At 38.7% G+C, this 57,383-nt stretch carries 53 protein-coding genes, 1 pseudogene and 1 riboswitch; of the genes and pseudogenes, 24 read left to right on the plus strand and 30 right to left on the minus strand.

Annotated features, from left to right (window positions below):
- Window positions 1–22: 22 nt before the first annotated feature.
- The 9 genes from accD to IQ226_RS11410 all read right to left on the minus strand — a co-directional run bounded on the left by accD (window position 23) and on the right by IQ226_RS11410 (window position 7,359).
- Window positions 23–976 carry an acetyl-CoA carboxylase, carboxyltransferase subunit beta gene (gene accD / locus IQ226_RS11370; protein WP_193895432.1) on the minus strand — a complete coding sequence of 318 codons (954 nt, stop codon included), beginning with the start codon at window positions 974–976 and terminating at the stop codon, window positions 23–25.
- 250 nt (window positions 977–1,226) lie between these two features.
- Entirely contained in the window at window positions 1,227–2,048 is an 822-nt protein-coding gene (locus IQ226_RS11375) for an A24 family peptidase (protein WP_193895433.1), read from the minus strand.
- A 26-nt stretch (window positions 2,049–2,074) separates the two neighbouring features.
- On the minus strand, window positions 2,075–2,335 hold the full coding sequence (locus IQ226_RS11380) for a hypothetical protein (protein WP_193895434.1): 261 nt from the start codon (window positions 2,333–2,335) through the stop codon (window positions 2,075–2,077).
- Between the two features lie 85 nt (window positions 2,336–2,420).
- Window positions 2,421–3,515 carry a 3-isopropylmalate dehydrogenase gene (gene leuB, locus IQ226_RS11385; RefSeq protein ID WP_193895436.1) on the minus strand — a complete coding sequence of 365 codons (1,095 nt, stop codon included), beginning with the start codon at window positions 3,513–3,515 and terminating at the stop codon, window positions 2,421–2,423.
- A 129-nt stretch (window positions 3,516–3,644) separates the two neighbouring features.
- A complete protein-coding gene (locus tag IQ226_RS11390; RefSeq protein ID WP_193895438.1) occupies window positions 3,645–3,869 on the minus strand; it encodes a DUF167 domain-containing protein in 225 nt (74 codons plus the stop codon).
- Window positions 3,847–4,233, minus strand: a complete 387-nt coding sequence (locus IQ226_RS11395) for a DUF2809 domain-containing protein (protein WP_193895441.1) — start codon at window positions 4,231–4,233, stop codon at window positions 3,847–3,849. Before IQ226_RS11395 ends, IQ226_RS11390 begins: the two co-directional genes overlap by 23 nt.
- A gap of 37 nt (window positions 4,234–4,270) precedes the next feature.
- Complete coding sequence (locus tag IQ226_RS11400) at window positions 4,271–4,585, minus strand: chromosome segregation ATPase (protein ID WP_193895443.1); 315 nt, start codon at window positions 4,583–4,585, stop codon at window positions 4,271–4,273.
- Between the two features lie 117 nt (window positions 4,586–4,702).
- Window positions 4,703–5,890 carry a M20 family metallopeptidase gene (locus IQ226_RS11405; RefSeq protein WP_193895445.1) on the minus strand — a complete coding sequence of 396 codons (1,188 nt, stop codon included), beginning with the start codon at window positions 5,888–5,890 and terminating at the stop codon, window positions 4,703–4,705.
- 491 nt (window positions 5,891–6,381) lie between these two features.
- Window positions 6,382–7,359, minus strand: a complete 978-nt coding sequence (locus IQ226_RS11410) for a putative 2-dehydropantoate 2-reductase (RefSeq protein ID WP_193895447.1) — start codon at window positions 7,357–7,359, stop codon at window positions 6,382–6,384.
- Window positions 7,360–7,478: 119 nt separating this feature from the next.
- On the opposite strand from IQ226_RS11410, the gene IQ226_RS11415 reads away from it, so the two are divergent.
- Complete coding sequence (locus IQ226_RS11415; protein ID WP_193895449.1) at window positions 7,479–7,880, plus strand: fasciclin domain-containing protein; 402 nt, start codon at window positions 7,479–7,481, stop codon at window positions 7,878–7,880.
- A 237-nt stretch (window positions 7,881–8,117) separates the two neighbouring features.
- On the plus strand, window positions 8,118–8,447 hold the full coding sequence (locus IQ226_RS11420; protein ID WP_193895450.1) for a hypothetical protein: 330 nt from the start codon (window positions 8,118–8,120) through the stop codon (window positions 8,445–8,447).
- Window positions 8,448–8,561: 114 nt separating this feature from the next.
- Here IQ226_RS11420 and IQ226_RS11425 read toward each other — a convergent pair whose 3' ends face one another.
- The 7 genes and pseudogenes from IQ226_RS11425 to IQ226_RS11455 all read right to left on the minus strand — a co-directional run bounded on the left by IQ226_RS11425 (window position 8,562) and on the right by IQ226_RS11455 (window position 15,017).
- The gene (locus IQ226_RS11425) at window positions 8,562–8,744 is read right to left on the minus strand and encodes a hypothetical protein (RefSeq protein ID WP_228039378.1); all 183 of its coding nucleotides are present in this window, start codon (window positions 8,742–8,744) and stop codon (window positions 8,562–8,564) included.
- Between the two features lie 396 nt (window positions 8,745–9,140).
- The gene (gene murF, locus IQ226_RS11430; protein ID WP_193895452.1) at window positions 9,141–10,496 is read right to left on the minus strand and encodes a UDP-N-acetylmuramoyl-tripeptide--D-alanyl-D-alanine ligase; all 1,356 of its coding nucleotides are present in this window, start codon (window positions 10,494–10,496) and stop codon (window positions 9,141–9,143) included.
- A gap of 108 nt (window positions 10,497–10,604) precedes the next feature.
- A pseudogene (locus IQ226_RS11435) lies at window positions 10,605–10,757 on the minus strand (Uma2 family endonuclease); the annotation flags it as partial.
- Window positions 10,758–10,874: 117 nt separating this feature from the next.
- On the minus strand, window positions 10,875–11,387 hold the full coding sequence (locus IQ226_RS11440; protein WP_193895454.1) for a hypothetical protein: 513 nt from the start codon (window positions 11,385–11,387) through the stop codon (window positions 10,875–10,877).
- Window positions 11,388–11,507: 120 nt separating this feature from the next.
- Entirely contained in the window at window positions 11,508–13,046 is a 1,539-nt protein-coding gene (locus tag IQ226_RS11445; RefSeq protein WP_193895456.1) for an AAA family ATPase, read from the minus strand.
- A gap of 237 nt (window positions 13,047–13,283) precedes the next feature.
- Complete coding sequence (gene rplY / locus IQ226_RS11450) at window positions 13,284–13,583, minus strand: 50S ribosomal protein L25 (RefSeq protein WP_039204609.1); 300 nt, start codon at window positions 13,581–13,583, stop codon at window positions 13,284–13,286.
- 105 nt (window positions 13,584–13,688) lie between these two features.
- On the minus strand, window positions 13,689–15,017 hold the full coding sequence (locus IQ226_RS11455) for an adenylosuccinate synthase (RefSeq protein WP_193895458.1): 1,329 nt from the start codon (window positions 15,015–15,017) through the stop codon (window positions 13,689–13,691).
- 575 nt (window positions 15,018–15,592) lie between these two features.
- Here IQ226_RS11455 and dnaJ point away from each other — a divergent pair.
- The 4 genes from dnaJ (at window position 15,593) to IQ226_RS11475 (ending at window position 20,016) form a co-directional block, all read left to right on the plus strand.
- A complete protein-coding gene (gene dnaJ, locus IQ226_RS11460; protein WP_193895460.1) occupies window positions 15,593–16,732 on the plus strand; it encodes a molecular chaperone DnaJ in 1,140 nt (379 codons plus the stop codon).
- The gene (locus IQ226_RS11465; protein ID WP_193895462.1) at window positions 16,729–16,986 is read left to right on the plus strand and encodes a sulfurtransferase TusA family protein; all 258 of its coding nucleotides are present in this window, start codon (window positions 16,729–16,731) and stop codon (window positions 16,984–16,986) included. The genes dnaJ and IQ226_RS11465 overlap by 4 nt, the downstream gene beginning before the upstream one ends.
- Window positions 16,983–18,134: a small ribosomal subunit biogenesis GTPase RsgA gene (gene rsgA / locus IQ226_RS11470; RefSeq protein WP_193895464.1), complete on the plus strand. Its 1,152-nt coding sequence runs from the start codon at window positions 16,983–16,985 to the stop codon at window positions 18,132–18,134. Before IQ226_RS11465 ends, rsgA begins: the two co-directional genes overlap by 4 nt.
- A 289-nt stretch (window positions 18,135–18,423) precedes the next feature.
- Window positions 18,424–20,016 carry a glycoside hydrolase family 57 protein gene (locus tag IQ226_RS11475; protein WP_193895466.1) on the plus strand — a complete coding sequence of 531 codons (1,593 nt, stop codon included), beginning with the start codon at window positions 18,424–18,426 and terminating at the stop codon, window positions 20,014–20,016.
- Between the two features lie 209 nt (window positions 20,017–20,225).
- Here IQ226_RS11475 and IQ226_RS11480 read toward each other — a convergent pair whose 3' ends face one another.
- The gene (locus tag IQ226_RS11480; RefSeq protein ID WP_193895468.1) at window positions 20,226–20,453 is read right to left on the minus strand and encodes a photosystem II protein, Psb35-related; all 228 of its coding nucleotides are present in this window, start codon (window positions 20,451–20,453) and stop codon (window positions 20,226–20,228) included.
- Between the two features lie 622 nt (window positions 20,454–21,075).
- Window positions 21,076–22,497, minus strand: coding sequence for an NADP-dependent isocitrate dehydrogenase (locus IQ226_RS11485; protein ID WP_193895470.1), 1,422 nt, complete (start codon window positions 22,495–22,497; stop codon window positions 21,076–21,078).
- 317 nt (window positions 22,498–22,814) lie between these two features.
- Here IQ226_RS11485 and IQ226_RS11490 point away from each other — a divergent pair, with 317 nt between their 5' ends.
- Window positions 22,815–23,531, plus strand: a complete 717-nt coding sequence (locus tag IQ226_RS11490; protein WP_193895472.1) for a GUN4 domain-containing protein — start codon at window positions 22,815–22,817, stop codon at window positions 23,529–23,531.
- A 39-nt stretch (window positions 23,532–23,570) separates the two neighbouring features.
- On the opposite strand, the gene IQ226_RS11495 is transcribed toward IQ226_RS11490, so the two are convergent.
- Entirely contained in the window at window positions 23,571–23,906 is a 336-nt protein-coding gene (locus tag IQ226_RS11495; RefSeq protein WP_193895474.1) for a XisI protein, read from the minus strand.
- The gene (locus IQ226_RS11500; RefSeq protein ID WP_193895476.1) at window positions 23,894–24,310 is read right to left on the minus strand and encodes a XisH family protein; all 417 of its coding nucleotides are present in this window, start codon (window positions 24,308–24,310) and stop codon (window positions 23,894–23,896) included. The genes IQ226_RS11495 and IQ226_RS11500 overlap by 13 nt, the downstream gene beginning before the upstream one ends.
- 546 nt (window positions 24,311–24,856) lie before the next feature.
- Between IQ226_RS11500 and IQ226_RS11505 the strand changes: the two genes are divergently transcribed.
- The 5 genes from IQ226_RS11505 to IQ226_RS11525 all read left to right on the plus strand — a co-directional run bounded on the left by IQ226_RS11505 (window position 24,857) and on the right by IQ226_RS11525 (window position 30,198).
- On the plus strand, window positions 24,857–25,645 hold the full coding sequence (locus IQ226_RS11505) for an NYN domain-containing protein (protein WP_193895478.1): 789 nt from the start codon (window positions 24,857–24,859) through the stop codon (window positions 25,643–25,645).
- A 126-nt stretch (window positions 25,646–25,771) separates the two neighbouring features.
- Window positions 25,772–26,458 (plus strand): ribonuclease III, encoded by a 687-nt coding sequence (gene rnc / locus IQ226_RS11510; RefSeq protein ID WP_193895481.1) that lies wholly within the window; start codon window positions 25,772–25,774, stop codon window positions 26,456–26,458.
- Between the two features lie 216 nt (window positions 26,459–26,674).
- A riboswitch (cyclic di-AMP (ydaO/yuaA leader) is annotated at window positions 26,675–26,871 on the plus strand.
- A 99-nt stretch (window positions 26,872–26,970) separates the two neighbouring features.
- Window positions 26,971–27,816, plus strand: coding sequence for a nitrate ABC transporter permease (gene ntrB, locus IQ226_RS11515; RefSeq protein ID WP_193895483.1), 846 nt, complete (start codon window positions 26,971–26,973; stop codon window positions 27,814–27,816).
- Between the two features lie 85 nt (window positions 27,817–27,901).
- The gene (locus tag IQ226_RS11520; protein ID WP_193895485.1) at window positions 27,902–29,344 is read left to right on the plus strand and encodes an ABC transporter substrate-binding protein; all 1,443 of its coding nucleotides are present in this window, start codon (window positions 27,902–27,904) and stop codon (window positions 29,342–29,344) included.
- 17 nt (window positions 29,345–29,361) lie between these two features.
- A complete protein-coding gene (locus IQ226_RS11525) occupies window positions 29,362–30,198 on the plus strand; it encodes an ABC transporter ATP-binding protein (RefSeq protein WP_193895487.1) in 837 nt (278 codons plus the stop codon).
- Between the two features lie 118 nt (window positions 30,199–30,316).
- Here IQ226_RS11525 and IQ226_RS11530 read toward each other — a convergent pair whose 3' ends face one another.
- The 3 genes from IQ226_RS11530 to IQ226_RS11540 all read right to left on the minus strand — a co-directional run bounded on the left by IQ226_RS11530 (window position 30,317) and on the right by IQ226_RS11540 (window position 33,205).
- Entirely contained in the window at window positions 30,317–30,601 is a 285-nt protein-coding gene (locus tag IQ226_RS11530) for a hypothetical protein (protein ID WP_193895489.1), read from the minus strand.
- A complete protein-coding gene (locus IQ226_RS11535) occupies window positions 30,598–31,407 on the minus strand; it encodes a hypothetical protein (RefSeq protein ID WP_193895491.1) in 810 nt (269 codons plus the stop codon). Before IQ226_RS11535 ends, IQ226_RS11530 begins: the two co-directional genes overlap by 4 nt.
- Window positions 31,408–31,558: 151 nt before the next feature.
- Window positions 31,559–33,205 (minus strand): glycosyltransferase family 39 protein, encoded by a 1,647-nt coding sequence (locus tag IQ226_RS11540; protein ID WP_193895492.1) that lies wholly within the window; start codon window positions 33,203–33,205, stop codon window positions 31,559–31,561.
- Between the two features lie 111 nt (window positions 33,206–33,316).
- Between IQ226_RS11540 and IQ226_RS11545 the strand changes: the two genes are divergently transcribed.
- From IQ226_RS11545 to IQ226_RS11580, 8 genes are all read left to right on the plus strand, one after another.
- On the plus strand, window positions 33,317–33,964 hold the full coding sequence (locus IQ226_RS11545; protein ID WP_193895494.1) for a class I SAM-dependent methyltransferase: 648 nt from the start codon (window positions 33,317–33,319) through the stop codon (window positions 33,962–33,964).
- Between the two features lie 139 nt (window positions 33,965–34,103).
- Window positions 34,104–34,613, plus strand: coding sequence for a hypothetical protein (locus IQ226_RS11550; RefSeq protein ID WP_193895496.1), 510 nt, complete (start codon window positions 34,104–34,106; stop codon window positions 34,611–34,613).
- Between the two features lie 60 nt (window positions 34,614–34,673).
- Window positions 34,674–35,561, plus strand: coding sequence for a hypothetical protein (locus IQ226_RS11555; protein ID WP_193895498.1), 888 nt, complete (start codon window positions 34,674–34,676; stop codon window positions 35,559–35,561).
- A 223-nt stretch (window positions 35,562–35,784) separates the two neighbouring features.
- Entirely contained in the window at window positions 35,785–37,866 is a 2,082-nt protein-coding gene (locus IQ226_RS11560; RefSeq protein WP_193895500.1) for a TonB-dependent siderophore receptor, read from the plus strand.
- 59 nt (window positions 37,867–37,925) lie between these two features.
- The gene (locus IQ226_RS11565; RefSeq protein WP_193895502.1) at window positions 37,926–40,448 is read left to right on the plus strand and encodes a U32 family peptidase; all 2,523 of its coding nucleotides are present in this window, start codon (window positions 37,926–37,928) and stop codon (window positions 40,446–40,448) included.
- A 54-nt stretch (window positions 40,449–40,502) separates the two neighbouring features.
- Window positions 40,503–42,887 (plus strand): dynamin-like GTPase family protein, encoded by a 2,385-nt coding sequence (locus IQ226_RS11570; protein WP_193895503.1) that lies wholly within the window; start codon window positions 40,503–40,505, stop codon window positions 42,885–42,887.
- 86 nt (window positions 42,888–42,973) lie between these two features.
- Window positions 42,974–43,303 carry a KGK domain-containing protein gene (locus IQ226_RS11575; protein WP_193895505.1) on the plus strand — a complete coding sequence of 110 codons (330 nt, stop codon included), beginning with the start codon at window positions 42,974–42,976 and terminating at the stop codon, window positions 43,301–43,303.
- A gap of 487 nt (window positions 43,304–43,790) precedes the next feature.
- The gene (locus IQ226_RS11580) at window positions 43,791–44,036 is read left to right on the plus strand and encodes an HNH endonuclease (protein ID WP_096671036.1); all 246 of its coding nucleotides are present in this window, start codon (window positions 43,791–43,793) and stop codon (window positions 44,034–44,036) included.
- A gap of 61 nt (window positions 44,037–44,097) precedes the next feature.
- Here IQ226_RS11580 and IQ226_RS11585 read toward each other — a convergent pair whose 3' ends face one another.
- Window positions 44,098–45,873 (minus strand): N-acetylmuramoyl-L-alanine amidase, encoded by a 1,776-nt coding sequence (locus IQ226_RS11585; RefSeq protein WP_193895507.1) that lies wholly within the window; start codon window positions 45,871–45,873, stop codon window positions 44,098–44,100.
- Window positions 45,874–45,911: 38 nt separating this feature from the next.
- The gene (locus tag IQ226_RS11590; protein ID WP_193895509.1) at window positions 45,912–47,684 is read right to left on the minus strand and encodes an N-acetylmuramoyl-L-alanine amidase; all 1,773 of its coding nucleotides are present in this window, start codon (window positions 47,682–47,684) and stop codon (window positions 45,912–45,914) included.
- Between the two features lie 208 nt (window positions 47,685–47,892).
- Between IQ226_RS11590 and IQ226_RS11595 the strand changes: the two genes are divergently transcribed.
- A complete protein-coding gene (locus IQ226_RS11595) occupies window positions 47,893–49,527 on the plus strand; it encodes a CTP synthase (RefSeq protein WP_193895511.1) in 1,635 nt (544 codons plus the stop codon).
- Window positions 49,528–49,931: 404 nt separating this feature from the next.
- On the opposite strand, the gene IQ226_RS11600 is transcribed toward IQ226_RS11595, so the two are convergent.
- From IQ226_RS11600 to IQ226_RS11615, 4 genes are all read right to left on the minus strand, one after another.
- A complete protein-coding gene (locus IQ226_RS11600) occupies window positions 49,932–50,831 on the minus strand; it encodes an ROK family protein (RefSeq protein WP_193895513.1) in 900 nt (299 codons plus the stop codon).
- 58 nt (window positions 50,832–50,889) lie between these two features.
- Window positions 50,890–51,054, minus strand: coding sequence for a hypothetical protein (locus IQ226_RS11605; protein WP_168465168.1), 165 nt, complete (start codon window positions 51,052–51,054; stop codon window positions 50,890–50,892).
- 193 nt (window positions 51,055–51,247) lie between these two features.
- Window positions 51,248–52,138, minus strand: coding sequence for an ABC transporter permease (locus tag IQ226_RS11610; protein WP_193895515.1), 891 nt, complete (start codon window positions 52,136–52,138; stop codon window positions 51,248–51,250).
- Window positions 52,139–52,759 (minus strand): Uma2 family endonuclease, encoded by a 621-nt coding sequence (locus IQ226_RS11615; RefSeq protein ID WP_193895517.1) that lies wholly within the window; start codon window positions 52,757–52,759, stop codon window positions 52,139–52,141.
- A gap of 275 nt (window positions 52,760–53,034) precedes the next feature.
- Between IQ226_RS11615 and rseP the strand changes: the two genes are divergently transcribed.
- Both rseP and nth read left to right on the plus strand, forming a co-directional pair.
- Complete coding sequence (rseP, locus tag IQ226_RS11620) at window positions 53,035–54,135, plus strand: RIP metalloprotease RseP (RefSeq protein ID WP_193895519.1); 1,101 nt, start codon at window positions 53,035–53,037, stop codon at window positions 54,133–54,135.
- A 207-nt stretch (window positions 54,136–54,342) separates the two neighbouring features.
- Window positions 54,343–55,014 carry an endonuclease III gene (gene nth / locus IQ226_RS11625; RefSeq protein ID WP_193895521.1) on the plus strand — a complete coding sequence of 224 codons (672 nt, stop codon included), beginning with the start codon at window positions 54,343–54,345 and terminating at the stop codon, window positions 55,012–55,014.
- A 321-nt stretch (window positions 55,015–55,335) separates the two neighbouring features.
- Here nth and IQ226_RS11630 read toward each other — a convergent pair whose 3' ends face one another.
- On the minus strand, window positions 55,336–55,830 hold the full coding sequence (locus IQ226_RS11630) for a TM2 domain-containing protein (protein ID WP_193895523.1): 495 nt from the start codon (window positions 55,828–55,830) through the stop codon (window positions 55,336–55,338).
- A gap of 106 nt (window positions 55,831–55,936) precedes the next feature.
- Between IQ226_RS11630 and dusB the strand changes: the two genes are divergently transcribed.
- Complete coding sequence (dusB, locus tag IQ226_RS11635; protein WP_193895525.1) at window positions 55,937–56,989, plus strand: tRNA dihydrouridine synthase DusB; 1,053 nt, start codon at window positions 55,937–55,939, stop codon at window positions 56,987–56,989.
- The last annotated feature ends 394 nt before the right edge of the window (window positions 56,990–57,383 follow it).

A 57,383-nucleotide genomic window follows, 5' to 3' on the forward strand; every position in this document is an offset into this window, starting at 1 on the left:
CTCCCCCACTCCCCCAACTCCCCTACTCAACAGTAGCGGAACTCAATTTCATTGTTTCCCACAAAACCATGTTTGGTGTTGTTGCGGGGATTGGTTGATGGAGGGCAATTAGTTGTGCCAAGGTATTTTTTAATTGTGTCCGGGGGACGATATCATCAACAAATCCGTGTTTAAGTAAGTCTTCGGCGGTTTGAAAATCTTCAGGGAGTTTTTCTCTGAGGGTTTGTTCAATTACCCGTCTACCCGCAAAACCAATTGTTGCTTTGGGTTCGGCGATGATGAGATCACCCAACATGGCGAAACTGGCGGTAACACCTCCGGTAGTGGGGTTGGTTAAAATGGGGATATATAATAGTTTGGAGTCTCGGTGACGTTGGAGGGCGGCGGATATTTTGGCCATTTGCATTAAAGACAACATTCCTTCCTGCATTCTCGCACCGCCGGATGTACAAATGATGACTACAGGATAACGGCGTTGGGTGGCTTGTTCAATCATGCGGGTGAGTTTTTCACCGACGACGGAACCCATGCTTCCACCCATGAAGCGGAAGTCCATGACTCCTAATGCTATGGGTAAGGTGTTAATTTGACCTAATCCGGTTTTGACAGCATCTACCAGTCCTAGTTTTTCTTGTGTTTCTCGTAAGCGATCGCTGTAGGGTTTGCGATCGCGGAATTGCAAGGGATCCGTAGGACGTAAATTTTCATCTAATGGTTTCCAGGTATTAGCATCAATTAATTGGCGAATCCGTTCATCACTATCAACTCGATTATGATGACCACAATCAACGCAAACCATTTGATTAGCTCTTAAATCTTTTGTATAGCTCAGAACACCACACTTAGGGCATTTATGCCATAAACCATCGGCAATTTCCCGTTCTTGGCGTTCTGAGTTGGTGCTGCCCGATTTACGCCGATTTGCGAACCAATCAAATAGAGACTTTAAACCGCGTGATTCTTCGTTGTTTGCCATTTTTATCTTATGTAATTAGGTATTAGGTCAAAATCAGAACTATGATGTGGGTAATTAATTAATGTCTAAACCATGATTTGTGTGATTGTGTTGATTAGTTAATCATAAGAATCATAAGAATCATAGTTAAGACTGCTTAGATATTACCAACATCTCAAATCTCAATGGGGTAATAGCAGCTACAGTCAGGGTGGATACAGGTTTGGGCTGATAAAACCATAAAGATGAAAAAAAGATTTAAAAAATGATGTTAATATCCAGGCAAAAATAATCTCATATAGTGGGACAAAATAGTTTCACCGCAAAAAACAGTGATTACCGCACCTAAAGCTAGGAATGGTCCAAAAGGCATTTTTTGTCCCATTTGGTGACGGGAGAGGATAATTGCGCTCCCACCGATGAATACTCCCAAAATGCAGGATATAAAACCCGCTAGGAGTAAATAACGCCATCCTAACCATGCTCCCATCATAGCAGCTAATTTAGCGTCACCTGCGCCCATGACCGTTTTGCCAAAAGCCATAGAACCTAAAAGGGCGATCGCATCAAACAACCATAAACCTAGAACAGTACCGGCTATTCCGGTCATTAAGCGTTTTGATAAGCCCACCGCAGTCGGTTCTGATAACCAACCAATAGCCATTTGAAAGACTATTCCTAAAATTAAACCCGATTTAGTCAACGGGTTGGGTAGGGTCATTGTATCTAAATCTATGAGAGATAGAGCCAATAACCAGCTACAAAAAGCCCAATAGCCGATGGTGAAAATTGAAAATTGAAAAACCCAAAATACTATTAAAAATATTATCCCTGTTAACGCCTCTATTAATGGATAACGGCGAGAAATCTGAGTCTGGCAATAACGACACCGCCCTTTTAACCACAACCAACCAAAAACTGGGATATTATCATAGGTTTTTAACCTATTTAAGCACTTGGGACAGCGAGAAGGGGGCCACAGCACTGATAACCCAGCCGGTAGCCGATAAACTACAACATTAATAAAACTACCGAGAGATGTCCCCAAGACAAAAACAATGATACTGGCTGGAAGATAAATCAAAATGTCCATATTGTTATTTGTCAGTTGTGAGTTGACTAATACATATAGGACTCAATTTGATTTAACGGGACAAAGCATTCCTGTGGTAACAGCACTGGGTAATGAGTAAAAATCACCTTACCCCGATGAGTTACCCGACTAATTGCTACCCCTGTAGCTTTTCCTACTATTTCTGGATGAACTTCACAGTAGGTGTAGTAAATATGACTAGCGGCTCTAATTACAGTAGGATCAATCAAAGACGGGTGCTTTTTTTGTGAGGTAAAGTTTGCTTGTTCTTGTTGTAAAGCGTACACTATTTGCTTTTATGTAAGTTATAGATTTGCTCTTAGTTTATCTGAAAATTTTCACAATAGATGCCAAAATTTTCAGATTTATCCTTTAACGTGATTTTAGTTGCAGAATTTCCATGAGTGCTGCGCCCATAGCTTGACAACCGACTAGTTTCATTCCTGGGGACATAATATCTCCTGTGCGATAACCTTGTTGTAAAACTTGTAACACACTGTTTTCAATTAAGTCTGCTGCTTCTGGTTGGTTGAAAGCATAACGCAACATCATGGCGGCACTTAAAACCTGTGCTAGAGGGTTGGCTTGATCAAGTCCGGCAATATCTGGGGCTGAACCGTGAACTGGTTCATAGACACCCGGACCATCAGCACCCAAACTGGCGGAAGGTAACATTCCTATACTACCAGTTAACATCGCTGCCGCATCGGAGAGAATATCACCAAAGAGGTTGCCTGTGACAATTGTATCAAATTGTTTGGGAGCGCGAACTAATTGCATGGCAGCGTTATCCACATATAAATGAGATAATTCCACATCAGTATACTCTAAGGAAAGTTGAGTAATTCGTTCTCGCCACAATTGAGATACTTCTAACACATTGGCTTTATCCACAGAACAGAGTTTACCACCCCGTTTTCGCGCTGTTTCAAAGGCTACGCGCCCAATTCGTTCAATTTCCGATTCTGTGTAAACCATCGTATTTACACCACGTTTTTCTCCAGTTTCAGTGGCAAAAATACCTTTGGGTTTACCAAAATAAATTCCACCAGTGAGTTCCCGCACCACCATAATATCTACACCTTCCACAACTTCCCGTTTCAAGGTAGAAGCGTCAATTAATTGGGGAAGAATTTTGGCAGGACGTAAATTAGCAAACAGTTCTAAACCCGCCCGCAGTCCTAATAAACCCGCTTCTGGGCGCAAATTTGAGGGCAGAGAATCCCATTTATAACCACCAATAGCAGCGAGTAAGACGGAATCGCTATGTCGACACATATCTAAGGTGACAGCGGGTAGAGGTTCGCCGGTTGCGTCAATAGCAGCGCCACCAATTAAGGCTGTAGAAAATTCAAAGCTAAGATCAAATCGTTTCCCTACGACTTTTAGCACGTCCACCGCTACGGACATAATTTCAGGACCAATGCCATCGCCAGGAAGTAAGGTAATGCGGTAGTTTTGAGTCATAGTCAAGTTTTGCTGGGTAAATGTTTGTAGATAAAATATCATACCTAGCAATTGTGCCAAATGGCGTGGTTAATTTTATTGGTAATTGGTAATTGGTAATTATAAAAACTATTCCCCAGTCCCTGGTCCCTAAATCCCATCAATTTCAATTAATTTTTGTCGAGATGTTGTCCCAGATTTAATTGAGATAGAGGATTGAGGAACATCAAACTTTTTAGCTAATAGTTTAATTAACTCTTGATTAGCTTTACCATCTACAGGTGGTGATTTGAGATGTACAGTTAAACTACCATCTGCTAATTCCTCAATCTTTTGTTGTTTGGAGTTTGGTTTAACTTTTACTCTTTTTTGCATGATCTATTTCTCGAAGTTTTTCTAAGCACAACCAACCCAAAATAGAACCTAACAGATAATGAGGAAAATCCCACCAAGCGAAAGTAGCACGAATGGCTTCTAATAATGGTGGATGCCAAAGTTGTAAAAATTCAACAATGCAGGTCAGAATAAACACCCAGATAGGAATTTGGATAACGGCTTTTTTACTTCTGAAAAACCCAAAAGCAAATAAACACCAAAATATTTCATAAAATATCGCTGCACCATAATTATTTAACCATTCATGTCCAATTCCTCGATAATATTTAAAGAAAAAACCCATCGCTATAACGATGAGTGTAGAAATGATAATTAACTTGCTTTGTTGACGGTTATGAAGCATTTTTTACAAGTAGGTGATCAGCTATTTGTAGCAAAGTTCACCCAATACCCAACATTCTATTTACCTGTGGTAATGCTAAAGGTTTGCGTTCAATATTTTGGAAACATTCGATTTTTTGAAGTTGTGTACAAGCAGTTTTAAAATTACTGATTTTTAATAAAACAATATCTTGATAAACTGCATCTTGGGGACTTTTTATCTCCATAATCAAATCTTGTAAGTGATTTTGTTCAATAGCTAAATTCAGATATTTTAAAAATACTTCTCTTTTTTTAGAACGGACACCGACTAAATACCAATTATTAGTCGTTTGTTCTGATGAATTTGAATCTTTAGTTTCGATTGGTGGCATGATTGGCAGTGTATTTTTCTTAAATTTATTTAAAGAGCGAATTCTCAACTGTGATGTTTATGATTTGTTTAATTTGTTCCGACTAATTAATCATCGAAATCAAATAAATCATGCAAATCATAGTTCTGAATTTAGCCAATATTTATAAGCTGCATAAGCTAATGTGACTACTCCAGTAATAATAGCAGATTCATCAACTTCAAATTGGGGATGATGCAAGGGATGATTAATTATTCTCCCTTCATAGCCTACACCTAAACGAAACATTGAACCAGGGGCGTGTTCTAAATAAACAGAAAAATCTTCTGCACCTAAAGATGGTTCTGGTAAAATTTGGACACAATTATTAGTCCAAGCTTCTTCTGCCGATGATTGTAATAATTGTGTTAATGCGTTATCATTTTGGACACTAGGTACACCTTGATGATAGTTAACTTGATATTTTGCATTGTAAGAATTACAAACATTAGCAACTATATTTTCAATCCACTGTGGTAGTTTGTCGCGGGTTTCTGGGTGAAGCGATCGCACTGTTCCTAATAATTGGACTTTATCAGCAATCACATTTGGCGCTCTTCCCCCATTAATTTGCCCAATACTCAACACTACGGGACGCAAAGGATTTTGAGTACGGCTAATAGCTTGTTGCAATGATGTAATCACTTGCGCTGCAATCCAAATTGCATCTATGGCTTCATGGGGACGCGCACCATGTCCAGATTCACCAATAATCATAATTTCTAAATTATCTGCTGCGGCTGTCAACGCACCGTAGCGAATACCCACTGAACCCGCAGGAATGGAGGGAAAAACGTGCAACCCTAAAATAGCCGCCACATTATTCATCACTCCATCTTTTACCATCCAATTTGCACCTTGGGCAATTTCTTCGGCAGGTTGAAATAAAAACCGCACCTTTCCACCCAATTCTGGGGCAATTTGGGAAAGTACCATCGCTGTCCCCAAACCTACCGTAGTATGAATATCATGTCCACAGGCGTGCATAACTCCTTCAATTCGAGAAGCATATTCTAAATTTGTGCGCTCTTGAATGGGCAAAGCATCCATATCAGTGCGAATTGCTAAGATCCTATCACTAGGTTGAGTTCCTTGTAATTCACCAATGACACCGGTTTTACCTATGCCTTCTTCTACGTGCAAGCCATTGGCAGACAACACACCTGCAATAAAAGCAGCGGTTTGATATTCTTCGCCACTAAGTTCTGGATGCGCGTGAATATGGCGACGGATTTCGACTAAGCGGGGTGATATGTTTGTTGTTAAGTCTTTGATTCGGTTTAGCATAGCAATAATTTTAATTCATTCACCTTATATTTCAATCTATAGCAATCCTAAATGAAATGTGTTCGCGAAGCGTGCCGTAGGTATCACATCTCTTATTTTCCTACCTCTGTGTCCTCTGTGTCTGGAGTGGTTCGTTAAAAAAACTAGTTCATAACTCAAATAGGAGTCCTATAGAATTTTGACAACTTGAACGGCTACAAGCATTATGACTAATTTTATCGGCTTATCTGCTAATTTTTCAGCATCAAAGAACACAGCCAAATTACTCTTCCTTAGAGGGTGTTTGAAAAGTCTAATTTATTACTGGCAAGGGCGACTAGAAGTCGCGGCTACACAGACAAAACCCACCTTCCTGGGTTCAGAACCCTTAATTTTTCGGCGTTGCTGATTAAGGGTATGAATTTTAGTCTCACGCAAAGGCGAGGCAGCGCGGTCTTGGGGGTTTCCCCCATGAGCGACTGCCGTAGCAAAGACGCACTGAGGTTTGAGCTTTAAAGGTTCAATTTGGGAATTTCATACCTCAATTCAGCAACGCCCTTATTTCTCATATCTAAAAACTTTAATTGTTGATATAAACAACGAATTTGCTGCAAATATACACCTGCTGATTCAGCTTTTCTTAATGGATTACCAAAAATTGCTTCTACTTCTAAAGGACGCTTTTCATCAAAATCAATTTTCATACTGGTGCGGTAGGGTTTCATTTTTGTGGTGTAATCTAACATGGTTTGAACAAAACTTTCAGGAATTATTCTTCCTGTACTTTTTGCCCCTGCGACTACTTCCCACATCAAAGTTTCCACTAACTGACGAGTGTGAATATCCGTCATCAATTCATCTGTTCTGCCATCAAGAATTACAGATAAACCATTATAGGGAATATTCCAGACTAACTTTTTCCAACGTCCTAATAGTAAATCTTCTAATAATTCTATAGATATACCAGCATTTTCAAAATCTGTGGTAACTTCTCGCATTTTTTGAGTAATGCCAGTTAATTGATAATTAGATTTATATTCACCTAAAGTAATTTGTCCATAATCTAAATGATGAATATGTCCTGGTGCAACTCTATTAGAACAGAGAAAACATAACCCCCCAATAATGCTGACATTATTGACAATTTCTGCAATTTCTGACTCTATATCCAATCCATTTTGTAATACCAATACTACTCCGTCATCTTTAACTATTGGTGGTAATAAATTGGGTAAAAGTTGATTTTGGGTAGTTTTTAGTGATATTATTACCACATCACACCGTGGCATCTTGTCTACATTATTATAAGCATTAACTTTGGGGAGGGTGAAGTCACCATTTTTAGACTCAATCATGAGACCGTTTTCCCTTACCTGTTGGTAATCGCTTTTGAGTAAATAGTGAACTTCTAAACCGGATTTTTGGAGTTTTGCGCCATAAAATCCACCTAATGCGCCAGTTCCCAATATGGCATAAGTGCGTTTACTCATTTTATGTATAGAAAAACATTAGTAAAATTATCCAATAATATTTTACCAGAATTTTTATAATAAAACTTAAACATGATTTACTATTTTTGAGAACCTTTGGTAGATATGAGGTAAAGTCAATGGCTGATATTGTTGATATTGCAGTTAGTAGTGATGGGTTTAAAACTTTAGTAGCGGCTGTACAAGCTGCTGGTTTAGTAGAAACATTGAAAAGTCCTGGTCCATTCACCGTGTTCGCACCAACTGATGATGCTTTTGCTAAATTACCCCCTGGCACAATTACAACTTTATTACAAAATCTTCCCCAATTAGCACGCATTCTCACCTATCATGTCGTGCCTGGCAAGTTAACGAAGGCTGATTTGGCAAAACTTGGTACAGTCACTTCTGTGGAAGGTTCTGCGATTAAAATTAATTGTGAAGATGGTTTTGAGGTGAAAAATGCCACAGTTTTAGCGGCAGATATTGATGCTGATAATGGCGTGATTCATGTCATTGATACTGTGATTTTGATGGGTTAATCCGAGAGAGTCTTTTAGCGTTATCGGGGAAACCTTATAGAGACGTTCCTTACAGCGTCTCTCTCATTCATAAATTTAGTTACCAAGGCTAATTCTTTAAAAATTGTTACATAAATGGTGTGATTACTCACTTTTAAGGTACTATGGTACTATGAGTTCAATCATCATATTATTTATAATTATTATTTATAATAAAACTTAATCATAAGAACCTACTACAATCATCCCCAAAAATTAATGTTAGATTTCAACGCCTTAATCGAATTTTCCCGCAATAACTGTATAGGCATTTGTGCCTTTCTTGTTCCAGCCAATATTCTGACAACCTTATTAACAATTGTCCTCACCGTTCTCAATCGTCCTATGGGTCAGGTGTTGATGTCTATAGGATTCGCGTGTACGTTTGCTAGTATTATGATGCTGCACGTTTATACTTGGTTTATGATTGGTGTGGTTATGCCGCCAACTTACATCCTGTTATCCTTAGCAATCACCTGTTTATTGACTAATCTTTTGGTAATTGTCTGGCGGAGAAATTCTCTACAATTGTTTTCTTTTGATAAATAATTACAACAAAAGTCAGCTTTGCATTGAATATTCAGAATAGTAGTAAAAAATAGAAATTACTATTCTGAATATTCAGAATAGCTGTTAATTAACTAACAGCTATTTTTGGTAATCTTAACGGCAGTAACCCCAGCAGCAAGAGTGCTTGTAACCACCATAACCTCTACCATAGCCACCATAACCACCACCAAAAACATCTTGTACTTCCTCGGTAGCTAATTCATTGAGGAAACTAGCAGCATCATTAAATAAATCATAACCGACAGGAAGTAGTGTGGATATTTTGATATTAGCCATGATAATTCCTCCTTTATATATGGTCTTGACATCAAAGGAATGAGATTAGACTTGATATTGACTAACCTTTGTTTTGATTCTTTCAAAGATAATTTATAAATGCAAGACTTTGATATTAATAGATAAGACTTTATTAAATTATTTTTGTCTAGCTGTTAATAGTACAATCGAGGGCGGGGAAACCCCACCCCTACAGGTTTTTCAATTTAATTCCTGTATCTCATTCAAGTGCATACCACTACAGTAAAGATGTTTCATGGAACATTTCTACAAAAGAGTGTGGTTTTTTTATGGATTATATTTCCGAGAAAATGCCGACTTAATTAAGTTTGTTTTGTCTAAACTATAGCAAATAGACAATAGACAACATATTGAAAATACAATTTTCAACTCTTTTTAATTGGTGATTTCTGCCCGTAATTGGTTAACAACTCGATCTAATCCCACCGAATGGGCGGCTTTGAATAATAGGCGATCGCCTGTTTGCATAAATGTTTTTAATCTTGTTACCAAATCAGCATGATTTGTGAAACATTCGCAAGATATATTATCAGCACTATTAGCAATAATTTCTGCATCTTGACCATCAACTAATACCAATAAACCATCTAGATGCAAATTTTTGACCATTTCTCCAACTTTCCGATGAAGTTCTGGGGATCTTTCTCCTAGTTCTTTCATTGCCCCTAAAACCGCAATTTTTCGCTTTCCGGGTGTGTCTGCTAACAACTGCAAAGCTGCTAACATGGCTTCTGGGGCGGCATTATAGGTTTCATCTAAAATCACCACATCATTAGCTAAAGTGAAGCGTTGACTTCTACCTGTGGGCATATTTACCTTAATACCAGATTGTAATAATTGCCAATCAATTTTTAATACCTTGGCTACTGCTAAAGCTGCTAAAAAATTAGTAGCATTATGACGACCGGGTAAAGGTAAAGGTAGATTCTTTCCGGCAACTTCTACAGTTTGATTATCAGTTAATATTCCTTGAATATCGCCACCGGAAAAACCATAACTGATAACTTTACCTTGCCAGAACTTCGCTGCCGTTTCCATTAATAATGGATTATCATAATTAAGAATAGCAATACTATCATTGGGCATGGTTGCTAATAATTCACATTTAGCTTCTGCAATGGCTTGTTCTGAACCAAGTAACTCAATATGTGCCGTGCCTACATTAGTAATTACCCCAATTGTCGGTTTAGCGATTTCTGTCAATTCGGCAATTTGTCCCCTGCCTCGCATCGCCATTTCGATCACAGCAAAGTCATTTTCTCTACCCATTTCTAACAGGGTTCTGGGAACACCTATTTCATTATTAAAATTCCCGTAGGTTTTATGAACTTTGCCTTTTGTGGCTAAAACTGCGGCAATTAATTCTTTAGTTGTGGTTTTCCCGACTGAACCTGTGATGCCAATGACAGGAATAGCAAAGCTTTCGCGCCACCATTTAGCAATTTGTTGATATGCCTTTAAAGTATCTTTAACCCGCAAAACCGGAAAACCGGCATTTTCGTAATGACGATCAACTATTGCAACTATAGCCCCTTGAGCGATCGCTGTGGGTACAAAATCATGTCCGTCAAACTTTTCTCCTCGCAAAGCCAAAAACACTTCCCCTGGTTGCAAAATGCGGGTATCTGTTTGTATCCCAATAGCCAACTGAGCTAAACTAGATACAGATACATTCACAGGTTCAGCTATAAGAACTTCAACTAGTTGAGAGATAGTGATAGAGACTGACATACTGATAAACGATAAGGTATTTTAAAGGTCTTAACCTTATCATTTTTTGTGTCGCGTTGTCATTGAAGATTTATTTTTGTCAATCTACACCACAGATTACTGGACAAATCGCAAGACGGTGAAATTAGCAACCATCCAGATTATTTTCCCCTCTAATAATTCTACCCGTTCACTTGGTTCAAATATTCCTGCTTCAGCCATTCTGTGGTATTCATCAACAGTCCACAGCCGCAATTGTAAGGGTGATTCTGTGGGTTGCATAGTTAATTAAGGTGAATATTTATTCACTATTGTATGATATTTTTTTGTCTGAAATGGCTAACGCCACGCTACTCTATCAGACAATTTAATTTTATAATCCTAATTATCAATTGTTAATTACTTTTCCCAAAAGCGAAAATTGAAAGTTGCAGAGTCCCGACGGAAGCGCCGAGTAGGTTTTCTTTTGCGTCTTTTTGCACTTCTTTCACTCGGCTGTTCTGGATTTATTTCTTCCACAATCTCCTCTGATAATTGTGTTTGTAAGGCCTCCTCACTTCTCCACCAACCAATAATCCAACCTCCACCAACTCCAGCGATCGCACCGAATATAATACTCATAGGGGCTGAATAACCGAGGAAAAGGCAGCCCATCATAAAAAACAACCAATATTTTAATCCAGCATCAATGCCATCATTAGAGGCGACAGTAGCAGGTTCAGAATTACTATCATTAACAGATGTGAACCACCCCAAGGTGACACCACCCATAATGGCTATGAATAGACTGAGAGGAACTGAAGCATTAGCAATTCTGGAGATAATAAATAAAAATAATCCAAATAACAGTTGAGAAAGAAAGTTAGGTGAGGAAGAGAAAATATCGCCTAGTAGATTATTTTTTGGTGCCATAATATTAGGAGTCAGGAGTAGGGGCGGGGTTTCCCCGCCCAGGAGTCAGGAGAAAACGAGAAAACTGTAATTTTGTTAGGGTAAAGCGCAATGCTAAACCCTAAGTTAACTAGACAAAAATTAAATCAGTTTTGATAATTGCGTGTCTAGCGGTTGAGTTGTATCCACAACTGTTATATAAGGTTGTTCGAGATTTGTAAATGGTTGAGATTGCTTGATTTGGGATGCTAATAAATCAGCAGTTGCATCAGCAATATCACCAGTGCGGTTCAGCAATCGTTCTGTGACAACTTCTAACGGTGCGGTACAGTTGATAATATGTACAGGTAATTGATGCTGTGTAGCTTGGGAAATAGCTGCTTCCCGTAAATCCTGGCGATCATATTTGGCATCTAAAATCACAGACCAACCTTGATTAGCCAGGATAATTCCTAATGCTAATAATCGGTTATAGGTTTTTTGGGTCATTTCTGGTGTGTAGATTTCATCCCCACCTTTTTCTAAGAGGGGAATTCTCGCTAAATGCTTACGCACAGCATCAGAACGGAGATGAACTGCGTTGAGTTTCCGCGCCAAATATTTAGCTGTGGTACTTTTACCAGCACCAGATAATCCTGACATTAAAATCAGTTTTCCCTGTTGGGGTTTAGTATATTCCCAGGCTTGACGATAATATGCAGATGCGGTTTTTGCAGATTCTTCTTTGACCGCAGCCGGGATGTTAGGATCATCTAATAAGAAAGAACTTACCTTAGCTCGCACATAGGCTTGACGGCTTAAGTATAAAGGTAATACCTGTAAACCTTCCCAGTCTCCAGTTTGCTCTACGTAGGTATTTAAAAAGGCATTTCCTAATTCTTTCCGTCCTCTGGCTTCAATATCCATGACTGTAAATGCTACGTCATACATGACATCCACAAAGCGGAAAGGCTCATTGAATTCTATACAATCAAATAGCATAATTTTGTCATGCCAAAGAGCAATATTTCTGAGGTGCAAATCGCCGTGACATTCACGAATATAGTTATTGTCAATTCTGCTTTTAAATAGTTCTGGATGTTGGAGAAAGAAGTTGTCTGTATATTGTTTTGTTTCTTCAAATTGTTCTTTGGTTTGAGGACCACCAATATATTTTTCAGCTTGTTGATAATTCTCATCAATTGCTAATCGGACTTGGGAGACTTCTCCAAAACTGCGAATATAATCGTTTGTTTCGGTTTTTGCATGATATTCAGCTACAACTCGTCCCAATTCTTCTAAGTGACTTTCTGGCAAGTTTCCACTGGCAAAAAGTTCACTAAATAGGGTTTCTTGGGGAAATTGACGCATCTTTACTGCATATTCTACGGCTTCTCCTGTGCCACCTAAATGGTATTGTTCACCTACTAAGGTTACGGGGAGAACTTCTAAATATAATTCACCTGCACCTCTTTGATTTAGCCGCAGTTCTTCTTGACAAAAATGGTGTCGTTTTTCTAAGGTGGAAAAGTCTAAAAAACCAAAGTTGGCTGGTTTTTTGAGTTTGTAAGCATAATCCCCGGTGAGGAGGACATAGGAAATATGAGTTTGAATTAGTTGAATTGGTTCTGTTACGGGATGAGGATAAAATCCTGGTTGTAACATTTGTAAGATTAAATTCGGGAGATTGGTTTCTGTCATTTTTATTGGTAATTGGTGATAAATTTCTGGACTGTTCCCTATTCCCTGTTCCCCGTTCCCTACTATAAATAATTTTTCCACAAAAAAACCAGGGTTAACCCTGGTTCTCTTCGTTATTACAGTAGGTGGCGTATTTAGGAGTTACAAAATCTAAATTGAAACCTATACACAAAGCCAGTTTTACTCCTGACTGGGCGCGGGCCCTGCGCCCCTACTTCCTGCTGTATTACCTGAATTTTAGCCTTTAGCGCCAGCAAAAAAACTTAGGTGATAAGGTGTGCCTTTGGCTGGGTGGATCTGAAGTTCGCGGATTACGGTTGTACCAGTCCACTCCAATTCAGGAATGCTGAGTTCGATTTCGGTTTTGTTGGGGGTAACTTGCTTGAGCAGGCGTTCTACAACTTTAGCATCAAGAACGAGAGCAATTGATTCAATTCCTTTGTGACCATACAAGTTGGCGGGAATTAAGCCTGAACGGCGCAAAGCTCTGGGTTTGCTACCTTCGGGACGGGGTTTAGATTCGAGTGCGATCGCCATATAATTTGTTAATTTGTTAATTGTTAGTTATTCGTTGTCTGTTGTCTGTTGTCAGTTATTTTGCTACTAACCAATGACCAATGACCAATGACCAATGACCAATGACTAAACAGGTGTACCGTTGGGTTGCAACAGTGCGCGTTTGGGACCGTGAATCGGGTCTTCGACAATGATAGTTTGATCACGACTTGCTCCCAAGGAAACAATTGCGATCGGCACTTTCATTAATTCTGCTAAGAATTTCAGATAGTCCAGTGCTTTTTGTGGCAACTCTTCCAGGGTACGACAGTGACTTGTTGAAACTTGCCATCCTGGTACAGTTTTGTAGATGGGACGACAACGAGCGAACTGACGAGCGCTGGTGGGGAAGTCTTCGCAGCGTTCACCATCAATTTCATAAGCCACACAAACATTGATTTCCTCTAATTCATCGAGAACATCTAGTTTGGTAAGTGCCATGCAATCCATCCCGTTAATACGGACTGCATAACGCCCGATAACCGCATCAAACCAACCACAGCGACGTTTGCGCCCTGTAGTTGTGCCAAATTCTGCACCGCGATCGCCTAGCAAGTTCCCAATTTCGCCATTTAGTTCTGTGGGGAATGGACCTTCTCCCACTCTTGTAGTATAGGCTTTGGATACACCAATTACCCGATCTATCATTGTCGGCCCTAATCCACTACCAACGCAAGCCCCCCCAGCGACTGGGTTGGAGGATGTGACGTAGGGATAAGTTCCATGATCCAGGTCAAGTAATGTCCCTTGTGCGCCTTCAAACAAAATATTTCGTCGCCGTAAAACTGCATCGTAGATTTTCAACGATGTATCAACGACAAAAGGACGCAAGCGTTCTGCATAACCTAAATACTCCTCAATCACTGCTTGTGGATTCAAGGGCGGTAGATTGTACAGCTTTTCTAAAATGGTATTTTTATAGTTTATCGTCCGTTCCAACTGCTCACGCAGGTCATCGGTGTCCATCAGGTCTAACATCCTGATGCCTGTACGTTCTGATTTATCCGCGTAGGTCGGACCAATGCCTCTACCTGTTGTGCCGATTTTATGATTTCCCCGAACTTCCTCGGATGCCTTGTCAATCATGCGATGATAGGGCATGGTGACATGAGCCGTCTGAGATATCAGCAGATTAGCCGTAGAAATATTTAATTGTTCTAGTTGTTCGAGTTCTTTGATCAAAACCTGTGGATCTATGACTGTGCCACAGCCAATGATACATTCAGTTTTTGGATACAAAATACCAGAGGGGATTAAGTGCAGCTTAAACGTCTGACCTTGGACTACGATTGTATGCCCAGCGTTAACTCCCCCTTGATAACGTACCACCACGTCTGCGGAGCGGCTGAGTAAGTCAGTTATTTTACCTTTTCCTTCATCGCCCCACTGGGCACCTATGACAATGACGTTAGCCAAGAGATTATATTAAAGGGTAAAGTTTCCACAAATTACAATTATTAGCAGATTTCATGTCTTTTGTCAAGAAATTTGTCAACCTGCTAAATATCTGCTCAACAGAGCCATAGAGTAGTACCATATACATAACCAAAAGTATAGGTTGGGTTTTCCACATTTAAGAGGACGGTTAGTACCTATAATCAATGGGTGGGTTTTTCCACACTTCGATAGCACAATAATAAAAAGTTAATCAAAAGTATCATCAGTAGTAAATGCTATGACTTGATACAAGTTGTGCTTATGAACAGCAGAAAAGTCCCAGACGAAAACCAGGTCTAGGATTAATATGGATAGATTTACTCTTTTTTTTCCAGACGCTTAAGCAAACACCGCAGGTATAGGCTAAAATCATTGTTGTGGACAATAACGCCAAAAAATAATAATTATTCACAAAAATTAAAAAAGAGCATGACTAACGCTAATCCACGCTATTTGCACTCCTAAATGTCTGTATTCTTGTTAAAGTGTTACCTTGAACCTATTAGCTAGTATCTTCTGTACTTCTGCTCCCTTCTAAATTTTAACCTTGCTATATGGCCCGAGACTATTATGAAACCCTGGGTGTCTCTCGTGACGCCGACAAAGAAGAGATTAAACAGGCTTATCGCCGCCTAGCCCGAAAGTATCACCCAGATGTAAATAAAGAATCTGGGGCTGAGGAACGATTTAAGGAAATTAACCGCGCTTACGAAGTGCTATCCGAGCCAGAAGTTCGCGCTCGTTACGACCGCTTTGGTGAAGCAGGTGTTTCTGGTGCTGCTGGGGCTGGGGCTGGTTTCCAAGATATGGGTGACATGGGTGGTTTTGCCGATATCTTTGAAAGCATTTTCAGCGGCTTTGCCGGCGGTCCAGGTGGACAACCCCAACAGAGACGGCGCAGTGGACCAGTCCGAGGCGATGATCTGCGCTTAGACCTGAAATTAGATTTTCGGGAAGCGGTATTTGGTGGAGAAAAGGAAATTCGGATTTCCCATTTAGAAACCTGTGAAGTTTGTAGTGGTTCTGGGGCTAAATCAGGAACTCGTCCCCGGACTTGTAGCACCTGTAGCGGTTCCGGTCAAGTTAGACGGGTAACGAGAACTCCTTTTGGTAGCTTTACCCAAGTATCAACTTGTCCCACCTGTGATGGCACAGGAACGGTGGTGGAAGATAAATGTGATGCTTGTGATGGTAAGGGCGCAAATCAGGTAACAAAGAAACTGAAAATTAATGTTCCTGCTGGTGTGGACAATGGCACAAGACTACGGATTTCCCAAGAGGGAGATGCGGGTCAGCGGAACGGGCCTCCAGGTGATTTATACGTTTATTTGTTTGTCAATGAAGATGAAGAATTTCATCGTGAGGGCATTAATATTAACTCGGAAATTAAAATTAGCTACTTGCAAGCGATTTTAGGTTGTCGGTTAGAGGTAAATACGGTAGATGGACTGGTGGAATTAATTATTCCCGCTGGAACTCAACCGAATACAATCATGAAATTAGAAAATCGTGGTGTTCCCCGTCTGGGTAATCCTGTGAGTCGCGGTGATCATCTGTTGACGGTGTTAATTGATATTCCTACGAAAATCATCCCAGAGGAGCGAGAACTACTGGAGAAACTGGCTAAAATTAAGGGAGACAGAACTGGTAAGGGTGGTTTAGAAGGATTCTTAGGAGGCTTGTTTAAATCATGAGTGGGTCTTCTGTATTCACCCCTGACGCTCAACTCGATTTACGTGGTACTCCTTGCCCGATTAATTTTGTGCGGACAAAACTATTTCTGGAAAAGATGCCTCCTGGCGATTTGTTGGAAGTCTGGTTAGATCCAGGTGAACCGATAGAACAAGTTCCTGATAGTCTAACAATGGCTGGTTATCAAGTGGAACAAATTACAGATTGTACTGGCTATTTTTCCCTGGTTATCCGTCGTCCGGTTACTGTGGCATGACAGGGGAAAATATTTCTACTAAACAGTTATTGGGTACGGTGTTAGCTGTACAGGCGAATTTTTATCGAGTACAGATGGATGAAGTAGAAGGAGTCAGGAGTTCAGAAATAATAGTGGAAAGTTCTTCTTCCCCTTCTTCGCTGTCACCTGTTCCCTGTCACCTGTCACCTTCTTACCCTATTCTCCTCTGCACAAGAAGGACGCGCTTAAAAAAGATTGGTCAGCAGGTGATGGTGGGCGATCGCGTGGTTGTTGAAGAACCCGATTGGGCTGGGGGACGGGGGGCTGTGGGTGAGGTTTTACCGCGTCATAGTGAATTAAATCGCCCAGCGATCGCTAATGTCAATCAAATTCTCCTGGTTTTTGCGGTGGCTGACCCGCCTTTAGAACCTATTCAATTGAGTAGATTTTTAATTAAGGCTGAGTCTACAGGGGTTGATGTGCTGTTATGTTTGAATAAATGTGATTTAGTTTCTTTAGAAGAAAAACAGCAAATTAGCGATCGCTTACTGGCTTGGGGTTATCAACCTTTATTTATTAGCGTTCAAAATAGCATTAATATTGACCAAGTAGCTGAATATTTGCAGGATAAGATTACGGTGATTGCTGGACCTTCTGGTGTGGGGAAATCTAGCTTGATTAATAGTTTGATTCCCGATATCAACCTGCGCGTGGGGGAAGTTTCCGGTAAATTAGCTCGCGGTCGCCATACCACCCGTCATGTAGAATTATTTAAAATGCCTACAGGTGGTTTATTAGCAGATACTCCCGGTTTTAATCAGCCAGATTTAGATTGTAGTCCCGAAGAATTAATTCACTATTTCCCAGAAGCAAGAGTTCGCCTAGCTGCGGCTCATTGTCGCTTTAGTGATTGTATCCATAAAGATGAACCGGACTGTGCTGTGAGTGGCGACTGGGAACGATATCAGCATTATTTAGAATTTTTGGCTGATGCGATCGCTCATCAAATCCATATTAACCAACAAGCCGACCCCGAATCAAGTCTGAAATTAATATCTAAAGGTAAAGGTCAAAGTCAATACGAACCAAAATTAGAAAGTAAAAAATATCGGCGAATTTCCCGTAAAACCCAATTACAGGATTTACAGAATTTATATCAAGATAGTGAGGAAGAAGGTGACAGGTGACAGGTTACAGGTGCTACGCCACGGGGACAGGTGACAGGTTACAGGTGCTACGCCACGGGGACAGGTGACAGGTTACAGGTGCTACGCCACGGGGACAGGTGACAGGTTACAGGTGCTACGCCACGGGGACAGGAGAAATTTCTATCTTCTTCCTGACTCCTGACTCGTGACTCCGAACTCCGAACTCCTGACTTATAATAAAATGATCCATATAGTCTTAAAATATTCTTAATTTCCCCACACAGACTTTTTTGTCTGTAATCTCCAAATACCACACAGAAAAAATATTATGGCTATAGGCTACGTCGCGCTTGTACTTCATGCACATCTGCCCTTCGTTCGTCACCCCGGAAGTGACTATGTGCTAGAAGAAGAATGGCTATATGAAGCAATTACTGAAACTTACATTCCTTTATTAAAAGTATTTGAAGGCTTAAAACGAGATGGTGTTGATTTCAAACTCACCATGAGTATGACTCCGCCTTTGATTTCTATGCTTCGTGATCCTTTGTTGCAGGAACGCTATGATGCTCACTTAGCTCAATTGGAAGAGCTTATAGAACTAGAATCCGAACGCAATGTCCATAATGGTCATATTCGATATTTAGCAGAACATTATGCAACTGAGTTTAATGAAGCGCGGGAGTTATGGGAACATTATGACGGTGATTTAGTTACAGCATTTAAACAGTTCCAAGATAGTAATAACTTAGAAATTATTACCTGCGGTGCTACTCACGGCTACTTACCATTAATGAAAATGTATCCCCAAGCTGTGTGGGCGCAAATTCAGGTAGCTTGTGAACATTACGAAGAAACTTTTGGACAACCCCCTAGAGGGATTTGGTTGCCAGAATGTGCCTATTATGAAGGCGTGGAAAGAATGCTGGCGGATGCTGGGTTACGTTATTTCCTCACTGATGGTCATGGTATTTTATACGCTCGTCCCCGTCCTCGTTTCGGTAGTTATGCCCCAATTTTTACAGAACCTGGTGTAGCTGCTTTTGGTCGAGATCATGAATCTTCGCAACAAGTATGGTCTTCTGAGGTAGGTTATCCTGGTGCAGCCGAATATCGGGAATTTTATAAAGACCTGGGTTGGGAAGCTGAATATGAATATATTAAGCCCTATATCATGCCTAATGGTCAGCGTAAAAATACTGGCATTAAGTATCATAAAATTACTGGTAGAGGCTTAGGTCTTGCGGACAAAGCTCTATATGATCCTTACTGGGCAAGGGAAAAAGCGGCAGAACATGCTGCTAACTTTATGTATAATCGTGAGCAGCAAACTGGTCACTTACACAATATCATGGGTCGTCCGCCAATTATTGTTTCTCCTTATGATGCGGAGTTGTTTGGTCATTGGTGGTATGAAGGTCCTTGGTTCATTGATTACCTGTTTCGGAAGTCATGGTATGACCAAAAAACTTATGAAATGACCCATTTAGCCGATTATCTACGAGCTAATCCGAATCAGCAGGTATGTCGTCCGGCTCAGTCGAGTTGGGGCTTTAAGGGTTTCCATGAATATTGGTTGAATGATACCAATGCTTGGGTTTACCCACACTTACACAAAGCTGCGGAACGGATGATTGAAATTTCTCAAATTGAAGCCGAAGATGAGTTACAGGAAAAAGCACTTAACCAAGCCGCGCGAGAATTGTTACTAGCACAATCTTCTGACTGGGCGTTTATTATGCGGACAGGAACAATGGTTCCCTATGCAGTGAGAAGAACAAGGTCACATTTAATGCGGTTTAATAAACTATATGAAGACGTGAAAGTGGGTAAAGTTGATAGTGGTTGGCTGGAAAAAGTCGAATCAATGGATAATATTTTCCCCAATATTAATTATCGCGTTTATCGTCCAGCATTTTAATTACAGCAGGAGTCAGGAGTCAGGAGTGAGAAAGAAGGAAGAAGAACGAAGAAGTAAAACCAGTGTGACACTTGATAGCGTAGCGTGGCAGTAGCCATTTTTTTGGTTTAAATTTCGGACTTCATTTACCGGATCTAAAAAAAGCAAAACCCCCAGAATTGTGACTGGGGGTTATTTTTATATACATCTTGTCAAATTGCTACTAAATACTATTGGGGTAAGTTACGGCTGTTGTAAGCATCAATAGCATAGGCGGGTGTGCGTTGGGTATAGTCTATATCTACGCCAGTAATAGATTTAGCCAAAGCTGCAAATTTGTCAGAAGCCCAGTTACGTTCGTGAATGGGTTTGCTTTGTTCACCCATGAAGTAAGCGAGAGAACCGATAACGGAAACTGCTACCCAGCCAACAACCAATAGAGAAATTAAAATAGCCATTCGAGAACCTCGTTTTTTACTTTTGTAACCTTATGTGAACAAATATAACAGATTGTTAACAGAGCTTGCAAATTATTTTCTGGTGTGTATGCCCATCAAAGAGGTGAGGTATTCCTCACTGTAATAATTTTGTAACAAACCGCACTAATACAAGAAATGGTGAGAAAATCATGTGGGTATTCCCAAGATGGGAAAGCAGGTATTTGTAGCAATACCTCTAAGATACAAGGTTGGGTTGTGGAACGTAAACGTTCGCGAAGCAATAGCATGAAATCCAACAAATGCGTTGGGTTGCGCTGTCGCTTAACCCAACAAAGCAGAAAATAGACAAGGTATTGACCTTTAATCCTGATTTAAAGAATTTTCAAACCGCTATATATATGCGCGGACATATTTCTAGACATAACATCATCGTACCCAAAACTCGGAACACTGTCAAGCCCCCTGGCTGAAATCACCAAAAATCGTTAAATTATTGATAAAATTCTCAATAATAATGAGAATAGACCCTAATAATTGAGAAAGTTCTTTCTTCCAAAAATCCCATACAAATAACTTATATCCCAATCAAATTACAATATCCCCGACTTATTTAAGAAATCGGGGATCTAAATACCGGAAATTAACCGAAATGTTTGATAATCGCCTCAGCAAATTCAGAACACTTTAATGGTTGTACAGGTGGTTCCATTAACCGCGCTAAGTCATAAGTAACTTGACCATTAGCGATCGCATCACCTAAGCCTTTTTTAATTAAATCTGCGGCTTCTTGCCAACCCATATATTCCAGCATCATCACACCGGAAAGAATCACCGAACCGGGGTTAATTTTATCCAGCCCAGCGTGCTTTGGTGCTGTCCCATGAGTAGCTTCAAAAATCGCGCAGGAGTCGCCAATATTTGCCCCTGGACCCATGCCTAAACCGCCAACAATAGCAGCAGCAGCATCGGATAAATAATCACCGTTCAGGTTCATTGTCGCCAGAATAGAATACTCATCTGGTCGAGTTTGGATTTGTTGAAAGATACTATCAGCAATGCGATCATTGACCATGATTTTCTCTTTCCATTTACCGTTTCCGTGACTGTCCCAAATTGTATTGATAACGGTTTCTACTTCCTGGACAATTTGGGCTTTTTTCTCTGGAGTCAGAGAATCAAAACCAGGATCAATTTCATGGGCATTTTCTTCTGAAGAAATATGGGGATTTTTTTCCTTATTACCCAAAATCCAAGATTCCCGTTCTGTCACGCACTCTTGACGAAATTCCCTGGTTGCTAATTCATAACCCCAATCCCGGAAAGCGCCTTCTGTGTATTTCATGATATTGCCTTTATGCACCAAGGTGACTTGTTGCTTATTTTTGGGCAATGACAAAGCCTGCTTAATGGCACGTCTGACTAAACGTTGAGAACCGGTTTTGCTGATGGGTTTGATACCAATACCAGCGTCGAGGGGAATTTGTTTTTTGCCGTGTTCTGGGGTAGCGGGTATCAATTCCTCATTCAAGAATTTTATCAGGCGATCGCCAATGGAACTACCTTGCTTCCACTCAATCCCCAAATAAATATCTTCCGTATTTTCCCGATAAACAATCACATCCAATTTTTCAGGAGTTTTGTGGGGAGAAGGTGTTCCAGCGTAATATCGGCAAGGACGCACACAAGTATAAAGATCAAAAATTTGGCGTAATGCCACATTTAAAGACCGAATCCCCCCACCAACAGGAGTAGTCAAAGGCCCCTTAATGGCTATGCCATATTCTTTAATCGCCGTCAATGTATCCTGAGGTAAATACTGGTATGTTCCGTATAGATCACAGGCTTCATCACCAGCATAAACCCGAAACCAGCTAATTTTTCTTTTACCTTTGTATGCCTTAGCGATCGCCGCATCCAGCACCTTTTCCGTCGCCGGCCAAATATCTATCCCCGTACCATCACCGCGAATAAAAGGAATAATCGGATTTTCAGGAACAACCGGTTCACCATTTTTGAAGGTAATTTTCGCACCAGTGGTGGGAGGAGTAATCTTTTCGTACATAATTCACACATTCCAAATAGAAGAAATTCACCGAGTAGGGGCGGGGTTTCCCCGCCCAATGGGGTTTCCCCGCCCAATGGAGTTAGAAGTCATAATTACCGTAACCCCTGGATTCTCTGACCCCTTAGCTGATAAAGTATTGTTAGTTAGGATTTCGCATCAGCCACCGAGAGTGACTTTTTCAGATAGGCACTCAAAGGCTTTCCAGATTCACCCAAGATCTGTGTAAACTACTTTTCGCTATTCGTCCTTCATTTTGTAGAATAACCGATAGCAATAGATAGTTTATTCACGCTCACGCTAACACGAGTAACGGCATGACAGACCCAATGATTGTATCAGGCACTACAAATGATCTCGACTCCCTCCGCCAAAAGTTAATCGCTGGGTCCGAAAAAGTCCAACAACAAATCATCCCGCAGTTAGCTGACTTGGGTAATGATGGGTTAGATGTGTTGAAGGAATTTTTGCTGAAACGTCGTGATACCCCAGCAACTTGGATTGATGGTAAAGTCTACCAAGTCATCTATAATACTAATGCACCGACAGATCAAGAATTTCTACAAACTAACTTTCCTGAAGGAATTGTACCTCTAAAATCGGACTGTGGGATCAGTTACAATTCTTTGCAAAAGTTACTTGCCAATCAAGACTTTCAAGCAGCGGATCTCTTGACAATTCAAAAGATGTGTGAAGCAGCAGGTTCTCAAGCAGTAAAAAGAAAATGGCTGTACTTTACAGAAGTAGAAAATTTCCCCATTCAAGACTTACGCACCATCAATCAACTCTGGGTAGTTCACTCAGAAGGCAAATTTGGCTTTTCCGTACAGCGCGAAATTTGGTTAGGTTTAAGTAAAAATTGGGTCAACTTGTGGCCAAAAATTGGCTGGAAGGATGGTAACAACTGGACAAGATACCCCAACGGGTTCACCTGGAATTTAAGCGCTCCTAGAGGTCATTTACCCCTCTCTAATCAACTACGGGGGGTGCGAGTCATGTCTTCCTTATTGTGTCATCCTGCTTGGACTAAGTAGTTAGATCCCCGACTTCTTTAAGAAGTCGGGGATCTGTAGTTAACCAACTGCAAAGCCTGTATATGGTCTCATCAAAGGCTCATGAAAAGCTAAAACAATATCTTCTTTTGGTACTCCCAATTTAACCAATTCATCCGCAATCCCAATTTCCGTTCCATCATGTTGTATCCAAATCTTGTCGTTTTTGATATCAAGATGTAAAACACAGCCATGCTGTCTGCGTCTGTTTTTCCAACCAACATACATTAACTGATAATGATTACCAACAGGATCAAAAATCAGTTGTTTCTCAATCTCATCTTTCTTTGAACCTATTTGAGCATACTCTCTGATAACTTGTTGAACATAATTTTGATATTGCTTTAGTTTTTCCATTCTACAATTTCCTCCTGAATCGGATCATAAACAATGATTTTAAGTTGATAATGTTCAACAACTGTTTTGATAAATTGCAATTGAAAGAAAGCGTGATAAACACCCAAAGGAACAGCCAAATATAAAACTCTTTCTGATTCTTTTTGTTCTAATGCAAAACGATAATTAAAAAACTGGCCAACCGCTGTATGAAATTGAGAAATACTAGATGTACCAGTGAAACTCTTAATTTCCACTGCTATTTTTTCTCCAGTTCTTTCAGCAGCAAGAATTTCCTCAGCCCCAAGATCAATATACATTTCCACATCACCAACTTCAATCCTCAAAGGATCATCCGTGATTACCCAACCCTCTTTTTCTAATCCTTTCCTCACAGCATCATGAAATATATCTTTAGCTGGCATTGGTTTAAAATTTAGTCTTTTTATCTATTATTATAATAATAAATTTTGTCTCACCTTACAGAAATAAATTAGAATGCTTAATAGTATAAAAAGCTACTTATTTTAAATCGAAATTCAGTATTGACATTCCAGATTTACTATGTCAGTGTATAAACAAGACAACCAAACAAATGGCACAAAAGCTTAGGACTCTATAGCTAAAGTATCAGTTGTTGTCTCAGCCGCAGGATTCCTTTATGGCAAATCTTGCGTTGTGGCTTAGTTTCAATATTTATCCCCATGTTTTGTTGCATCCCTAATTACTCAGTTAGTATGAATGAAATAAGCCATCTGGATAAATATTGACTCTAAGGCATAACGAAAGATTTGCCAGAAGGGAATCCTGCCACTGAGACTGAAACTCATTTAACACTGAAATTGGTTAACATAGAGAAACTAAATGAGGGAAAGCTAGTTTTTTAGTTTTTTCCTTCGTCTAGTGATATTGCTATAAATGTGTGATTTTTTGAAGCTGTCCAGTTCACTTAAAAAACTGGGTATTTTACCATGAATCATCTACTATTGAACGTCGAAACAGTTCAGAAACAAGACTCTGTTGCCATTTTTTGTGATTTTCAAAATGTTAGTTCAATCAAAAAATATGCTGATTTATTGCTTGATTTTGCGAAAATGCAGGGAAATGTAAACTGGAAGAATTTTTACTATAGTTCCCACCATAAAAATCAAGTTGATGCCAAAAATAAATTTGCATCACTTGGTTTTAACTGTGTAGATGTTCCTGATTCATCAAAAAATAGTGCAGATTACCGACTGATAACTGACTGTGTAAACACCATTGCTTTTAATCCTTCTTTAAATCTTGTTATCCTTGTATTAGGAGATTGGGATTTTGCGGGATTGATTTGCATTCTTAAACAGATGCGTAAAAAAGTAGTTATCTTAGCTCAAAAAGGGAGTGCAAGTCCAAAATTAATTAACCTAGTTGGTGCTGAAAATTTCCACTTTATAGATGATTTAGATCAATTGATGGGAGAAAAAAAACAACCTCAAACCACCGTCATTAATCCTCAGATTAGTTATAATGAAGCTGTAGAATGTTTAATTGCAACTGTTAAGAATGCACTAAGACAAAATCAACCTACACACTATAGCTATATTGGTAAATTGATGCGTCAACTATTTCCTAAATATCAAGGAGTTGCTTCAATATCTACACCAAATGGTAAAAAATTTAAAAACTTTGGACAATTTGTAGATATGGTGATCAAGGAAGGTAAAATCATTAGACAAAATCAGGAGTTGTTTTTAAGAGAATTAGACAAAATCCCTGCATAAATTTGTCTTCACAATCCCAGTTGATGAAAATAACTGGTTAATGATAACCGCACCTTGCGGTTTTTTTCATTTTTGTATATGGTTAATATTCACTAAAAACTCTTACTCAAAAATTAAAATATCAAAATGCACAAACTTCTCACATTCAATAACGAAAAACTTTTGCGTCAAGCACTTACCCATCGTTCCTATGTTAACGAAAACCCAGGAGAAGGGGAACATAACGAGCGCTTAGAATTTCTCGGTGATGCTATTCTCAATTTTTTAAGCGGTGAATATCTCTATGAAAATTTTGCTGAAAAAGGAGAAGATGAATTAACTCGTCTTCGTTCCGCATTAGTAGAAGAAAAACAACTGGCAAAATTTGCGATAGAAGTAGGTTTAGACTTTAGAATGCGATTAGGAAAAGGAACAATTAGAGATGGCGGTTTTCAAAATCCTAACTTACTAAGTAGCACATTTGAGGCTGTAATTGGCGCTTACTATTTAGATAATGATCGGAATGTTGCACCACTTCGTGACATTGTTAAACCATTATTTGATTCTGCCTCAGAAAACATTGTAGAAATCCGTTCTAATGTAGATTCCAAAAATCGGTTTCAAGAATGGGTACAAGCTCAAGGTATCACAAATCCCCCCAAATATGCTACAGAACAAATTGACGGACCTTCTCACGCACCAGAATTTAAAGCAAAAGTATTAGTAGAGGGTAAAGAATATGGGGAAGGTAAAGGACGCAATAAAAAAGATGCCCAAAAAGCTGCTGCTGAAGACGCGTTAGCAAAATTGAAAAAACGAGGCTTATTAGATTGATAATTGTTGATTTCCTAGTTGATTTGGCGAATATAATTCGCAGCTACATAGACAAAACCCACCTGCGTGGGTTCAGAAGCTTTGATTTTTCATTAGTCCACGCAGGTGGACTTAGCCTGTGTAGTAGCGATTTATAATCGCCGGAAACTAATATTCATGACGAATACTGATGTTATTACTGAATATAAATGTTAATGTTCTATCATTATTCATAATTGAGTAAGTCAGCTTAATCCAGTACATTGAATTTAATAGTGCTGGAACGGAGGAACCAAATTGTGGGGCGTATTTTTGTCTTGATTAATTTAGGAATTTGAGATTTAAAACTCAAATCAAATCTAAAATCAAGCAAGAAGGGGTATCTCTCAACCTTAGCCCGTCAGCTAACTTCGTAGGCATTGAGAGGAGACTGAAGAGACAGAATTTTAATTATTTTCTGATCTTATCAGTGTCCAAGGTTGGTACTAGTTAATATTTGCGTACCCAAGCTTAACTCTGCTGAGGTGAAATAAATGATATTGCAACTAAATTTAGCTGCCATTTTTGCAATTGCTGGACAAACTGTTTGGAGAAAAGCCAAACCTATAATTTTTCAAGATACTTTCTTATTTCCCGCATTAGGTTGTTTAGGAATTATTTTGTTGTGGTGGGTGGTAGCACTAGCTAATCATGAATTAATGCCCACACCACCAGAAGCTTTAATTGCTAATTGGGACTATATCTTACATCCATTTTATGAAAGAGGTCCAGGTGATTTAGGCATTGGTTGGCTATTATTAGCAAGTTTACGGCGGGTCATATTAGGATTCGGTTTAGGGGCATTAGTCGCCATTCCCTTGGGATTTTTGATCGGAATGTCTCGACCGGCAATGTTAGCTTTTAATCCCATTATTCAGATTTTTAAACCTGTATCACCATTGGCTTGGTTGCCGATTTCTTTATCTTTGTTCAATTTAGCAGATCCTTCTGCTATTTTCGTGATTTTTATTACCTCGCTGTGGCCAACTATTATTAATACAGCATTGGGGGTTTCTAGTGTACCCAAAGATTACTTAGATGTAGCACAAGTTTTAGAAATGCCTCGTTGGCGACAGATTACTAAAATTATTTTACCTGCTAGTTTGCCTTATATTTTTACAGGTTTGAGAATTAGTTTAGGCATTGCTTGGTTGGTCATTGTCGCTGTGGAAATGCTCACTGGGGGTATAGGAATAGGATTTTTTGTTTGGGATGAATGGAGTCGTTTAAATCTCAGTTCTGTCTTTTTGGCTGTGTTTATAATTGGTATAACTGGGTTGGTTTTAGATTACGGTGTGGGCAAAATTCAAGAGTTAGTTACTCACCGTCCTGGAAGTTAATAATTTAAACGCAGATAGAAGATGATGAATGCGGATAAACGCAGATAAATTTGTACTTTCATAAAATCCCAAATGATAAAAAGGTATGACTGAAAATTATTTAACTCGCAGAGATTTTATTGCAGGAATAGGGGCGACAACTGCGGGAATAATATTATCATCCTGTGCTGTTTCGGGAGATAGGTCTGCTAAGGGACTCACAGAAGAAGCTTTAGCGGTGACACCCGTAGTTAAATCCCAAGATTTAGAGAAACCGGACATTACTGTGGGTTATGTTCCTGTTAATGATTGTGCGCCATTTGCGATCGCTTGGAAAAAAGGATTTTTCCGCAAATATGGCTTAAATGTTATACTCAACCGCGAAGCCAGTTGGGCTACCTCCCGTGACGGCTTAATTTTCGGTCGTCTCGACGCTTCCCCCGTCGTCTCCGGTGCAGTCACTAACGCTAGAATAGGTGCAGAAGGTGCGCGTCATGCCCCCTTATGTGCAGCAATGACAATCCACCGACATGGTAACGCCATGACCATGAATAGGGATATGTGGGACTATGGCATCCGTCCCTGGTTTGAATATCAACAAAAATACGGTGATGGGGCATTAGAAGCCTTTGGCAAGGACTTTCGTGGCTATTTTGACAAACAACCCCCAGAAAAGAAAATCTGGGCTGTAGTCCTCAGTTCTGCCATTTATGAATACTTTGCTCGCTATCTTTCGGCTGCTGCGGGTGTTGATCCTCTTAAAGAGTTTCGGGTCATAATTGTTTCTCCACCACAAATGGTGACAAACATGAGAATTGGCTCAATGCAAGCTTACATGGTTGCTGAACCTTGGAACACTAGAGCAATTACAGGTAATGAAGGTATCGGTTTTACCTTCGCCCAAGGCAAGGAAATTTGGCAGGGACACCCAGATAGATTATTGGGTGTAATGGAATCTTTTATTGTTAATTATCCTAAAACTTACCGTTCTTTGGTAAAGGCAATGATTGAAGCTTGTCAATATTGCAGCAAACCTGAAAATCGCCAAGAAATAGCCGAATTACTGACAGAAAGATCATTTACTGGTGCGAAACCTAAAAAGCCCGGTGTTCCTATTACTAAATTTACTGGACCGGGAATTATTGGCAATTATAATTATGGTGGTTTTGATGGCAAAGACCGCACGATTACAGCAGATGATACCACAATTTTTTATGATCTTCCTAACAATATTCCTCACAAAATAGGAGAACATTCCACATTTTTATGGCGTTCTCGCAGTATTTGGTTAATGACTCAAGCAGCCCGGTGGGGACAAATCAAAGAAATTCCTAAAAATGCTGAGGAAGTAGCCGCAAAAGGTTGGAGGACAGATTTATATCGAGACATAGCCGCAGAAATGGGAATTGAATGTCCCCAAGATGATTATAAAGTTGAACCACCAGAAGCATTTATAGATAAAAAAGGATTTGATCCTAGTGATCCTGTAGGATATCTCAATAGTTTTGATATTCGTGCTAATTCTCCCTCTCAGTTTTTTCTCTCTTAAAAAATAGGTAATTAATCATGGAATATACAACTTTACCACATAATACTACTACCGAAATTTTGCCCCGGAACGGATTCTTAGAAGTAGAAAATTTAGTTAAATCCTATCCAACTCAAGATAAAGGACAATTCACAGTTTTAGATCATGTTAATTTGACCATTAATGAAGATGAATATATTTCTGTAATTGGTCATTCTGGTTGTGGTAAATCCACATTATTAAAAATAATTGGTGGATTTGAAAAAGCCACATCTGGTTCAGTTCGCTTAGAGGGAAAAGAGATTCGGAAACCAGGTGCAGATAGAATGATGGTATTTCAAAATTATTCATTATTACCCTGGTTAACTGTCCGCGAAAATATCCGTTTAGCGGTAGATGAAGTTTTGAAAAATGCTAATCGTGCCGAAAAAATTAGCATTGTTAATGAACATTTAGCAATGGTAAACTTAACCGCAGCCGCAGATAAATATCCTGATGAAATTTCTGGAGGAATGAAACAAAGAGTGGGTATTGCTAGAGCTTTAGCAATTCGTCCTAAAATGTTATTAATGGATGAACCTTTTGGGGCTTTGGATGCCTTAACTCGTGGTAAATTACAACGTCAAGTATTAGATATTTGGGAACATCATCGTCAAGCAGTCATGATGATTACCCATGATGTTGACGAAGCAATCTATATGTCTGACAGAATTATTTTGATGACTAATGGACCATCGGCAAAAATAGGAGAAATTTTAACAGTTCCTTTTGCACATCCTAGAGATAGAATGGCCATGCGGAACTCAACAGAATACTTTGAACTTCGCAATCATGCTCTGAATTTTCTAGATCAGAATTTCACCCCAGAAGAGTAATAATTGGCGTTGCTAATTTCATCAGAGAATACAGTTCATACCGCTATTATGCAACGCCTAATAATCAATTAACATTGAATAATTGAGTGAAAATAAACTGGGGTGTTTTTTTGATTATCTATTTCAACCCTGTGACTTTCAAAACCTCAGTTCTATCTTTTCTGACTGTCAAAGTAGAATCAGCATTACCATTTTCAGTAATGGGTTGTTCTAAAATGTAAGTGTAATTTCCACCTTTCCAAACTGTACGACATAGACCATGACGACAAACTATTTTACCACCTGTTAAACTCACGCATTTACCATCAGCATTACATCCTTGATAACTCACATTTCCTGTACCATTAACCCCATTCCAAGAGTTGCTATTACTAATAGTAATCTTCCATTTACCATTACTCAAGGTGTACGAATCTTTTTTTTTGAACTTTCATTCACAACTTCCATTTTAGTAATGATTGATTGTTTGCGAGTTTTCCCACAGGGTTCTATACTCTGACAATCATTAACTGATTCTACTTGATAAACAACCCGGACTTTTTTATTCAAAAACTTCTTCTCGTCACAAATTTCAAAACTCGCGCCAACATTGTGTTCTATTCCTTTATTATCTACTAAGGTGACATAACACATTAAGTCACCATTGACTATTTTTTTAACCTTTCCCTCCGTTGGTTGTTGATTTGTACCCTTTTTTGAACTTTCATTCACAACTTCCATTTTAGTAATGATTGATTGTTTGCGAGTTTTCCCACAGGGTTCTGCACTCTGACAATCATTAACTGATTTTACTTGATAAACAACCCGGACTTTTTTATTCAAAAACTTCTTCTCGTCACAAATTTCAAAACTCGCGCCAACATTGTGTTCTATTCCTTTATTATCTACTAAGGTAACATAACACATTAAGTCACCATTGACTATTTTTTTAACCTTTCCCTCCGTTGGTTGTTGATTTGCACCTTTTTTAGTATTTTTATTGTTGTCTAGGTTTTTACCAACAGGTTCTTTCTTCTCTTGTGTTTCTGATTGTAGATAAGATGCTTGTTTATTTTGTTGTTCACTTGCTACTACCAGAGCAGTTTTCATTTGATTTTGTGTTACAACAGCAGATGCCTCTTCTTTCAGTGTATCCTTTAGTGCGGTAGTACAAGCTATCAAAGATACACAGCTAAAAATTAAAGCAATTGGGGAAATTGATTTTTTCATGGTGAAATTGCAATAGTTGAGAATATTTCTGTATTTTAACATAAACCTAAATTATACTTTTAATATTTATCGGGAATTTTCACATATATACTTCGCAAGGCCACAATTTAAGCTTTTGCTTAAAAGGGATATATGGATATAAAAGGGCAAGTTATATTTTTTTAGATAAAACCTCAATTAATTGATAATCTTTAAAACTACCAATAACCCGATAATGTATTGGTAACTTGACAAAACCTGGTTGATATATCCAAGCATAACTCAACATAGGTAACTGGGAAACTGAATCTACATTCTTACCATATTGGGGTGTATAGAAGTCAATTAACAGAGACTCTTTATCATTAAATCCTTTATTTTTAACAAAGTTAATCGGATGATTATGCAAAACCTGATTAATTGTTTCTTGTTTGTAAAATATTCTAAAATCTGGGTTGAAATCACCTAACAAACCTAAATTACCTGCTGTAGCTACAGATAACCAACAGCTAATTAATAAGCTACCTAGCCAATAATGAGAAGTTAGAAACTTACGGTGATAATAAAACTTACCTATCCAGATTAACGGCACAATTAAGCTACCAAAACCAGAAGATATCATCAGAATTGCATATTTGTGAATATTTACCTCACCCCAAACTAAAATACTTATTCCGGCTAAAACTAAAATTATGCCTAATATTCCCCAAGCGTAACTAATATTTCTCGGTAAATAAATCATCTGATGAGATGAATATTGATCATCAAATCCTTTTTGGTAAATTTTTCCTAACCAATCTAAAGCCACCGCAGATAAAAAAGCAATAAATGGATAAAGGCAAAGACTATAATGAGATAAACGAGTGGAAAATATACTCAATTCAGTAAATAAGATAACGGGAAACCCGATTAATATTAATGGATATTTAGAAATTGAATGCCGAATTACTAATATTATTCCTAATAAACTGAAAAAGAACCAAGGAAAAGATTTTAAAGCTAGATTCCATACATAAAATAAAATGCCATTTCTATGTTGTTCATGACTACCTAGTTCTATAACAAATCCCAATAAAGCTCCAATACTATCGCTACCATAACGTAACCAGCTAAAATAAAGCCAAATTAAGGTAGGAATTAAACCGACTAAAAACCCTAAATACAACATAGGGTTAGTTAAGTGACGATGACGACGATGATCTATGATTAAATAAGGTAATAATGCCATCATCGGCAGAAAAATCATTAAACTTCTCATCAAAAAACCTAAGCCAAAACTCACCCCAGTGATAAAACCATATAAATACCGTTCTTGAGGATTTATATCAGATTTTAATAAAAAGAAAATTCCTATAAATACTAATAATATAGTTGGTAAATCTGGTGTTGATAACCGACAATATTGTATCCACAAAAATTCTACGCTGAGAATAATAATTCCCCAAAATGCTAATTTTTGAGATAAAAGAATTTCTCCCACTTTATAAATAACAAATATGCTCAAAATTCCCGCAATCATTGTCGGTATTCTCGCGGTTGTATCACTAACGCCAAATATTTGATAAAAAATAGCAATTAACCAATAAAAACCAGGGGTCTTATGATGAGGATGACCCCAAGGTGATACCCAATCACCTGTTTCCAACATTTGTCTAGCTCTCAAAGCATAAAGTGTTTCATCATGAGCCATGAGACTGGTTTCCCCAGAAGTAAATAACAATAAAGGAAGTAGCCAAATTAATAATTTGCAATATGGTAATTGCCAAAATAGCCGAATTAATTGGATAATATTGATGATTCGTGGTGATTTAAAAAACATTTATGAATTGTAAAATATAGTATTTTTCATGTAAAATAAGTGAAGTTATCAAAAATAACTTACCAATTAAAATACTAGCCAAAATTTCTAGATCAGGTAAAAAAGACATTTATGCTACTGCAACCAAATCAACGGATTAAGTTAGATGAATCGGATGATCTGTTATTCTATGATTACCCTCGCTTTGTCACTCATGTAGATGATGGTTTTATTCGACAACTGACTGATTTATATCGTCAGCGACTTCAAGAAAATATGCGTGTTCTTGATCTAATGAGTAGCTGGGTATCGCATCTACCTACAGAGATAAATTTTGCTCATGTACAAGGACATGGACTAAATGCTGAAGAACTAGCCCGAAATACTCGATTAAATCATTACTTTGTCCAAAATATCAATACAAATCTCCAGTTACCTTTTCCAGATCAAGACTTTGATGCTGTTATTAACTGTGTTTCTGTGCAATATATCCAATACCCAGAGGCTATATTTTCGGAAATACATCGCATTCTTAAACCTGGTGGGATAGCAATTATTAGTTTTTCTAACCGGATGTTTTTTCAAAAGGCAATTCAAGCCTGGCGAGATGGTTCGGAAGCTTTTAGAGTAGAATTGGTCAAGGGCTATTTTACCTCAGTTCCTGGATTCACGACCCCGGAAGTGATTTATTCGACCTCAACAGCACCAATTTTCTTGCAGTGGTTGGGAGTAGCAGGTGGAGATCCTTTTTATGCAGTGATAGCTCAACGTCTCGCGTAGTTTTGTACTACAAAGATATGCAAATACTTTGTGATCATCACTACCTCCAATCATTATTTAAAAGTAAATTTTCTAGTTTGTAAGTGACAAAATAGTTGATAATTGCCTCACAAGCTCAAGTATCAAGGAGAAGCCAAAAATGGTGATAAATCGTGGGCGGAGAGTTTTAGCTGCTGTACTGCTATCAATTCTACTACTGACTACAGCTTGCACGACAAAAACACCTAGTCGTTTTGATCAGGTACAACAGGAAAGTACAAAGCAAAGAAGTGGACAGGCAGTAGTTAAAAGTGCAACTCAGGGTAGTCAATTAAATAAATTCTTCCCCAGTGGCGGAGATGGTTATGATCGAGTCTACACCCAAGAGAAAAAGGGCTTTTCTGAGGCAAACTTGAAAAAGGATGGCAAAGTAGTTGCCCAACTCGCTATTTCTGATACTAGTAGCATACCTGGGGCAGCGACTAAATTTGCTAATAGCACCGAAAAAATAGGTGGTTATCCCGCAGTAAAAGTTGGTAATACTCAAACTTCTGTGCTAGTGAATAGGTACCAAGTGAAGGTGATTTCTAAAAGTCCATCATTTACTGCGAGCGATCGCGCAGCTTGGATAGAAAAATTTAATCTTGATGGTTTAGCAACGTTGAAATAGTTTAATCTCTTCCCTAACTAACAACCGACGTTAATACAAAACATACATAAGGAGAATTTTGTGAGTAAACCAATTCAGCAGTTAGTTGACGAATTACCAACCAGTAACTTGACTGTTTCCATGTTGAACGCTTTAGATTTTGTTGCTCCTGGTGAATGGCAAAATACAGTTGGTTTTGTGAATACCATTAAAACTGTTACCGGGGAAACTGACGAAGACTTAATTCAACAAATTGGCGAAAGAGCAATTTATTTATTTAACGATAAATCCCAAGGATATCAAACCGCCCTCTGGCTGTATCAAACTGTTGATGGTGCAGATAAGGCTTTGGGTGCAGCAGCTTTGGCTAACAAAATTGGGCAATCAATTCCCCTGCTCGGTTTTTTAAACTCTCTGACTCCTAAACCAGATAAAGCTCAAACCATTGACTTAACTCTAAAATTAGTAGCTGAAGTCGTCGCCTTTTGTCAAATTAATGGTATTCCTGGAGATAGTATCGGCGATTTTGTTGGCTCTTTAGGTGAATATGGTGGTGAGTCACTGATCCGCATGGTGGCATTAGTTTGTGTTGATGGTTTAATACCCCTTGGACCTGATTTTATTAACAAAGCCCTCTCTTTGATTAGTCAAACGAGTCCCCAAGATTTAAACCAAAGCCCGACTTTCCAAAGCATCAAAAATACTATTCCCGGTAATAGCGATGCTGGTAAACTCAACTTTATTGGGGAAAGTTTTGATTCAGTTAAAGGTTGGATGAGTGGGCTGGTTAGCGGTCATGATCTAACCCCACAAAAAGTAATTGGTAATTTGCAATCTTTCACGCAAATTGCTGATGACAAGCTAGACTACCTAGCAGCATTTCTAGATGTGGCTACAAATTACTATGAACACACAGGAACTCAGACTTTAGCACGACGTTTAATTGAACGAGCCGTAGCTGAAATTTAGCAAATTGTGTAGGGGCGGGGTTTCCCCGCCCTCCTGCTATACTTTATTAAACAACATTTGAAATGGAAAATTAAGAAAATAAGCCTAATAACAAGATATTTCAGAAAATTGAGACGACAATACACCCCAAGTACAAATATGACAGCTTGTCTTTTGACACGATTTCTATTCATAGGGAAAATAGAAATTAGTGATTGTTATTACCGGGTGTGAGTCCAAAAATATGAATAAGAATTTTTTCCTACCAGTTTATTTACTAAGTTTACTGGCAACATCTCCTGCTGTAGCTGCTGATCATGAAAATAATCAAAATGCAGTAAATTTAGATATTCCTAATTTAAGAGACATTGAATTACCCGCCATAGATGCTCAATTATTAACCCAACAACCAACAGTAAACGAAGTTAAGCCAGAAGCCGCCCCAGAACCAGATCTAATGCCTACAGACGATGCAGATATTTCCATCGAAACCATTGGAGAAAAAGACGTTCTCCCTGAATCTACTCCTACTCATGTAATTGAAAAAGAAGAAATTCAAAAACAGGGGGCAACGAGTGTTGCTGATGTTTTAAAAAGAATGCCCGGTTTTGCTATTAATGATGTGGGACATGGCGCAGATATTCACACAGGTACATACTATCGAGGAGCTTCAATTAATCAATCTATATTTTTGATTAATGGTAGACCAATTAATAGTAATATTAGTACCTATCATGGTGCAACTGATTTAAATAGTATTCCAGTAGAGTCTATTGAAAGAGTCGAATTATATAGCGGTACTGCTTCTTCTCTATATGGTTCTTCAGCCTTTGGCGGAGTTGTCAATATCATTACCAAAGAAGGTTATGGCAAGCCAAAATTAAATGCTAGTGCTGAATTTGGCTCATTAAACTTAAATAATCAACAGGTAACTTATAGTGGGTCAACGAATAAAGTCAAATACAACTTTAGCTTTGAAAGGTTCTTTATAGATAATCGTTACCGCGTTCCTGTTGGTGCTGCAAATCGTGATGCTCAAGGATATTTATTTAATGCAGATACAGCTACCAGCACTTATTTTGGTAGCATAGGTGTAGATTTAGATCCTAAAAACTCCTTGAATTTAGATGTAACTACCCTGAGTAGTCGTCGGGGGTTGATTTATTTCGGTTTTCCTTTACAAAGAGACCGATTAGATCATGATGGTTTGAATATTGGCTTATCTTGGAAAACTCGACTTGGTAAGGGAGAAAATTCCAATTTAACAACTACCTTGGGTTACAACCGAGACTATTTTAGCACTTATGGACCAACGGGAGCGAGATTTTACCGAACCGGAATTTTAGATACACAACAATTCAAAGCTAGGATAGATCATGAATGGAAAATTACCCCTAATAATCAATTACGCTGGGGTTTAGATTTAAAAAATACTGATTTAATTGGCGATGTTTTGAGTACGAATCCTGCCCTAATTGCTAAAAATGAAAGGGAAGATAGAAGTACATTTAATACAGCTTTATTTGCTGTCAATATTTGGCAACTTAGCGATGCTTTGCAAGCAGATTTAGGGGTAAGACAAAACTTTGATAGTCAATTTGGGAGTTATTTTAATCCTAGTGTGGGATTACGTTATGCAGTTAATCCAGCTATTGCAGTGCGTGGAAGTTGGGCAGGGGCGCAACGCAATCCAGGATTAGATCAATTATATGTTTTTGATACGGTGCATAATTGGAATTCTAACCCTGATTTAAAACCAGAAACAGGTTCTACTTGGACTGCGGGAATAGACGTGAGATTGTCTACAAATTTGTTAGGACAATTTACTTATTTTGGCAATAGTTTAGATAATCGTTTAGGCATAATTAATGGCAGATGGGAAAATATTGGTTTAGTAGATACCAATGGTTTAGAAGCAGCATTGCAATTAAAAATTGCCAGTGAATGGTCAACTTTTATCAACTATACTTATACAGATGCTCAAATCAAAACAGGCACAGAAAAGGGATTACAATTAGGATTAATTCCCTATTCTTGGCTACAAACTGGAATTGGTTATCAAAAGAATGGATGGCAAGGTAATTTATATGCTACTTATAATAGCGGTACTCGTCGTTCTCTTTTTAATAATGCAGCAGCAGGAGAAAAAAGTACAGATTTTGCCCCGTCTTTCTTTAATTTAGATTTGAGTGGACGGATTCCTGTAAATAAAAATTTGGGATTAACTTTTTACTTAGAAAATCTTTTGGGTGAACAATATGAACGAGTGAATCGGATATATAGTCCTGGTTTTACTTTCCGCGTGGGTTTAACTTCTAGCTTATAGGCAACTTTACCTCAATTTAGGTACAATCTATAAGCTGACATAACCTTGACTTAACCAAAATGACAAGCATCTCCACCCCTACTCTCAAAATCCCCGAACTCCTAGCACCTGCGGGTAACTGGGAATGCGCTCAAGCCGCAGTAGAAAATGGTGCAGATGCGATTTACTTTGGTTTAGAAAAGTTTAACGCGAGAATGAGGGCTGAGAATTTCACAGAAGCAGATTTACCCGAATTAATGGAATTTTTGCACCTGCGGGGAGTCAAAGGTTATATCACTCTGAATACCTTGATTTTCCCCCAGGAACTAATGGAAGCACAGCAATACCTCAAAACTATCATTTCTGCTGGTGTTGATGCCGTCATTGTGCAAGACGTGGGTATTTGTCGGCTGATTCGTCATCTTTCCCCTGACTTTCCAATTCATGCTTCTACCCAAATGACTATTACCAGTGCTGCGGGGGTAGAATTTGCTAAATCTTTGGGTTGTCAATTGGTAGTTTTGGCGCGAGAATGTTCGATTTCGGAAATTAACAAAATTCAACAACAAATATCTCAAAAAAATACTTCCCTACCTTTAGAAGTTTTTGTTCACGGTGCTTTATGCGTCGCATATTCTGGACAATGTTTAACCAGTGAATCACTAGGAGGACGTTCTGCAAATCGGGGAGAATGCGCTCAAGCTTGTAGAATGCCTTATGATTTAATTGCAGATGGAGAAGTTGTGAATTTAGGTAATAGAAAATATTTATTAAGTCCTCAAGATTTAGCAGGTTTAGACGTTTTACCAGAGTTAGTAAAATCTGGAGTGACTTCTTTGAAAATTGAAGGACGGTTGAAAGCACCGGAATATGTTGCTAATGTAACTCGCGTTTATCGTCAAGCTTTAAATCAACTATTAGAAACAAATGTAGAGACGTTTTCTAGTCGAAAGAAAGACCAATATAAGTTAGAAATGGCATTTTCTCGCGGACTATATACAGGTTGGTTTGAGGGAATTAATAATCAAGAGTTAGTGCATGGGAGATTTGGTAAAAAACGGGGTGTTTATTTGGGAGAAGTTACCCGAATTAGAAATGCCGAAATAACAGTAAAGTTAGCAGCACCTGTTAAACCCGGAGATGGAATTGTTTTTGATTGCGGACATCCAGAAAGGAAGGAAGAAGGGGGAAGAATATATGCAGTTATTCCTAATGGTCAGGATGTCATCTTAACTTTTGGCAGAAATGATTTAAATTTCCATAATATCCATATAGGTGATAAAGTTTGGAAGACAAATGATCCAGAATTAGATAAACAAATCCGTCAAAGTTATACTGGAGAACATCCCCAATTTACTAGACCGATTAATATCGAAGTGCATGGAGAAATTGGCGGAAAGTTAATAGCTGTATCCCGTGATCAATCTTGGAATATAGTGCAAGTAGAATCAGAAATATTGATAGCTGAGGCACATACAAAACCCCTCTCTACAGAAAGATTAAAAGAACAATTTGGACGGTTAGGGAATACACCTTTCCATTTAGATACGTTTATCAATAATCTCAACGGGAATATTATGTTACCTGTGAGTGAGTTAAACCGAATGCGTCGGGAAATAGTCAGCAAATTAGAGGAATTAAGAAGTAGACCTAAACTTTGGGAACTAAATCATCAAGGAAAATGGCAAGATTTAATTAGTGCTAAATCTACACCAATTTCCGTTTCTCCTTCTCTGATTGTTTTAGTCAGAAATATCGAACAATTACAAGCAGTATTAACAGCAGATATCAAAACTATATATTGTGAATTTGAAGATCCTCGCAATTATAAAGAAGCAGTAAAAATATTCAGAGAGTGGAAAGATTCTTTGATAAACCTAGTCCCCAGTTCCCAGTCCCCAGTCCCCAGTATCTTTGTCGCACCACCCCGGATAACCAAACCTGGAGAAACCTGGATTTTAAAACAAGTTCTTGCTTCCCAAGCTGATGGTTATTTAATTAGAAATTATGACCAATTAGAATATTTTGCTAATGAAAGATGTGTTGGTGACTTTTCCTTAAATATTGCTAACCCTTTAACCGCAGATTATTTTCAACAACGCTTTAATTTAGAACGAGTAACAGCATCTTACGACTTAAATATTAATCAACTGGAAGACCTAATTACCAATTACCCAGCAGAAAATTTTGAAGTGACAATACATCAACATATACCAATGTTTCACATGGAACATTGTGTATTTTGCGCTTTTTTATCTGAAGGAACAGATTATACAAATTGTGGTAGACCTTGTGAAACACAAGCGGTTACAATCAGAGATAGGGTAGGTAGTGAACATATTCTCAAAGCTGACGCAGGATGTAGAAATACAGTATATAACGCCACAGCACAAACTGGAGCAGAATACGTACAACGGTTAATAGGATTGGGTTTACAGCACTTACGGATTGAATTTGTCAATGAGACACCGGAACAACTGCAAAAAACCATACATAGCTATCAGAAATTACTCCAAGGAGAAATCATCGGTTCGCAACTGTGGAGAGAATTGAAGCTACAAAACCAATTAGGTGTGACTCGTGGTGCATTGGGGATAATGTAGCTAAATGGCGGTAAGTAGTATTACAATACTTATGCACCTTGGTTACTACTTTTTATGTCCAGTTTAATGCCTCAGTGTCAGCAATTGCAAGCACAAGTTGAATCTATTCTCCAACTTCTACAGCAAGAATCAGCTTTGCGTTCTCAAGATATTACATCTGTGCAAATTTCTTTGGATAAAGCAGTTTCTCCTAAGTTTGAAATTGTGTTTGCTGGTGCTTTTAGTGCGGGTAAATCCATGTTGATTAATGCCCTATTAGAGAGAGAATTGTTATATAGTGCAGAAGGACACGCAACTGGTACAGAATGTAAAATTGAATATGCACCTGTAGATTCAGAAAGAGTTGTTTTAACCTTTTTGAGTGAAAAAGAAATTCAAGAACAAGCAGTATTTTTATGTCAGCAATTGGGATTTAATACTGTAGAAAATATCAATAAACAGGATGTAGTAGATTTACTTCTTCAAGGTTGTACAGTAATTATTCAACAAGAGGGAGGAGAAAGTAAATCAGAACGAGGAAAACAAGCAAAAGCGTTGATTTTATTGTTAGAAGGATATGTAGCAAACCGCGATCGCATTAACACGGTCAATAATGCTACATACTCAATGGAACAGTTTAATTTTACGAACCTCAAAGAAGCTGCGGGATATGCACGCAGAGGTAGTAATAGCGCGGTTTTGAAACGAATTGAATATTATTGTTATCATCCGCTTTTGGAAGATGGTAACGTGATTATAGACACACCAGGAATTGATGCACCAGTCGAAAAAGATGCACAATTAACATATCAAAAAATTCAACATTCAGATACGTCAGCAGTAGTTTGTGTTCTCAAACCTGCGTCAGCAGGAGATATGACAAAGGAAGAAACTGAACTGTTAGAAACAATGCGGGAAAATGCGGGGATAAGAGATAGGGTTTTTTATATCTTTAACCGCATTGATGAAACTTGGTACAATAACCAACTCAGACAACGGTTAGAAGATTTAATTAACAGTCAATTTCGAGATAGTAAAAGAGTTTATAAAACTAGTGGGTTGTTAGGATTTTACGGAAGTCAAATTAAACAAACAACGCGATTAGATAGATTTGGTTTAGATTCGATTTTTGCAGAAAGTGTTAAAGGTTTAGATGGGAAAGAAGAAACACCGCAATTTGTTTATGCTTTTAATAATTACTGCGTTGCTTCCGGTAAACTTTCTCCCAGTCAATTTAGAATTTCTCTTCATGGTTATGAAACTTCTAATGATAACTATGTGAGAATTTTAAGCGAACAAGGAACACCATTAATTAACCAACTCATTCAAGATAGTGGAATTGAAGAATTTCGGACATCAATTACTCGCTATCTGACAGAAGAAAAACGTCCCCAATTATTCAAAAACCTCGCAGATGATTTAGAAGATATTTGTATCAAACTCAAGAACCACTATCAAAGTGTGCAAATTGATTTAGATAGTCAACCGCGAGAAATCGAGAGTATGAAAGAATATGAGTTGCAAAAATTAAATCAGCAACTCCAGCAAGTTGGAAGAGATTTTCATCAGCATATTCATGATGAAGTTAACAGATTAATTAATAATAATTGCGAAGAATTTGAAACAGATTTTCGACAATTACAATCACGGATGATTCGTCGTCTTGATGAATTACTAGATACCTTTTCCGTTGCAGAAGCTTATCGTCGTGCAACTTTGAGTCATCCTCGCAATGCAACCGCACCTTTATTAGCTATTTTGGTGGAGGCTTTTTATTACTTATCTAATCAGTTGGAAGACATTTTAATAGAATCTTGTCAACAGGTAGTTAGTAATCTATTCCAACAATTAATGGCAAAAATTAGAAAATCAGAATATTACCGTCAATTATATCGTTTGTTGGGTAATGATGGAGGAATAGAATCACAGGTAAAAGAGATAGAAAAACTGATTACTCAAGCTTTGGTAACTGTTGCTAGTGTTGAATGTGATAGATTTGTCCGCGAAAGTCCCAGATTTTATAATGAAGGAACATTCTCTATCTATCAATTTCGACAAGTGTTAGAACAAACTTCTCAAGGTTACGACGCAGAAAGTATTGTTGACGCTGAACCTGCAATTAGACAATTATTGAAGTTAGACTTTGAACCGAAAGTTTCCCATACTATTCGTCAATCTTTTCGTCAAACTATCAACCAAACTATTAAAACTCAGTTGTTACCAATGGGGGAAAAACAAGCAGATGAGATATTACAACAATATCCTTATGCTAAGGCTTATTTAGAGAAGAATTTGCAACAAGAAGCTGAGGAAAAGATTGCTAATAATCAACGTTTGTTGAGTCAAGTTGCAGGGAAAATTGAGGAGTATAATACAGCAGTTACGGGAATTAATGGCTGTTTACAAGCGATGCAGTTGTATGAACATTTGTTGCCGATAATTGGGGAGGAAGAGGTATAATGTGTTGGGTGAATGCAGGGTTTTTCTGTGTTCACCTAATAGGAGTTTTCTCACGCAAAGGCGCAAAGACGCAAAGGAAGAAAGAGATGGAAGATAATTTTAAAATTATAGATTCTGAACAAGGTGATGTTGTGATTGATTTTGGAAATAAAACTTTCAAATTAAGTCTGTTAGTTTCACTAATGACAGAAATCATTTTGAATAAAAAGCTAGAAGAATTGAACAATAAACTCCGTGATCATGGTAGTGGTAAACTTCCATCTTATGACGAATCTTATTGGTCAAGTGCAGGTGTAGATTGTCAGATTTTAAAACCTAGTAAAAATTGGCAAAAAGGAAAAATAAGAATGAAAATTTCTTTAGAATTTTGTCCTGAAGAACCAGAATCACCCCTTGACGACTTACGACGCAGATAAATAAATGAAGCTACATCATAAATTAATTAGTCCACGCAGATAGAATTTGTTTGTGTGGATGCGATTTTACTTAATTGTCAGAATCAGGATATCCAGGATTTAAGGATTGACAGGATTATTAATTGTCAGAATCAGGATTTTCTAAAAAGTTACAGCACTTTGCGCGTCTATCTGGTACAAGTTATATCTCATTTTTCAGTTGATGTAATAGTATGTCCTAAATTATTGTACCTAATGGTTACGCAAAGTGCTGTATACTTATTACTATGATTAGCGAAGATAGTGAAAAATAAGAATTTTATTTTAAAAATATCAAATCAAGAAATCCCAAAATATAAACACCAAATCACATCCTGTAAATCCTCAAATCCTGGACATCCTGATTCTGACAAAATATCAAATCAAGAAATCCCAAAATATAAACACCAAATCACATCCTGTAAATCCTCAAATCCTGGACATCCTGATTCTGACAAAATATCAATCTATGAACAAAACCCCACGCATTCCCATACCCCCAGAAGTCAGAACCTACGTTTTCCAAAGGGACAAATATCAATGTCAAAGCTGCGGTAAAATCTCCCAAGAAACTCAACTCAGTATTGATCATATTATCCCCTTATCTCGTGGGGGAAAAAACGATATTAGTAATTTACAAACTCTCTGCTTAACTTGTAATCAGCAAAAAACTAATAACATTGACAATCGTTTTCGCCGACATTTTGATACTTAGTAAAAAAAGCTTTTAATCCAGTCCCCCTCCTCGCTTGCGGGGAGGGGTTAGGGGTGGGGTCTTATTCTTTCACCACTTTAAACCACTCAGTTATCCCGTCAGCCAAAGTATTAGCCATTTTCTTCTGTGCTTGAGGATTAACTATCTCCTCAAATTCATCAGGATTACTCATAAAACCCAACTCTAATAATACCGCCGGTGCAGCATGGGGACGAGTCAGGGCTAAATTATTCCAAAACACACCATAGGCAGGTTTACGAAGATTTTTAACTACATAATTTTGTAAAAATACTGCAAGACTGTGTGATTGAGGATGATACCAAAAAGTACCAAAGCCTTTGGTTTTTTCCGCATCACCATTATCCGGTAAAGAGTTATGATGAATGGAAACAGCGATCGCAGGTTCTTCTTTATTAATTATTTCCTGACGTTCGACTAATGAAACATCTCGATCATCTTCTCTAGTCATCACCACTTTAGCACCGCGTTTCACCAATTCATCCCGCAGTAATTTAGAAACTACCAAGTTTACATCTTTTTCTGGATACCCAGTTGGACCAGTTGCACCAGATTCTTTACCACCGTGTCCCGGATCAAGTAAAATTTTAATACCAGATAAAGGTAGGCTTTTTCTGCTGTCAATATTTGGCGCATGGCGCAAAGTCAATACCAAAGTTGTATTGTCGTATTTCAGATTATAGCCCCATTGTTGGAGCTTTTTGAGGTTAAAGGTGTATTTGACTTGTTGTGGAGTCACCTGTTGCCAATCTAGGCGAGAAATTAAGGAGTCATCATCTAGGCGAATAGTATCTGTTTGAGCGATAGTATTGTAGAGAGTCAGCGCCAAGGAATTATTTCCCTGTTCGACACTCACCGGTACAGCCATTTGTAAGGGAAAACGTATTTCCGTTTCTCTAGCTAGTTGACGATATCCCACACTGCGAATTACTGTTTGTGGGGGAACTGCACCGGGGAGAATTTTGGTTTCTTTACTATTAATCCAAGCCCCATAGTCTAAGCGTAGCCAATCGCCTTCTGTACCTGTAACTGTTGCTCTTGTTCCTTGAGGTAAAGGTGTCAGTCGAGAATAATCTGTACTTGGACCCGTGCGGGCTACACCTGATGCGGCTATTACCTCGACAACTGGTAATTGTACAGGTGCAAAAATTTGAATTTTGCCTTTACCGGTTTCAGTTGTTGTCTGACCATTCAATGTCAAACTAAATTGAGGTTGTCCTAAATCCCCAGTATTGGTAATTGTTGTACAACCTTGGTATTTGGTAATATTATAAATGGCAGCCTGATTACGCCCGGTTAAAATGCTAGAATTAGCTGGTAATTCGGCTGTTAAAGGTTGAGGTAAAAGATTAACAGTTTGATTAGCTAGTTTGACGGAGACATTAGCTTGAGGAGGTGCGATTCCTACGGAGCGCTTCGCTATCGCACCAAAACAAATCAGTTCTCCTGGTAATCTAGTAATATCAGCCGCAGGTGTCAGAGAATCCTTCGCAAAGCCTAAACCTTGTGGTAATTCTGGTTGAGTAGAAATCCTGTTGACTTTAATCTCGCGTTCTTGATTTTGGTAACGTATCTTAAACACATTCTCCCCCAATTGCAAGGGAAAACTAGGAGCAAAATGTCCAGCCTTACTACGTTTAACAGGTTTACCATTAATCAAGACTTGTCCAGTTGCTGGTGCTGTACCGATAAAAAATATTTTTTCCGTACTCGTTTGATGGTTTGCTGGGGGATAAACCACTAAAAGTGATGATTGTGCCAAAGCAATAGAAGGAGTACAAATAAAGCTAAATACTGCTAATCCTAAAAGTTTTTTCACGATAAAAATAACCAAAAAAGAATAAAAAGACTAATATCCTATTTAACCACTTTAAACCACTCAGTCACCCCATCAGCCAATGTCTTGGCAATTTTCTGCTGTTGTTGAGAGTTGACTATCTCCTCAAACTCATTAGCATTTTTCATAAACCGAAATTCTAATAATACCGAAGGTGCAGCACTAGGACGAGTCAGGGCTAAGTTATTCCAAAATACACCAAAAGAGGGTTGAGGAAGTTTGTTAACTACATAATTATGTAAAAATACTGTGGGGCTATGTGCCTGGGGATGATACCAAAAACTCACTAAACCCCTAGTATTAGCAGTATTACTATTATCAGGTAAAAAGTTGTAATGAATGGAAAGTGCGATCGCAGGTTCTTCTCTATTAATTATCACCTGACGTTGCACTAAAGAAACATCCTGATCATCATCCCTTGTCATTACCACCTTAGCACCACGCTTGGCCAACTCATCCCGCAGTAACTTAGAAACTAGCAAATTTACATCTTTTGCTAAATATCCCGTCGGTCTACTTGAACCAGATTCTTTACCACCATGCCCTGGATCAAGTACAATTTTGATGCCAGATAAAGGTAAAAGTTTGCTATTTTTAAGTTTTGGTGGATGACGTAAAGTTAAAACCAAAGTTGTATTGTCATATCTCAGCTTATAACCCCACTGTTGGAGCTTTTTGAGGTTAAAAGTATATTTGACCTGTGTAGGGCTTGCCTGTTGCCAATCTAGGCGAGAAATCAGGGGGTCATCATCTAGGCGAATTGTGTCCGTTTGCGCAATGGTATTGTGAAGGGTGAGAATAAAGGAATTATTTCCCTGTTCCACACTCACCGGTACAGCAATTTCTAAGGGGAAACGAATTTCTGTCGCTTCAGCTAATTGCCGATAACCCACACTCCGAATCACCGTCTGTGGTGCGATAGCGAAGCGCTCCGTAGGAATCGCACCTGATATAATTTTAGTGTCCTTGCTATTAATCCAAGCACCATAGTCTAAGCGCAACCATTCACCGTCCTTACCCGTAACTTTTACCATAGTTCCCTTTGGCAATGGTGTCAGTCTTGAGTAGTCGCTACTAAGACCAGTGCGAGTAACGCCCGATTCTGATGCAATTTCTGCAACTGGTAACTGTGTGGGGGACAGAATTTCGATTTTGCCTAAACCAGTTTGAGTTATTCTTTGATCATTAATTTGTAAATTAAATTGAGGTTTTCCTAAATCAGCAGCATTTGCGACTGTTGTACAACCTTGGTATTTGGTAAGACTAGAAAGATTAGGCTGATTTAACCCCGTCAAAACACTTGAATTTGGAGGTAATTGCGCCTGGGAAGGTTGGGGTAAAAGGGCAATATTTTGATTTACCAGATTCACCCAGACAGTAGCTTGAGGTGGTGCAACTGCACTAAAACAAATTAATTCTCCTGGTAATCTGGCAATATTAGCAGCAGGAGTCAAGGAATCCTTCGCAAAGCCTAAACCTTGGGGTAACTCAGGTTGAGTGGACACCCTGATGATCTTAATCTCTCGTTCTTGATTTTGGTAACGGACTTTAAATATATTTTCCCCTAACTGCAAGGGAAAACTAGGGGAAAAATGCCCAGCTTTGCTACGGTTAATCAGCTTACCATTAATTAAAACCTGACCCTGGGAGGGTGCTGTACCGATAAAAAATATTTTTTCTGTGCTGGTTTGGTAGTTTGTCGGGGGAAAAACTACTAAAAGTGGTTCTTGTGCTAATGCAACTGAGGAGGTGAATAAGAAATTAAATAATACTAACCCTAAGAGTTTTTTCATGGACAAACACAGAAGATTTGAGGATAGAGACTGTGGCACAATAGCCAAGATAGAATCAAATATGAATGCAAAAGTGGCAATACATTGGTCTCAAATAAGAGAATTCAATCGGGTAAAATTCATCCTGCATACAAGCCTCCAACATTGTTTACACAAATTCTCCTGCGGGAACAAAATCTATTAAGAGTTGCTAGAAATTGAAAATACTATGACTAAGTTTATCTTTGTAACTGGGGGCGTTGTTTCCAGTATTGGTAAGGGCATTGTAGCAGCAAGTCTGGGACGTTTGCTGAAATCCCGGGATTATTCGGTTTCGATTCTTAAACTCGATCCCTATATTAACGTTGATCCAGGCACGATGAGTCCCTTTCAACATGGGGAAGTTTTTGTCACCCAAGACGGTGCAGAAACGGATTTGGATTTGGGACATTACGAGCGCTTTACTGATACTTCTATGTCTCGGTTAAACAGTGTTACTACTGGCTTGATTTATCAGTCAGTTATTAACAAGGAACGCCGAGGCGACTACAATGGCGGCACTGTTCAGGTAATTCCCCACATTACCAATGAGATTAAAGACAGAATCCTCAGAGTTGCTAAAGAAACTAATCCTTCCGCCGTGATTACGGAAATTGGTGGAACTGTAGGTGATATTGAATCGCTACCATTTTTAGAAGCAATTCGCCAACTGCGAAAGGAAGTAGGAAAACGTAATGTGTTATATATGCACGTTACTTTATTGCCTTGGATTGCTGCTGCGGGAGAGATGAAAACCAAGCCTACTCAACATTCTGTGAAAGAATTGAGATCCATTGGCATTCAACCAGATATTCTAGTATGTCGGAGCGATCGCCCTATTCCTGTGGGCTTGAAACAAAAGTTATCAGAATTTTGTGATGTCGCTGTAGAATGTGTTATTACCAGTCCAGATGCCCGTAGTATCTATGAAGTCCCAGTAATTTTAGAACGGGAAGGATTAGCCGAACAAGTTCTCAACTTACTGCAAATGGAACAACGTCAACCCAATATGACACAATGGGAAACGATGGTGGACAGGATGTATAATCCTCAACACACCGTCGAAATCGCCATTGTTGGTAAATATGTGCGGTTAGGTGATGCCTACCTTTCTGTGGTTGAGTCTTTACGTCATGCGGCTATTGCAACTCATGGTGATTTGCGTCTGCGGTGGGTAAACTCAGAAGCTTTGGAAAATGAACCACCGGAAAACTATCTATCAGGTGTTGATGGTATTATCGTTCCTGGCGGTTTTGGTAGTCGGGGGATAGACGGGAAAATTGCGGCGATTAAATACGCACGCGATCGCCAAATTCCCTTTTTAGGTTTATGCTTAGGAATGCAGTGTTCTGTGATTGAATGGGCGAGAAATGTCGAAGGCTTATCTAATGCCAATAGTGCCGAATTTGACTCATATACGGACAATCCAGTTATTAACCTGTTGCCAGAACAACAGGATGTGATAGATTTAGGCGGAACAATGCGCTTAGGATTATATCCTTGTCGGGTACTTCCCAACACCCTAGCTTTCCAACTTTATCAAGAAGAAGTCATTTATGAACGCCACCGTCACCGTTACGAGTTCAACAATGTTTACCGCAGTCAGTTATTAGATTCTGGTTATTTGGTCAGTGGCACATCTCCAGATGGTAGATTAGTGGAAATTGTCGAATATCCCAAACACCCCTTCTTTATCGCTTGTCAATTTCACCCTGAATTTCAATCTCGCCCTAATGCACCTCATCCCTTATTCAAAGGACTGATGACCGCTGCCATTTCTCAATCCCATTCCGCAACTGCTACACCTAAGCCTGTACAAGTGTGACAGGTGACAGGTTACAGGTGACAGGTTACAGGTGACAGGTTACAGGTGACAGGTTACAGGTGACAGGTTACAGGTGACAGGGAACAGAAAAATTCAGTTGTATAATTAACTCTGTCCCATTATTTAGGGCTTGCCGAAAAAACGTAAAACGTAAATGAATCAAAGGTTTGAAGTTGATAAAAAGGAAAATAGTTGCAAGGTTTTTGAGGAGGAGTAGCACCAAAACGGAGCATTTTACCTCTAATAAACTTAAAAGTTTGGGGGTGACAGATAGCTAAAACTGTCACCTGTCAACTGTCACCTGTCACCTCTCTTCACTAGAAGACTTATTCAGCAAACCCTATTTAATAGACATCTCCGAGAAATAATGTAGAGACGTTCCATGGAACGTCTCTACAAAGGTTTTAGGATACGCATATTTGTCTAATTGTTAATGCTAATTTAGCAGCGCCTACCATTCCTGCTGCATTTCCTAATTCTGCGGGGAGAATTTGCAAACCTGCGCGAGATGTTGGTAAAACTCGTTTTTCGATTTCTGCTGTTAATGACGGTAAGAAAAACTCAAAACTTGCACTTACACCACCACCAATAATAATGGCTTGGGGTGTCAGCACATAGAGTAAACTGGTTAATCCAATTCCTAAGTCCTTACCATATTCTTGCCAAAAAGTCAAGGCTTCTGGATCTCCAGCTTGAGCGAGTGCGCCTAATTCTGCTGGTTCTTTGCCTGTGCGACGACGGATAGCAGATATGGAAGTATGCTGTTCTAATGAACCTTGATTGCCACTATTGCACATCGGTCCATCGGGATTTAAGGTAATTAAACCTAATTCTGCTGCTGCACCTTGATGTCCGACAAACAATTTACCATCAAGAATAATTGCTCCACCAACGCCAGTTCCCAAAGTTAGTAAAATCAAATTGGGGAAATTTCGACCTGCACCTAACCAAGCTTCTCCTAAACCAGCACAGTTAGCGTCATTTGCCAAAATTGTTGGTTTACCCGTTTTGGCTTCTAACCAATCTGCTAAGGGGACATCATGCCATCCTATGAGATTAATAGCAACTTTGGCAATGCGTCCCGTAGCATCAGCAGGACCCGGAGTACCCAAACCAATGGCGATACTTTCATTATTGGGGTCAATTTGGGCGATCGCATCTACAATAGCAGATAATACCGCCTCTGGTGTTGCCGGTTGGGGAGTATCCACAGATAAAGATTGTAAACAATTACCATCTGCTGTAAATCGTCCCAACTTAATCGCAGTCCCCCCTAAGTCAATTCCAATTACTTGTTTTGTCATTAGTCAGTTGTTCGTTGTCAGTTGTCAGTTGTTATTTTTCCCAATTACCAATTACCCATTACCCATTACCCTTTTTCATAACTTGCACATTTGCAATTGGGTATGAAGTTTTGTGTGCTTGTTGCCAATCTGTGATGGGTGCGCCTTTTAAAATACCAGATAAAGCTACAGAAATCATGAATCCACCTGTAGCAGCCGCAATTAAAGTAATATTATCGTTCACAAAACTCTCTCAGGTTGTTAGTTATCAGTTGTTAGTTATCAGTTGTTAGTTATCAGTTATTAGTTGTTAGTTGTCAGTTGTCAGTTGTTGGTTGTCATTAGACATCTCCAAAAAAGAATGTAGAGACGTTCCATGGAACGCCTCTACAAGGGTTCTAGGATACGCATATTTAATTTCTGGAGATGTCTAATGACTATTGCCTATTTTCTCTTCTCAGACGAGGATTGACAAATTCATTTAAGCCTTCACCAAGTAGTGATAACCCTACAACTAAAGTTGTCATTGCTAAACCAGGAAATAAGGTAGTCCACCAAATGCCTGTAGGTAGTGCTTCTAGAGCTTGTTTTAAATCATATCCCCATTCCGGTACTTCTTCGGGTAATCCTAAACCTAAAAATCCTAAACCGCCTAAGACTAAGATGGCATCTGCGGCGTTGAGGGTAAAGAGGACGGGGACGCTTTGAATAACATTGAAAAATAGATACCGAGATAAGATAACCCAGGTAGAAGCACCCATTGCTTGTGCAGCTTCGATGTACACTTCAGTTTTGACGCTAACGGTGTGGTTACGAACGACGCGATAATATTGGGGAATGTAGGCTATACTAATGGCGATCGCTGCATTTAAGATACCTCTCCCCACGACAAAAGCCAATGTTACTGACAGTAGCAATCCTGGCAGTGTATAAATACTATCCATGAGAAACAATAGAGCTTTATCTAATTTTCCTCCCAAATAACCGCTAACCATTCCCAACGGCACACCAATGATCATACTCAAAGATGTTGCTAAAGTCACAACTTGTAACGCCGCTTGCACACCAAACACACTGCGAGAAAAGACATCATAGCCTAAACGACTTGTACCAAACCAATGTTTAACCGAAGGCGCTTCATGAATAGGGTTAGCCAGAAATTCCTTCGGGTTTTGCAACCACCCCCAACTTTGGAAAACAGGAGCAAAAAAGGCTAAAAAGATGAAAAATAGAGTCATACCTAACCCAATCTGCATTAATCCCTGGGAAAGGCTAGGATTTTTCGGAAATTTCCAGAAATTCGGTAATTGCTTTTTTGTGATGGTCATCTAAACACCGGCTTTAAAAATTTGATTAGCAGTTAAATTTAACTCTGGCCAACTTGGTGATATGATCAGGTCATGATCTCTAAACTGACTAACTTGATATTCTTCATCTATTAGGTGATAAATAGAAATAGTTGGTTGTTTGGGATTGCCAATAAATGCTCTACCACCTAAAGCAGCATAATCAACAATCCAATATTCAACAATCCCCATTTGTTCATAGTCAGCCAGTTTTTTGTGGTAATCATCACGCCAATTTGTACTGACAATTTCCACCACAAGAGGAACAGACGCAGATTCACTAATACTAGACTGTTTTTTCCACAAAGGTTCATTGACGAGATTAGACCGATTTAACAGTATTATGTCTGGTAAGTATGCTGATTTGCTGTTTGCTGATTTGATTAAAGCTGTTTTGGGGATGAAATAAGGAAGTTTTAGCCGACTAAACTCTAATGTAATTTGTGTAGCTAAAAATCCCACAATTTCTTCATGATCTCCTACGGGTGGTGTCATTTCTACAATTACTCCATCATGTAATTCATAGCGGACTCCTGTATTTGGATACCACTCTGTAAACTCTTCAAAGCTGACTAATTTAGTTTGAGGTAAAGCCTGAATCATAATTTACCCGCCTATAAAATTGTAGAGTGAGTTAGCTATGTTTAACTATAAGAGTACCGTGATATATGGCTTCTGACCTAATTTTTATACTCCATTCAAGTGGATCACACTATATCATATTTGCAGCTGATAATTATATCAAAAAAGTAACACAACTGCATTTCTGGGCAAGAATAGCCCAACTGAGACAAAACTAATACAGGAAATGGGTTCTGTCTGCCCATTCCCAAACTACAATAAGAATATATATCCGAATATTTTGATTAATTTGCTCTATGTCAGTTTTAGCAGCGATCGCAGTCTTGGCTATTTTGATCTTAGTACATGAGTTGGGACATTTCTCAGCCGCCCGTTCTCAAGGCATTTATGCTAACCGCTTCTCCTTGGGTTTTGGTCCGATTCTTTTAAAGTACCAAGGATCAGAAACAGAATACACTATCCGTGCCTTTCCCTTGGGTGGCTTTGTTGGCTTTCCCGACGATGATCCAGATAGCGAAATTCCCCCCAATGACCCAAACTTGCTGCGTAACCGCCCAGTTTTAGACCGTGCGATAGTCATTAGTGCCGGTGTCATCGCCAATTTAATCTTTGCGTATTTAATGTTGGCTTTGCAACTGGGCATCGTTGGTATACCCCAAGAATTTCAGTATCAACCAGGTGTACTTGTCAAACCTGTAAACGAACAATCCGTCGCTTATCAAGCAGGGATTCGGGAAGGAGACATTATTCTCGCTGTGAATGGTCAAGAAATTCCACTAGGTAAAGATGCAACCACATTATTAACCAAGGAAATCCAAACCCACCCTAATCAAGAAATTGACCTGAAAATTCAACATGAAACCCAACAAACCAACCTGAAACTAACACCGAAACAAGGTGCTGATGGTAAAGGTGTGCTAGGAATTGAATTAGGTCCAAATGGTAAAGCAATTTATCGTCGTCCTCAAGATGTTGTCGAGATTATCAAAGTTGCAGCTAATCGCTTCCAACAGTTAGTTGTGGGAACATTTCAAGGTTTTGGGCAGTTAATTACTAATTTTGGGCAAACGGCGGGGCAAGTTTCAGGTCCTGTGAAAATCGTCCAAATTGGCGCACAATTAGCAGCTAGTGATAGCACCAATTTATTTTCTTTTGCGGCAATTATTAGTATTAACTTGGCAATTATTAATATTTTGCCTCTTCCCGCTTTAGATGGTGGACAATTAGCCTTTTTATTCATTGAAGGATTATTTGGTAAACCTTTACCTAACAAAATCCAGGAAGGTGTGATGCAAACTGGCTTGGTGTTAATTTTAGGATTAGGTCTTTTCCTGATTGTCAAAGAAACAACCCAATTAACATCTCAGCTAGAATGGGTACAAAAATTCTTTCAGTAAATACAAAGCAGGAGTCAGGAGTCAGGAATCAGAAGTAAAACTAGCTTTGTGTATAGGTTTCAATTTAGATTTTGTATCTCCTAACTACGCACCCTGCTGTATTCACTAGCGTTAGTTGCCAGTTAACCAATAGATGAGTAAATTCAAAAAACTATTGACAACTGACAACTGACCACTAACAACTGACCACTAACAAGAGAAAATTGATTGACTCGCAAATCACTAACCAAAAAACAACGGGCTTTAGAAATTCTTTCCCGTATCCAGCATCTTTATCCAGACGCAACTTGCTCCCTAGATTATGCCACCCCTGTACAATTATTAGTAGCCACTATTCTTTCCGCTCAATGTACAGATGAAAGGGTAAACAAAGTCACGCCAGGATTATTTAGCAAATTTCCTGACGCGGAAAGTCTAGCAAATGCAGATTTAACAGAGTTAGAAGAATTGGTACGTTCGACAGGTTTTTATCGCAATAAAGCCAAGAATATTCAAGGCGCTTGTCGAATGATTGTTGAGGATTTTAACTCTGTTGTTCCCAACAAAATGGAAGACTTATTAAAACTTCCGGGAGTAGCCCGAAAAACTGCAAATGTGGTTTTAGCCCATGCTTATGGTATTAATGCTGGAGTAACTGTAGATACTCACGTAAAGCGTTTAAGTCAGCGGTTGGGATTGACAAAAAATACCGAACCTGTGGGAATTGAAAAGGATTTAATGAAGTTATTACCCCAACCAGATTGGGAGAATTGGTCAATTAGATTAATTTATCATGGTCGGGCTGTCTGTAAAGCCCGTTCTCCTAGTTGTGATATTTGTAAGTTGGTTGACTTGTGTGATATGAATTTATCTGATGCAAAGTCACAAAAAACAAAGTAACTCATTCATAATCTAAATGAGTCATTGCAATCCTACAGGACTTACGCAACTGGCACATTGGTAGAGTGCTTTACTACTGCATAAATCCTGCCAATAAATAGATTATTGATATCTGACGCATCCTACAACACCTGAGTTCGGTGTTAGGAGTTTCTCCTTCGGAGACGCTACGCGAACGGAGTTATGATTTTTTCAAGGAGATCATCAGGGTTTGAGACTCATACTTGGGGCAGTTTTCCACAAATTATCTTATGTCGAACTCAGGTTACAACAGATTTTTAGTGCGACTGAGGTAATGAATAAAGATGCTATTTTTGATTATTACAATTCATCAAAATAATAAGTCACGACTCCAGAAATGGGGTCATTACCAATTCTGATATGATTTGATTTCAGCATTTCTTGGAGTGTAGCTTCGACTTCTGCAAAACTCATTCCTGTAGCCTTAACACCTTGAGTTACAGTTAAACTACCACCCTTAGCTTCTGCGGCTTCTATGAGTTTAACAATCATTGGTTTCTCCGCTGGTTTGTGAACTTGGGAAATAAATATCCGTTCATTCATGGGTACGCCTAAAGGTGATAAACCTGCTTTTAGTAGTAATTTCTGCTCATATTCGTCCACCATATTAGGTATGATTAATAAATCATAGATTTGTCCCAAGTAAAAGAACCCACAGGTAAAGAACCATAATAAACCAGTAGCCGTTTTACCATTATATAAGCGATGTAAACCACCTATTCCCAAAAAACCAGCCCCACACAAGAGGTAAGAGACAAGAAGACGGTCTTTATGTTCAGTATTTTTTATAGTCATCTTATTTATGTCCATTAGGATTTACTGGTTTAAAAACCCACACTGCAATTAACTACCCTTGGTTAGTCTTCGATTCCCCAATTAACCATTATATTTATTTATCACCATGATTTCCCTTTCTCCTGAACTGCAAGCTAGACTTGCCACACCCCTAAAAATTGGCTCATTTGAGGTTAAAAGCCGGGTTTTACAGTCTCCTTTATCGGGGGTGACAGATATGGTATTTCGGCGTTTAGTGCGTCGTTATGCACCAGACTCCATGATGTATACAGAAATGGTAAATGCAACGGGTTTACACTATGTTAACCAATTACCAAAAATCATGGAGGTAGATCCTCAAGAAAGACCTATTAGTATTCAATTATTTGATTGTCGTCCCGATTTTTTAGCAGAAGCAGCTATAAAAGCGGTTGCGGAAGGTGCGGATACCGTTGATATTAATATGGGATGTCCTGTGAATAAAATTACTAAAAATGGTGGTGGTTCTTCCTTATTACGTCAACCAGAAATTGCGGAAGCAATTGTACGGGAAGTTGTCAAAACAATAGATGTGCCTGTAACTGTAAAAACTCGCATTGGTTGGAATGATCAGGAAATTACTATTCTTGATTTTGCGAAAAGAATGGAAGACGCGGGAGCAAAAATGATTACCGTGCATGGACGCACTCGCGCTCAAGGTTATAATGGTAATGCGCGGTGGGAATGGATAGCTAAAGTCAAGGAAATTTTGTCAATTCCTGTAATTGGGAATGGGGATATTTTTTCTGTGGAAGCTGCGGTAAAATGTTTAGAACAAACTGGTGCAGATGGAGTAATGTGTTCTCGTGGAACTTTAGGTTATCCCTTTTTAGTTGGTGAGGTTGATCATTTCTTAAAAACTGGAGAATTATTACCACCACCTAACCCAATTCAACGCTTAGAATGTGCCAGAGAACATCTTTTTGCTTTATGGGAATACAAAGGAGATAGGGGGGTACGTCAAGCTCGTAAACACATGACTTGGTATGCTAAAGGCTTTATGGGTGCGGCTGATTTACGGGGTAAATTAAGTTTAATGGAAACTGTCCAACAAGGTTTAGATTTGATTGATGGTGCGATAGAAAGATTAGCAAATGGTTATGAAATTGAAGAAGAAGTACCAGCTATTATTGCACTTTAGCATTGATTTCTAGGTGAGGTTAAGCGATAGGTTAACACAAGCTAAGGGACTTCCAAATAAAAAAATACTCAACCACCTAACGCAAAAATCTCTCAAACCCTTATTCCTCTGTGTCCTCTGCGCCTCTGTGGTTCGTTAATCAGGATAATTTATTTCTTGGAAGTCCCTAAGTAGGTTGGCGTTGAAAATTGTCATTATGGCAAGGCAAAAGGCAAGAGTGAAGAGGGTTTAGGCGATTTTACATTTTTTTACACAGTTTGGTTTTATCCCACATTCCGCAGATGTGACCTAGATTATTGGGATTTTTGAAAAATTTCAGCCAGGAAAATTTTATCTACCTAATTTTCTGGTTGAGTTTAACTTTATTTGCCAAAAAATAGAACATATTAAGTAA

Source organism: Dolichospermum sp. LEGE 00240 (genome assembly GCF_015207875.1).
GTDB classification, from domain to species: domain Bacteria; phylum Cyanobacteriota; class Cyanobacteriia; order Cyanobacteriales; family Nostocaceae; genus Dolichospermum; species Dolichospermum gracile.

Excerpts from the sequence above, each read along its gene's own strand:
- accD (WP_193895432.1), bottom strand. The coding sequence starts at position 976 with ATGGCAAACAACGAAGAATCACGCGGTTTAAAGTCTCTATTTGATTGG.
- IQ226_RS11375 (WP_193895433.1), bottom strand. The coding sequence starts at position 2,048 with ATGGACATTTTGATTTATCTTCCAGCCAGTATCATTGTTTTTGTCTTG.
- leuB (WP_193895436.1), bottom strand. The coding sequence starts at position 3,515 with ATGACTCAAAACTACCGCATTACCTTACTTCCTGGCGATGGCATTGGT.
- IQ226_RS11390 (WP_193895438.1), bottom strand. The coding sequence starts at position 3,869 with ATGCAAAAAAGAGTAAAAGTTAAACCAAACTCCAAACAACAAAAGATT.
- IQ226_RS11395 (WP_193895441.1), bottom strand. The coding sequence starts at position 4,233 with ATGCTTCATAACCGTCAACAAAGCAAGTTAATTATCATTTCTACACTC.
- IQ226_RS11400 (WP_193895443.1), bottom strand. The coding sequence starts at position 4,585 with ATGCCACCAATCGAAACTAAAGATTCAAATTCATCAGAACAAACGACT.
- IQ226_RS11405 (WP_193895445.1), bottom strand. The coding sequence starts at position 5,890 with ATGCTAAACCGAATCAAAGACTTAACAACAAACATATCACCCCGCTTA.
- IQ226_RS11410 (WP_193895447.1), bottom strand. The coding sequence starts at position 7,359 with ATGAGTAAACGCACTTATGCCATATTGGGAACTGGCGCATTAGGTGGA.
- IQ226_RS11415 (WP_193895449.1), top strand. The coding sequence starts at position 7,479 with ATGGCTGATATTGTTGATATTGCAGTTAGTAGTGATGGGTTTAAAACT.
- IQ226_RS11420 (WP_193895450.1), top strand. The coding sequence starts at position 8,118 with ATGTTAGATTTCAACGCCTTAATCGAATTTTCCCGCAATAACTGTATA.
- IQ226_RS11425 (WP_228039378.1), bottom strand. The coding sequence starts at position 8,744 with ATGGCTAATATCAAAATATCCACACTACTTCCTGTCGGTTATGATTTA.
- murF (WP_193895452.1), bottom strand. The coding sequence starts at position 10,496 with ATGTCAGTCTCTATCACTATCTCTCAACTAGTTGAAGTTCTTATAGCT.
- IQ226_RS11440 (WP_193895454.1), bottom strand. The coding sequence starts at position 11,387 with ATGGCACCAAAAAATAATCTACTAGGCGATATTTTCTCTTCCTCACCT.
- IQ226_RS11445 (WP_193895456.1), bottom strand. The coding sequence starts at position 13,046 with ATGACAGAAACCAATCTCCCGAATTTAATCTTACAAATGTTACAACCA.
- rplY (WP_039204609.1), bottom strand. The coding sequence starts at position 13,583 with ATGGCGATCGCACTCGAATCTAAACCCCGTCCCGAAGGTAGCAAACCC.
- dnaJ (WP_193895460.1), top strand. The coding sequence starts at position 15,593 with ATGGCCCGAGACTATTATGAAACCCTGGGTGTCTCTCGTGACGCCGAC.
- IQ226_RS11465 (WP_193895462.1), top strand. The coding sequence starts at position 16,729 with ATGAGTGGGTCTTCTGTATTCACCCCTGACGCTCAACTCGATTTACGT.
- rsgA (WP_193895464.1), top strand. The coding sequence starts at position 16,983 with ATGACAGGGGAAAATATTTCTACTAAACAGTTATTGGGTACGGTGTTA.
- IQ226_RS11475 (WP_193895466.1), top strand. The coding sequence starts at position 18,424 with ATGGCTATAGGCTACGTCGCGCTTGTACTTCATGCACATCTGCCCTTC.
- IQ226_RS11480 (WP_193895468.1), bottom strand. The coding sequence starts at position 20,453 with ATGGCTATTTTAATTTCTCTATTGGTTGTTGGCTGGGTAGCAGTTTCC.
- IQ226_RS11485 (WP_193895470.1), bottom strand. The coding sequence starts at position 22,497 with ATGTACGAAAAGATTACTCCTCCCACCACTGGTGCGAAAATTACCTTC.
- IQ226_RS11490 (WP_193895472.1), top strand. The coding sequence starts at position 22,815 with ATGACAGACCCAATGATTGTATCAGGCACTACAAATGATCTCGACTCC.
- IQ226_RS11495 (WP_193895474.1), bottom strand. The coding sequence starts at position 23,906 with ATGGAAAAACTAAAGCAATATCAAAATTATGTTCAACAAGTTATCAGA.
- IQ226_RS11500 (WP_193895476.1), bottom strand. The coding sequence starts at position 24,310 with ATGCCAGCTAAAGATATATTTCATGATGCTGTGAGGAAAGGATTAGAA.
- IQ226_RS11505 (WP_193895478.1), top strand. The coding sequence starts at position 24,857 with ATGAATCATCTACTATTGAACGTCGAAACAGTTCAGAAACAAGACTCT.
- rnc (WP_193895481.1), top strand. The coding sequence starts at position 25,772 with ATGCACAAACTTCTCACATTCAATAACGAAAAACTTTTGCGTCAAGCA.
- ntrB (WP_193895483.1), top strand. The coding sequence starts at position 26,971 with ATGATATTGCAACTAAATTTAGCTGCCATTTTTGCAATTGCTGGACAA.
- IQ226_RS11520 (WP_193895485.1), top strand. The coding sequence starts at position 27,902 with ATGACTGAAAATTATTTAACTCGCAGAGATTTTATTGCAGGAATAGGG.
- IQ226_RS11525 (WP_193895487.1), top strand. The coding sequence starts at position 29,362 with ATGGAATATACAACTTTACCACATAATACTACTACCGAAATTTTGCCC.
- IQ226_RS11535 (WP_193895491.1), bottom strand. The coding sequence starts at position 31,407 with ATGAAAAAATCAATTTCCCCAATTGCTTTAATTTTTAGCTGTGTATCT.
- IQ226_RS11540 (WP_193895492.1), bottom strand. The coding sequence starts at position 33,205 with ATGTTTTTTAAATCACCACGAATCATCAATATTATCCAATTAATTCGG.
- IQ226_RS11545 (WP_193895494.1), top strand. The coding sequence starts at position 33,317 with ATGCTACTGCAACCAAATCAACGGATTAAGTTAGATGAATCGGATGAT.
- IQ226_RS11550 (WP_193895496.1), top strand. The coding sequence starts at position 34,104 with ATGGTGATAAATCGTGGGCGGAGAGTTTTAGCTGCTGTACTGCTATCA.
- IQ226_RS11560 (WP_193895500.1), top strand. The coding sequence starts at position 35,785 with ATGAATAAGAATTTTTTCCTACCAGTTTATTTACTAAGTTTACTGGCA.
- IQ226_RS11565 (WP_193895502.1), top strand. The coding sequence starts at position 37,926 with ATGACAAGCATCTCCACCCCTACTCTCAAAATCCCCGAACTCCTAGCA.
- IQ226_RS11570 (WP_193895503.1), top strand. The coding sequence starts at position 40,503 with ATGTCCAGTTTAATGCCTCAGTGTCAGCAATTGCAAGCACAAGTTGAA.
- IQ226_RS11575 (WP_193895505.1), top strand. The coding sequence starts at position 42,974 with ATGGAAGATAATTTTAAAATTATAGATTCTGAACAAGGTGATGTTGTG.
- IQ226_RS11580 (WP_096671036.1), top strand. The coding sequence starts at position 43,791 with ATGAACAAAACCCCACGCATTCCCATACCCCCAGAAGTCAGAACCTAC.
- IQ226_RS11590 (WP_193895509.1), bottom strand. The coding sequence starts at position 47,684 with ATGAAAAAACTCTTAGGGTTAGTATTATTTAATTTCTTATTCACCTCC.
- IQ226_RS11595 (WP_193895511.1), top strand. The coding sequence starts at position 47,893 with ATGACTAAGTTTATCTTTGTAACTGGGGGCGTTGTTTCCAGTATTGGT.
- IQ226_RS11600 (WP_193895513.1), bottom strand. The coding sequence starts at position 50,831 with ATGACAAAACAAGTAATTGGAATTGACTTAGGGGGGACTGCGATTAAG.
- IQ226_RS11610 (WP_193895515.1), bottom strand. The coding sequence starts at position 52,138 with ATGACCATCACAAAAAAGCAATTACCGAATTTCTGGAAATTTCCGAAA.
- IQ226_RS11615 (WP_193895517.1), bottom strand. The coding sequence starts at position 52,759 with ATGATTCAGGCTTTACCTCAAACTAAATTAGTCAGCTTTGAAGAGTTT.
- rseP (WP_193895519.1), top strand. The coding sequence starts at position 53,035 with ATGTCAGTTTTAGCAGCGATCGCAGTCTTGGCTATTTTGATCTTAGTA.
- IQ226_RS11630 (WP_193895523.1), bottom strand. The coding sequence starts at position 55,830 with ATGACTATAAAAAATACTGAACATAAAGACCGTCTTCTTGTCTCTTAC.
- dusB (WP_193895525.1), top strand. The coding sequence starts at position 55,937 with ATGATTTCCCTTTCTCCTGAACTGCAAGCTAGACTTGCCACACCCCTA.